This window comes from Algoriphagus sp. 4150 (assembly GCF_031457395.1).
Classification (GTDB): domain Bacteria; phylum Bacteroidota; class Bacteroidia; order Cytophagales; family Cyclobacteriaceae; genus Algoriphagus.
In genome coordinates this window covers 1-57,671 of record NZ_JAVDWS010000009.1, presented here as the reverse complement: position 1 = coordinate 57,671, position 57,671 = coordinate 1, and the positions used below count along the sequence as shown (strand labels likewise).

The 57,671-nt window shown below is 42.0% G+C and carries 51 protein-coding genes and 1 tRNA gene (1 of these 52 running past the window's edge); 22 read left to right on the top strand and 30 right to left on the bottom strand.

Translation table 11 applies throughout. The features are described 5' to 3' along the window. The 6 genes from J2X69_RS12930 to J2X69_RS12905 all read right to left on the bottom strand — a co-directional run. Positions 1–79 carry the start of a biopolymer transporter ExbD gene (locus J2X69_RS12930; protein ID WP_310103859.1) on the bottom strand. Its footprint begins 554 nt before the window's first position, so only the first 79 of its 633 coding nucleotides appear in the window; its start codon is at positions 77–79; the stop codon falls past the left edge of the window. 1 nt (position 80) lies between these two features. After that, positions 81–410 carry a hypothetical protein gene (locus tag J2X69_RS12925; RefSeq protein WP_310103857.1) on the bottom strand — a complete coding sequence of 110 codons (330 nt, stop codon included), beginning with the start codon at positions 408–410 and terminating at the stop codon, positions 81–83. A 54-nt stretch (positions 411–464) separates the two neighbouring features. Beyond that, the gene (locus tag J2X69_RS12920) at positions 465–1,271 is read right to left on the bottom strand and encodes a MotA/TolQ/ExbB proton channel family protein (protein ID WP_310103855.1); all 807 of its coding nucleotides are present in this window, start codon (positions 1,269–1,271) and stop codon (positions 465–467) included. A 637-nt stretch (positions 1,272–1,908) separates the two neighbouring features. Next, positions 1,909–3,492: a glycoside hydrolase gene (locus J2X69_RS12915; protein ID WP_310103853.1), complete on the bottom strand. Its 1,584-nt coding sequence runs from the start codon at positions 3,490–3,492 to the stop codon at positions 1,909–1,911. A gap of 191 nt (positions 3,493–3,683) precedes the next feature. Beyond that, complete coding sequence (locus J2X69_RS12910; protein ID WP_310103851.1) at positions 3,684–5,381, bottom strand: RagB/SusD family nutrient uptake outer membrane protein; 1,698 nt, start codon at positions 5,379–5,381, stop codon at positions 3,684–3,686. 11 nt (positions 5,382–5,392) lie between these two features. Next, complete coding sequence (locus J2X69_RS12905; RefSeq protein ID WP_310103849.1) at positions 5,393–8,506, bottom strand: TonB-dependent receptor; 3,114 nt, start codon at positions 8,504–8,506, stop codon at positions 5,393–5,395. A gap of 201 nt (positions 8,507–8,707) precedes the next feature. Here J2X69_RS12905 and J2X69_RS12900 point away from each other — a divergent pair, with 201 nt between their 5' ends. Then, complete coding sequence (locus J2X69_RS12900) at positions 8,708–12,778, top strand: two-component regulator propeller domain-containing protein (RefSeq protein ID WP_310103847.1); 4,071 nt, start codon at positions 8,708–8,710, stop codon at positions 12,776–12,778. A gap of 13 nt (positions 12,779–12,791) precedes the next feature. On the opposite strand, the gene J2X69_RS12895 is transcribed toward J2X69_RS12900, so the two are convergent. Then, entirely contained in the window at positions 12,792–13,358 is a 567-nt protein-coding gene (locus tag J2X69_RS12895) for a GNAT family N-acetyltransferase (RefSeq protein WP_310103846.1), read from the bottom strand. 397 nt (positions 13,359–13,755) lie between these two features. On the opposite strand from J2X69_RS12895, the gene J2X69_RS12890 reads away from it, so the two are divergent. The 15 genes from J2X69_RS12890 to J2X69_RS12820 all read left to right on the top strand — a co-directional run bounded on the left by J2X69_RS12890 (position 13,756) and on the right by J2X69_RS12820 (position 23,922). Beyond that, positions 13,756–14,097, top strand: a complete 342-nt coding sequence (locus J2X69_RS12890; RefSeq protein WP_310103844.1) for a hypothetical protein — start codon at positions 13,756–13,758, stop codon at positions 14,095–14,097. Between the two features lie 18 nt (positions 14,098–14,115). After that, the gene (locus J2X69_RS12885) at positions 14,116–14,466 is read left to right on the top strand and encodes a GIY-YIG nuclease family protein (RefSeq protein WP_310104098.1); all 351 of its coding nucleotides are present in this window, start codon (positions 14,116–14,118) and stop codon (positions 14,464–14,466) included. A 19-nt stretch (positions 14,467–14,485) separates the two neighbouring features. Further along, positions 14,486–15,001 (top strand): hypothetical protein, encoded by a 516-nt coding sequence (locus J2X69_RS12880; protein WP_310103841.1) that lies wholly within the window; start codon positions 14,486–14,488, stop codon positions 14,999–15,001. A gap of 37 nt (positions 15,002–15,038) precedes the next feature. Continuing rightward, positions 15,039–15,461 carry a hypothetical protein gene (locus J2X69_RS12875; RefSeq protein ID WP_310103840.1) on the top strand — a complete coding sequence of 141 codons (423 nt, stop codon included), beginning with the start codon at positions 15,039–15,041 and terminating at the stop codon, positions 15,459–15,461. Between the two features lie 126 nt (positions 15,462–15,587). Next, positions 15,588–16,397 (top strand): hypothetical protein, encoded by an 810-nt coding sequence (locus J2X69_RS12870; RefSeq protein WP_310103839.1) that lies wholly within the window; start codon positions 15,588–15,590, stop codon positions 16,395–16,397. Positions 16,398–16,980: 583 nt separating this feature from the next. Beyond that, positions 16,981–18,312, top strand: coding sequence for a site-specific integrase (locus J2X69_RS12865; protein ID WP_310103838.1), 1,332 nt, complete (start codon positions 16,981–16,983; stop codon positions 18,310–18,312). A gap of 159 nt (positions 18,313–18,471) precedes the next feature. After that, positions 18,472–18,696, top strand: a complete 225-nt coding sequence (locus J2X69_RS12860; protein ID WP_310103837.1) for a hypothetical protein — start codon at positions 18,472–18,474, stop codon at positions 18,694–18,696. Between the two features lie 178 nt (positions 18,697–18,874). Further along, on the top strand, positions 18,875–19,516 hold the full coding sequence (locus tag J2X69_RS12855; protein ID WP_310103835.1) for a hypothetical protein: 642 nt from the start codon (positions 18,875–18,877) through the stop codon (positions 19,514–19,516). Positions 19,517–19,592: 76 nt separating this feature from the next. Beyond that, entirely contained in the window at positions 19,593–19,874 is a 282-nt protein-coding gene (locus J2X69_RS12850) for a helix-turn-helix domain-containing protein (RefSeq protein WP_310103833.1), read from the top strand. Next, complete coding sequence (locus J2X69_RS12845) at positions 19,871–20,434, top strand: hypothetical protein (RefSeq protein WP_310103831.1); 564 nt, start codon at positions 19,871–19,873, stop codon at positions 20,432–20,434. The genes J2X69_RS12850 and J2X69_RS12845 overlap by 4 nt, the downstream gene beginning before the upstream one ends. Positions 20,435–20,438: 4 nt before the next feature. Further along, positions 20,439–20,924 (top strand): hypothetical protein, encoded by a 486-nt coding sequence (locus J2X69_RS12840; RefSeq protein WP_310103829.1) that lies wholly within the window; start codon positions 20,439–20,441, stop codon positions 20,922–20,924. After that, entirely contained in the window at positions 20,914–21,648 is a 735-nt protein-coding gene (locus J2X69_RS12835; RefSeq protein WP_310103828.1) for a hypothetical protein, read from the top strand. Before J2X69_RS12840 ends, J2X69_RS12835 begins: the two co-directional genes overlap by 11 nt. A 396-nt stretch (positions 21,649–22,044) precedes the next feature. Beyond that, positions 22,045–22,311 carry a hypothetical protein gene (locus tag J2X69_RS12830; RefSeq protein ID WP_310103827.1) on the top strand — a complete coding sequence of 89 codons (267 nt, stop codon included), beginning with the start codon at positions 22,045–22,047 and terminating at the stop codon, positions 22,309–22,311. Between the two features lie 205 nt (positions 22,312–22,516). Next, on the top strand, positions 22,517–22,987 hold the full coding sequence (locus tag J2X69_RS12825) for a hypothetical protein (protein WP_310103825.1): 471 nt from the start codon (positions 22,517–22,519) through the stop codon (positions 22,985–22,987). A 302-nt stretch (positions 22,988–23,289) separates the two neighbouring features. Further along, complete coding sequence (locus J2X69_RS12820; protein ID WP_310103824.1) at positions 23,290–23,922, top strand: hypothetical protein; 633 nt, start codon at positions 23,290–23,292, stop codon at positions 23,920–23,922. A 132-nt stretch (positions 23,923–24,054) separates the two neighbouring features. On the opposite strand, the gene J2X69_RS12815 is transcribed toward J2X69_RS12820, so the two are convergent. The 8 genes from J2X69_RS12815 to J2X69_RS12780 form a co-directional block, all read right to left on the bottom strand. Next, positions 24,055–24,139, bottom strand: a tRNA-Ser gene (locus tag J2X69_RS12815). A 123-nt stretch (positions 24,140–24,262) separates the two neighbouring features. After that, on the bottom strand, positions 24,263–25,330 hold the full coding sequence (locus J2X69_RS12810) for an asparaginase (protein WP_310103822.1): 1,068 nt from the start codon (positions 25,328–25,330) through the stop codon (positions 24,263–24,265). Further along, complete coding sequence (locus tag J2X69_RS12805) at positions 25,327–26,103, bottom strand: TatD family hydrolase (protein ID WP_310103820.1); 777 nt, start codon at positions 26,101–26,103, stop codon at positions 25,327–25,329. Before J2X69_RS12805 ends, J2X69_RS12810 begins: the two co-directional genes overlap by 4 nt. 88 nt (positions 26,104–26,191) lie before the next feature. Then, positions 26,192–27,301: a glycosyltransferase gene (locus J2X69_RS12800; protein WP_310103818.1), complete on the bottom strand. Its 1,110-nt coding sequence runs from the start codon at positions 27,299–27,301 to the stop codon at positions 26,192–26,194. Further along, a complete protein-coding gene (locus tag J2X69_RS12795) occupies positions 27,298–27,924 on the bottom strand; it encodes a polysaccharide deacetylase family protein (protein ID WP_310103816.1) in 627 nt (208 codons plus the stop codon). Before J2X69_RS12795 ends, J2X69_RS12800 begins: the two co-directional genes overlap by 4 nt. A gap of 1 nt (position 27,925) precedes the next feature. Beyond that, on the bottom strand, positions 27,926–29,137 hold the full coding sequence (locus J2X69_RS12790; protein ID WP_310103814.1) for a PP2C family protein-serine/threonine phosphatase: 1,212 nt from the start codon (positions 29,135–29,137) through the stop codon (positions 27,926–27,928). Positions 29,138–29,139: 2 nt separating this feature from the next. After that, positions 29,140–29,391, bottom strand: a complete 252-nt coding sequence (locus J2X69_RS12785; protein ID WP_310103810.1) for a hypothetical protein — start codon at positions 29,389–29,391, stop codon at positions 29,140–29,142. A 3-nt stretch (positions 29,392–29,394) separates the two neighbouring features. Further along, positions 29,395–30,516: a glycosyltransferase gene (locus J2X69_RS12780; protein WP_310103808.1), complete on the bottom strand. Its 1,122-nt coding sequence runs from the start codon at positions 30,514–30,516 to the stop codon at positions 29,395–29,397. 21 nt (positions 30,517–30,537) lie between these two features. Between J2X69_RS12780 and ruvC the strand changes: the two genes are divergently transcribed. Then, entirely contained in the window at positions 30,538–31,113 is a 576-nt protein-coding gene (ruvC, locus tag J2X69_RS12775) for a crossover junction endodeoxyribonuclease RuvC (protein WP_310103806.1), read from the top strand. 221 nt (positions 31,114–31,334) lie between these two features. Then, positions 31,335–31,898 (top strand): Crp/Fnr family transcriptional regulator, encoded by a 564-nt coding sequence (locus J2X69_RS12770; RefSeq protein ID WP_310103804.1) that lies wholly within the window; start codon positions 31,335–31,337, stop codon positions 31,896–31,898. A 290-nt stretch (positions 31,899–32,188) separates the two neighbouring features. Here the strand turns inward: J2X69_RS12770 and J2X69_RS12765 are convergent, their stop codons facing one another. The 3 genes from J2X69_RS12765 to J2X69_RS12755 form a co-directional block, all read right to left on the bottom strand. Beyond that, positions 32,189–32,728: a hypothetical protein gene (locus J2X69_RS12765; protein ID WP_310103802.1), complete on the bottom strand. Its 540-nt coding sequence runs from the start codon at positions 32,726–32,728 to the stop codon at positions 32,189–32,191. Between the two features lie 127 nt (positions 32,729–32,855). Further along, positions 32,856–33,344, bottom strand: coding sequence for a hypothetical protein (locus tag J2X69_RS12760; RefSeq protein WP_310103800.1), 489 nt, complete (start codon positions 33,342–33,344; stop codon positions 32,856–32,858). A gap of 90 nt (positions 33,345–33,434) precedes the next feature. After that, positions 33,435–33,812: a hypothetical protein gene (locus tag J2X69_RS12755; protein WP_310103798.1), complete on the bottom strand. Its 378-nt coding sequence runs from the start codon at positions 33,810–33,812 to the stop codon at positions 33,435–33,437. 93 nt (positions 33,813–33,905) lie between these two features. On the opposite strand from J2X69_RS12755, the gene J2X69_RS12750 reads away from it, so the two are divergent. Beyond that, positions 33,906–35,366: a potassium/proton antiporter gene (locus tag J2X69_RS12750; protein ID WP_310103796.1), complete on the top strand. Its 1,461-nt coding sequence runs from the start codon at positions 33,906–33,908 to the stop codon at positions 35,364–35,366. Positions 35,367–35,417: 51 nt separating this feature from the next. Here J2X69_RS12750 and J2X69_RS12745 read toward each other — a convergent pair whose 3' ends face one another. The 11 genes from J2X69_RS12745 to J2X69_RS12695 form a co-directional block, all read right to left on the bottom strand. Beyond that, positions 35,418–37,061, bottom strand: coding sequence for a PepSY-associated TM helix domain-containing protein (locus J2X69_RS12745; protein ID WP_310103794.1), 1,644 nt, complete (start codon positions 37,059–37,061; stop codon positions 35,418–35,420). 9 nt (positions 37,062–37,070) lie between these two features. Then, complete coding sequence (locus J2X69_RS12740) at positions 37,071–37,367, bottom strand: hypothetical protein (protein WP_310103792.1); 297 nt, start codon at positions 37,365–37,367, stop codon at positions 37,071–37,073. A gap of 2 nt (positions 37,368–37,369) precedes the next feature. Further along, positions 37,370–37,696 (bottom strand): hypothetical protein, encoded by a 327-nt coding sequence (locus J2X69_RS12735; RefSeq protein WP_310103790.1) that lies wholly within the window; start codon positions 37,694–37,696, stop codon positions 37,370–37,372. Between the two features lie 90 nt (positions 37,697–37,786). After that, positions 37,787–38,806 (bottom strand): alpha/beta hydrolase, encoded by a 1,020-nt coding sequence (locus tag J2X69_RS12730; protein WP_310103788.1) that lies wholly within the window; start codon positions 38,804–38,806, stop codon positions 37,787–37,789. 16 nt (positions 38,807–38,822) lie between these two features. Beyond that, on the bottom strand, positions 38,823–38,960 hold the full coding sequence (locus tag J2X69_RS12725) for a hypothetical protein (protein WP_310103786.1): 138 nt from the start codon (positions 38,958–38,960) through the stop codon (positions 38,823–38,825). Between the two features lie 45 nt (positions 38,961–39,005). Then, positions 39,006–39,698, bottom strand: a complete 693-nt coding sequence (locus J2X69_RS12720; RefSeq protein WP_310103784.1) for a DUF4198 domain-containing protein — start codon at positions 39,696–39,698, stop codon at positions 39,006–39,008. Between the two features lie 152 nt (positions 39,699–39,850). After that, positions 39,851–40,180 (bottom strand): DUF6686 family protein, encoded by a 330-nt coding sequence (locus J2X69_RS12715; RefSeq protein WP_310103782.1) that lies wholly within the window; start codon positions 40,178–40,180, stop codon positions 39,851–39,853. A 108-nt stretch (positions 40,181–40,288) separates the two neighbouring features. Next, positions 40,289–41,524, bottom strand: coding sequence for a DUF4374 domain-containing protein (locus J2X69_RS12710; protein WP_310103780.1), 1,236 nt, complete (start codon positions 41,522–41,524; stop codon positions 40,289–40,291). A gap of 16 nt (positions 41,525–41,540) precedes the next feature. Next, positions 41,541–43,913, bottom strand: coding sequence for a TonB-dependent receptor plug domain-containing protein (locus J2X69_RS12705; RefSeq protein WP_310103778.1), 2,373 nt, complete (start codon positions 43,911–43,913; stop codon positions 41,541–41,543). 617 nt (positions 43,914–44,530) lie between these two features. After that, positions 44,531–45,697 carry a PepSY-associated TM helix domain-containing protein gene (locus J2X69_RS12700; protein ID WP_310103776.1) on the bottom strand — a complete coding sequence of 389 codons (1,167 nt, stop codon included), beginning with the start codon at positions 45,695–45,697 and terminating at the stop codon, positions 44,531–44,533. Further along, on the bottom strand, positions 45,697–48,075 hold the full coding sequence (locus J2X69_RS12695; protein ID WP_310103774.1) for a TonB-dependent receptor: 2,379 nt from the start codon (positions 48,073–48,075) through the stop codon (positions 45,697–45,699). The genes J2X69_RS12700 and J2X69_RS12695 overlap by 1 nt, the downstream gene beginning before the upstream one ends. A 343-nt stretch (positions 48,076–48,418) precedes the next feature. Here J2X69_RS12695 and J2X69_RS12690 point away from each other — a divergent pair, with 343 nt between their 5' ends. The 3 genes from J2X69_RS12690 (at position 48,419) to J2X69_RS12680 (ending at position 57,276) form a co-directional block, all read left to right on the top strand. Further along, positions 48,419–49,786 carry a metallophosphoesterase family protein gene (locus J2X69_RS12690; RefSeq protein WP_310103772.1) on the top strand — a complete coding sequence of 456 codons (1,368 nt, stop codon included), beginning with the start codon at positions 48,419–48,421 and terminating at the stop codon, positions 49,784–49,786. Positions 49,787–50,051: 265 nt separating this feature from the next. Further along, positions 50,052–54,992 carry a translocation/assembly module TamB domain-containing protein gene (locus J2X69_RS12685; protein WP_310103770.1) on the top strand — a complete coding sequence of 1,647 codons (4,941 nt, stop codon included), beginning with the start codon at positions 50,052–50,054 and terminating at the stop codon, positions 54,990–54,992. Next, positions 54,982–57,276, top strand: a complete 2,295-nt coding sequence (locus tag J2X69_RS12680) for a BamA/TamA family outer membrane protein (protein WP_310103768.1) — start codon at positions 54,982–54,984, stop codon at positions 57,274–57,276. Before J2X69_RS12685 ends, J2X69_RS12680 begins: the two co-directional genes overlap by 11 nt. 200 nt (positions 57,277–57,476) lie before the next feature. Here the strand turns inward: J2X69_RS12680 and J2X69_RS12675 are convergent. After that, the coding region (locus tag J2X69_RS12675; RefSeq protein WP_310103766.1) for a hypothetical protein at positions 57,477–57,671 on the bottom strand (195 nt) is incomplete at its 5' end.

Sequence of the window (57,671 nt, the reverse complement as noted above, 5' to 3'; positions counted from 1 at the left end):
AGATCAGTAGCAGGAAAGCAATATCTGCCATAGATCCTGCATTGACCTCCGTACTCACTCTATTTTTCTTTCTAGCCATATTACTTTATCGCTTTAGTAACTTCTGTCAATACGATACTTGCTAGAGCAACGATTGCCAGAATGTATGTGGTGATGAGCATTCCGCCTACCAACTGGGATCCTGCCGGAGTCAAGTTGAAAGGAGAAGCTTCAAATTTAGGAAGAACTTCATTGCCGGAAATAGAGTAGGCAATAAAGAACAATACAACTATACCAACAATTCCCACGGCAGTTTTGAGCAAGCTTTTTGGATTATCCAAAGACTTGATCAATGGCATTAATATAGCCACTACAGCACCAACTGCGATTAGGATGTAACTTCCGTATAATAAGATGTCATAAGTATCCATAATGTAGTTTTCTTTGAGGTTAACGTTTATAAAAGGTCTAACAAACTTGACGGCTTACTTGCCTGTCAATTTGTGCTTAACCAAGATGTCAACCAATGTGATGGAAGCATCTTCCATGTCATTAACCAAAGAATCAATTTTAGCTACACAATAGTTATAGAACAATTGAAGGATAATCGCAACGATCAAACCTGCAACTGTGGTCAAAAGGGCGATTTTGATACCACCTGCTACTAGAGAAGGAGAGATATCACCTGCTGCTTCGATAGAATCAAATGCACCGATCATACCGATTACAGTACCCATGAAACCCAACATCGGAGCCAATGAGATGAATAGAGAGATCCATACAAGACCTTTTTCCAATCTACCCATTTCTACTGAACCATAAGAAATAATAGACTTCTCCACCATTTCGATTCCTTCTGAGTACCTCATCAATCCTTGAGTAAAGATAGAAGCTACCGGGCCTTTGGTGTTTTTAGTAACATCCTTAGCCGCTTCCACTCCACCTGATTCAAGAGCATCCTCAACTTTGATCAACAATTTCTTTGTGTTGGTCGTAGAAAGATTCAGGGTGATAATTCTTTCTAAAGCTACCGCAAGACCCAAGATCAAACAGATCAATACTGGAGTCATGTAAAGAGGATCACCTTCGATGAATTTCTCCTTCACAACTTGATGGAAGCTTTGCTCCTCTGCGACGATTTCATCATCTACAACTGTGGGAGATGCGGCAGGCTGAACTACTGCCGGTGTTGTTTCTTCTTGTGCTGCAGTGTCTTCTGCCTCTTGTGCGTTAGCAAAAACAGGTGCAAATAGAATGCCTGCAAGCATGAACAAAGTGATTAACTTTCTCATAATGTGGATTTTAAATAGACTTTTGATAAAGGTTAAATGGTTTCTACTCTAGAATCGAGTTTTAAAGTTATCATTTTTTAAATTCAAAAAACAATCGACTCTTTTAGAATTTTGCGAAAAATCAGGCTTATATCTCAGGATTAAGCAAGCTTTTACACGAGCGGACGTATTTCCTTTTACATTAAAAAAGACACGTAACTCCAAAATTCGATGGTAAGGTTCTCATTTTTTCGCAGAAAGAAAAATAATAATATCTCTATCAGCATAGCTTTTTTGTTATTGATCAGAATGAGCTGATTTATTGGTTTTTACGTTTTGAAAGAATATAAGCTTATTCCACATTCTGTCTATAATTAAAGTGCTGAAATTGTAAATTTTAAAGAAAAAATTGAATTCAGGAATTTACATGAATTAACAAAGTTTAATTTTTTACGAGTTTTAATTTTATGTTTTGAGGTCTATTTCAATAAAGAAATTTGTAAAAACAATACGGATGTAGTCTCTTCCCTTAAAAAAATGACATCCAATGATACTGGCTATGACACCGAAATTGGTAAAATTCAATCATAAACTATTACCCATAAAAAAAAGCCAAGGAAGCTTTATCCTTGGCTTTAGAATTCAATTACAGTTCAGGTTATTTCTCAGTCACTACCGTTACAATTGACCTAGCCGGGATAGTGACATCACTCGCTGTCATGTCCACTTCTACCGACTTAAGGTTGTGCTCTTTTGATGTAAAATACAAGCCGGCAATAGAAGAAGGAGTCTCATCTACTGAAAGATCGACTATGAGCTCCTTGATTCCGGAATTTACGAGCACCAGCACCACTTCTTTCTTGTCTTCAGATTGATAAGCGGAAACCAGTAATTCGGGAGACTGTTGCTTTTGATTATTAATTTCCACTGCGATACGCTGATAGCCCGGGCGCACAAACCTGCTGTAATTACCCAAAGCCCAAAGCATTTTGCTTTCGTAGAAATCCCCATCTTCTTTTTCCTTATCGATGTAGACCAGGCCATCTTTGTAGTTATAAGGCGAAATAGCTAGCCACCAGTGCCAAGCACTGGCATTGGACACGGTAAGGTCATTGTGAATCACTCTAGCCATATATAAGGCAGGATCAATCCCGAGGTCTCTCCCACTGCCGTTGATCTCTCCTCCATTATCACCCAGAATACAATATTCGCTCATCCAATAACGCAAGCCATCTACTGTTTTAAGCACCGAATTAAGACTTTCACGCTGCTGTACAGCAGACTCATATGGAGAAGTAGTGAAATAACTATGTGCGGAAATCGTACGACTCAAATGCTTTAAATCCCCAATGAAATCCGGGGATTCCGGGCTGAAAAAATCCGAAATCTGCTTACCTCTCCCCTCCTTATCCGCTTGCTCATAGAGATAATTTATCTTCCCTGCCTCAGCGACATCTATCTTCGTCGCCAAGTTGTTTTTGGCCAACGCCTGATCTACCGCTTTGGCAATCCCCGCTATTTCATTGTTCCGGAAGGGAGTTCCTTCCTGACCTCCGTCCGACCAATCCCACTGAGGTTCGTTGACTGGACTTACATAGTCCACCGGAAGCCCTTTTTCGCCAAGTCCCTTGATCACCTGAGCAAGATACTCGCCAAAGGCCCCATACTCGGATTCCGCTAGATTTGACTTTCCATCATTTGCATATGCCTTTCCGGTCTTGGTCATAGACACAGGAGGGCTATTTGGGAAAACCAGTAATTTCCCCACTCCAAATTCCTGCGCAGCTTTGGCAAACCAGACCTGCCCTGCCTGCTTACTCCAATCATAAGACCCGTCCGGAGTCAAGAAAGACTCAGCTCTCCTCCACTCATCGCGAATACCGCTAGCTTCACCTTGCTCAGCACTGCCCGCACCAACGTTGAACCTCCACAGTGACAACCCTATTCCCTTTGGATTACCATTTGCATCAGACTCATTGCTAAAGAGCAGCTCGGCAATAGCATTTTTCTTTTGATCTGGCCAAAGTCCTACAAACTGGCCTGACCAAGCATCTGAAGCACCGAAATGCTCAATCACTTGATAAGTCCGGTTGCGTATTACATTTATCTTTACTGTATCCCCGGAAGCTGTAGACGTTTGTTTTTCTTGACCTGAGCTCTGACAGGCATAGAGAAGTGTACTAGTTAAAAAAAGAAAAGCCTTAAAAAAGAATCTTCCTTCTATCATTTTTCTACTTATCATAGTTATAAGGATTAAAAAAAAGAGACTGTCTCATAATTAGGTTCTCTTGTCAGGTTGAGCAGCCAGTCTGCCGAAGGCATGGAAGTCGAAGCCTTTTATGTGCTAATTAAGCCCATTTCGACTTCGCGCCAAGGCGAGGCAAGCTGCTCAATGTGACAATCATGAGTTATGAGACAGTCTCTTTAGAAATTCTAATACCCTGGATTTTGCTCCAGCTGGTTATTTGAGGCTAATATTTCGGATCTTGGGATCGGCAGCCAGTAATTCTGTGGCTGGAACATTTTACCGTTCAAAGAAACCTTTCTACTGTAAGTTAGGCTACCGTCACTTCCTTTCACAATTTCAATCCCATATGCAGGAGTATTCTCTACCTCATCGGCAGTCATCCATCTGCGTACATCATAGTAGCGATGCTCCTCAAAAGCCAGTTCGATTCTACGCTCATGATGAATTCTTTCTCTCATCTCATCCTGACCAAGTCCGGCCGGCAAAGGTGGCATTTCTACGCCTGCTCTATTTCTAATGGAGTTTATGGCATCATATACACTTGCATCCGGGCCTACCGCTTCATTCTGAGCCTCTGCATAATTCAACAAGATCTCCGCGTAGCGGAAATATATCCAGTTTTGAGTTCCTGCCACTTCCCATGGATTTTGTATAGGCAGATCTTCATCGATGAATTTCCTTAAATAATACCCAGTCTTGCTGGTATTCCAGTTGGAATTCCCACCCTGACTATCTTCTCCATTGGGTAGAAAAGTCTCTACATTTCTACCTCTATATGGAGCACCGTTGAAAAGAATACTTTCATAAAATCTAGGATCTCTATTTGCATACGGAGCACTTGCCTGCTCTTCATTATCCCAGCTGAACGGCGTCCCGTCCATCATTTCGTAATCATCAATCAGGTTCTGAAGCGGCACATTTCCTCCCCAGCCATCATATCCATTAGGACCGTTTGCAATCTCCAGGGCTGTATGCCGTGCATTGATATTATAATATCTGGCAAAAATAATTTCCGAGTTACTCTGTGGTGTCAAAAACAATTCCCCATAACCACTTTGATAAAGGCTGTATTGTCCCAAATCCATCACTGCCTGTGCAGCTTGAGCGGCTTCCTGCCATTTCTGCATGTCACTGCCTCCATCATTATAAAGGGGACTTGCTGCGTATAGCAATAAGCGCGACTTCAATGCCATTGCAGCGCCTTTTGTAGCCCTGCCTTCTAGCCAGCTACCACTGTTTGTCTGAGGCAAAACTGCCGCAGATTCATTCAATTGCTGAATGACATAAGCAATGGCTTCCTCTTTTGGGATCCTTACGTAATAAGACGGATCATTGAAGTCATCTCCCAATTGGGCTACATTATCTCCCATAAAGACTACATCTCCGTAATTTTTGATTAGGTCAAAGTAGCGGAAGGCTCTGATAAACTTCAGCTCAGCAATCAGCAGATCCTTACCGGACTGGCTCATTTCAAGCTCGCCTATGTTTGCCAAAGCATAATTACACTCTCTGATACTTCTATAAGATCTCCCCCAGAACGTACCCGCTATTCCTGTATTCTGTGGAGAAAGCTGGCCTTGCTGGATAAACCAGGTATTGTCATCATTGTTATAAATAGACTCATCTGTGAGCGAGCTCCACATGGCGTACTCAAAACCACGCCCAAAGCCGGGCAGGTTTCCGTCCCCCTCTTTATCTGTCAATCTTACCCCTAAGTATCTATTGATCACATAAGCCTCAAACAGTATAGAATCTGAAAGAATGGACGCATCAGACACCCGGTCTGTGGGCACCACATCCAGAAAATCTTCTCGACAGCCAACCAGCAAAAATCCGATCAGCGCAAGCCCCATCAAGGGTTTGAAAATAGTTTTATTAGTCATTTTGGTCGGGTTTAGAATTGAATGTTTACACCAAGGTTGATGATTTTCTGCTGCGGGTAGAACTGTCCGCTTTCGCTGGATCCTTCAGGATCAAAATCTTTCACACCTGTAAGCGTGAATAGATTGAAGGCATTTGCATAAATCTTCAAGCTACTGATTGACAGCTTTTCCAATATTGGCTGCGGCACATTGTAACCAATCTGTATATTCTTCAATCGGACAAAAGTGGCGTCGTTTAACCAGAAATTATTACGATACAATCCACCACTCACCGCAGAAGAAGCACGTTCGCTCACTCTTGGGTGAGTTCCTTCCGGGGTATCAGGAGAATACCTGTTGTCTGCCCAGCTACTGTAAAAGTTGCCTACAGTACCGGACTCAGGCAATACATACTGATTAACCTGCGACTGCCCTGAAATAACTGCTGCAAAATCCCAGTTTTTCCATGCCGCATTCAGGGTCATACCAAAGGTGATCTGCGGAATATTACCATATTTTGTTCTGATCATATCATCCGCGTTTATTACGCCGTCACCGTTGAAATCCTCGTAAATCAAGTCACCGACCATTGCTCCGGGTACATGCGGGGTGCTGTCCAACTGCTCTTGACTTCTGAAAATCCCGATCGCATTGTATAGCAAATAAGTATTCATCGGATTGCCCGTCTGACGCTGATAATCCAATACACCCGGGGCTTCGTCTATGTAAACTATCTCATTCTTGGCATAGGTAAAGTTACCCGAGACTCCGAAGCTGAAGTTTCCGTGATGCTGATAACCTACGGTAGATTCAAAACCATGGCTTTTCACTTCCCCGATATTTTCCGCAGGAACCAATGATTGATAATCATCACTTCCATCATCATGTGGATTTACGATACCGGATGAACCCGGAATAGAGGCATTTCTTGTGGTCAGGATCTTGCTTCGGTCCTGTCTGAAATAGATAAATTCAGTAGTGAATTTCTTCAGCCAGATTGCATTAAAGCCTATATCGGTCTTTGTTGCCACTTCCCAAGTAATATTTGGGTTAGCAAGGCGGGTAAGATCTATACCTGTATGCACCACATCCCCCAATACATAGCGATTGTTGAAGGAATAATTATCAAAATACTGGAACTGACCTACATTGTCATTCCCCAGCTTTCCATAGGAAGCTCTGAACTTGAGATCATCAAAGAAGCCCACCTTATCTCTAAACCAGCTTTCTTCCGAGATTCTATAGCCTACAGAAAGGGAAGGAAAATATCCGTACCTGCTATCTGCCGGGAAGTTGGACGAGCCGTCCACTCTCATCTGAAACTCCGCCAGGTACTTCTCATTATAGTTGTACGCCAGTTTACTTAAGTAACTTTTTCTGGTGTAGTTATAGCTACTGCCCCAGTTATCGTAATCCGATGCGGCTGCTCCACCCTGTGAAAGCTCGGGAGTTTCGGCAGTAGGAAAATGAAGTCTTGAAGCCCCCATTCTATGAGTTCTGTTTTCACTCTGCTCGTATCCTACAAAAGCATCAAAGAAGTGATCCCCAACATATCGTCTAAAGTTCAGTCTGATATTGGACACCATCATGGATTGAGAATAATGATGCTCAGAAAGTGTAGGCTGCTGATCCGGTCCTCCACCTACTACGATAGGATTATAAGAATCGGCGGTACGGTTATAATTATACAGCGTATATGGCTTACTGAAGTTTCTGGATCGTTCTGAGCTTTCATCTACTGAGAAAAAACCTTCAGCTGAAAGTCCATCCAAGAATCCAAACTCATATTTACCCCTAAGAATCCCATTGAATACATAGGTAGGAATTTGATTCAAGCCACCTTGATCCGTAGCCATGATGACAGGGTTGGAATTCTCAATCCCTGAAGATGGAAGTCCGTTTGGATAGACAGCCGCCACAGTTGGGTAAGCTCTATATATCGACCGGAAAATATCTCCTGCCCCGGATGTTGGGAATTGTCTATCCTCTTTTCTGCCTGATAGAGACAAGCCGACGGTGAATCTCTCGGTGATGTCTGCATCCACATTGGACCTAAAACTGTACTGGTCATAGCGTGTCGCACCGTCTTTATACAATCCGTCCTGACCTGTTTTACCCAAAGACAAGAAGTAAGTCACATTGTCCGAACCACCTCTGATGCTCAGGTCGTGCTGACTTTGCAGCGCGGTATTGTTCAGCGCAGCCGCCGCCCAGTCTGTATTTGGGTAATTAATCGGATCGGATCCATTTTGAAACAGGTTCAGCTCATCATTACTATATATCTGATTCATTCCTCCCTGAGGATTGTTATAATAGGCTATTTCATTTCTGATCTGTCCATAAGTGGATGAATTAGCCATATCCGGCAATCTTGTCGGGGAAGAGAATCCTTGATTGAAGCTGTAAGAAATCACCGGCTTGCCTGATTTGCCGCGCTTTGTAGTCACCAAGATCACACCGTTTGCAGCCCTGGAACCATAGATTGCAGCTGATGCATCCTTCAAGACTGAAATACTTTCAATATCATTGGGATTCAAGCGCTCCAGACCGCCTATTTGCCCGGGCACCCCATCTACTACTACCAGCACATCATTATTCCCTGTGGTAGCAAGGCCTCTGATACTGATCGTAGATCCATCGTATCCGGGCTCACCGCCTCTGTTATTGGCGATAAGTCCTGAAAACCTACCGGAAAGTGAGTTTGAAATGTTTGGCTGGGGACTGTTCTGAATATCTCTTCCCTCCACTTGAGATACAGAACCCGTAAGAGTAGCTTTCTTCTGCTCTCCATACCCTACGACGACTACCTCATTGAGGGATTGCTCGTCCGGTACCAGTTGTACCGTAATAGTACTCTCTCCGCTTTGGATCACACGCTCAAGTGTAGCGTAGCCTATGAAGGAGATACTTAACGTAGCATTTTCAGTAGGGGCAAATGACAACGTGAAATTGCCATCCAAATCTGTCACGGCACCTGTAGTAGTGCCTTTCAATAAAACGGATGCTCCCGGGAGCCCCGTTCCGGTTTCGTCAAGTACTTGACCGGAGATTTTTTGTTGACCAAATACATCGGGCACACTGCACATCATTAGTAGTATAAATGACATACAATACAGCCATGCCTTGGCTGGTAATTGTGTTAGCATGTTTTTTTAGGTTTGTTGTTAACTATAGATAAGGCCAGTGACCCGGTGAAAAAAACCACTTAGTCACTGCTACAATATTCAAAAAAACACAGGTGGGGCTAGGGACATAAATCAGCAATTTATGGGGCATAAAACGGGCAAAAGGTGGCCATTTAGAATATTATTGGTTTTATTCGATACATTTTTCGTGATTGTGAGCTGATGAGACCCCTAGTAATAACCTTCCTGCTTCTCAGCATTTCCCTAATGGGAAATGCACAAAAACCTGATTCGAGATCTGTATTTGCAGATCAAAATCACCTTACCTTTTACCTACTTGATGTAGAAAATGGATTATCCAACAACTACATCAATCACATTGAGCAGGATTCCCTTGGGTTCATATGGATAGCCACCATAGATGGACTTAACCGCTACGACGGACATGATTTTCATATCTATAGAAAAAGCAACCTCAATCCCCACACAGGACCGGCGGCCAATTATATTGAGCATTTGGAAATCGGCGAAGATCAAAAGCTTTTACTTGCTACTTATAAAGGAGTAAGCGAATATGATCCTAAGGTGGATTCTTTCAGCCATTTCAAAGGTTCTGCCCAAAATTCAATCAGCTATATAATCAATCACCAAAATGACAGGCAAATCATTGCCAATTATGAAGGTGGAGTCGCCATCACAAAGGGAGACAGTGTTGTTGCATTCTTTCTCCATTCTCCCAAGGACCCCAACTCCCTTTCGTCCTCGCGCATTTCTTCTTTGTCCTTACAAGGCGACTCAGTACTGTGGGTGGGGCATTTTGACAAAGGACTGGATAAAATAGAGTTGAAGACAAAAACAGTCAAAACGATAGCGCATACAAATCCGACTTTCCCTGAAACAATTAATTCCCTCTACACAGATGAAACAGGAAATCTATGGGTAGGTTCAAATGATGGAATCCGCATCATTACCACAAATGCCGATACCTTACAAATCAAAGCTGCCGAACTTCCTCAAGAGGGATTGAGCGACGGGAATGTACTTTGCTTCGAAAAAGATCCTGCGGGCAATCTCTGGATTGGAACCCGAAACGGTGGATTGAACATTCTGAATTCTTCGCAGTTTCTTAAAAACCAAACGTTACAACTCAAGTGGTTTTTGCCTGAGCAGGATGGATCAAGTGTATTTAATAGGACCGTATCTTCTCTGAAACTCGCAGATGACGGCCGTATGTGGATAGGGACCAGCACCGGGCTGAATTTTGTGAATCCTTCAGGAGATCCTGTAAAGCTTGTCACCCGAAATCTATCCAAAGAACAAACAATTTCCCACGACAGAATCGGCTCAATTGCCGAAAGCAAAGATGGAAGTATCTGGATAGGAACCGACGGAGGCGGATTGGATCATTATTTCCCCCAAACTGAAAGAATCCAACATTTCGAACATGATCCCGGCGATCCCCAAAGCCTCTCGAACAACTACATCATTTCCCTTCTAGAGGACAGCAAACGCAATCTATGGGTAGGGACTTATCAGGGAGGACTGAATTTATTAAATACTTCCACAGGCAGCAGCAAACATTACCTTCAGGAAAGCCAGGAAAAAGGCAATGATGTCCGGGTCATATTCGAAGGTAAAAATGGACAAATCTGGGTGGGTACTAATCGGGGAGGACTGTATCGCTACCATCCTCCCATAGACAATTTTGACTATGTCAAGTTACTTGGCAAAATAGACATCCGCGATATTGCGGAGGATGAGTTGGGTAATCTCTGGCTGGCAACTTACGGTGATGGGATTATCAGATACAATTACCTCACTGGAGAGCAGGAGCTTTTCAACGAAAAAACCATTCCCGGATTCCCTGTGGAAGTAGTCTTTGCCATAGAAATCCTCGACAATGGAGACGTACTGGCAGGAAGCAGGTATGAGGGGCTGATCAGGTTAAATCCCCAAAGCAAAACGTTCACACTCTTTACTGATGAAAATGGGTTGAGCAACAATTCAATCAACAGCCTCGCAAAGGGCAAAGACGGGAAAATATGGCTGGGCACCTATCGTGGCATCAGCTATTTCAACCCCAAAACAAATACTGTCGGCAATCTCAATTCGATCAATAATATACAGCTCAGCGAATTCAATATCGGTGCGTCGTTAGTCACAGCTTCAGGAGATGTCTATCTGGGAGGAAATAAAGGAATCAATGTATTCAATCCCGAAACCTTAGAAAATGAATCGGTAAGCTACCCGCTTATTTTTACTGATTTAAGGCTAATGAACAAAAAGGTCACAGTAAACTCCAATGCCGGGGACTTTCACTTGGAGTACAGTCTCCCCTACCTCAATCAACTCAATCTTACCCATAAGCAGAGTTTGATTTCTCTGGACTTTGTAGCACTGAAATTCCCTCTGGGAAAGGACATAGACTATGCCTACAAACTTGAGCCATTTCATAGCCAATGGATAGAAACCAACCAAACCGGCACCGTCAATCTCAGTAATATTCCCCCAGGAAATTACACACTGAAAGTCAAAGCCATCTCCGGGACTACAGCCATCTCCGAAAATCAACTAGACATCATCATCTCGCCTCCTTTCTGGAAAACCTGGCCCGCTTACCTACTTTATTTTATCCTGATCGTCACAATAACCGGTGCGGGGATGAGGTATTACGCAGAAAGGTTAAAGCTCAAAAACTCTCTCCTTTTCGAGAAAAAACAACGAATCTTGGAGCATGAGCTCAATGAAGAGCGTGTTCAGTTTTTCACAGGATTTTCCCATGAGCTGAAAACTCCCTTGACCCTAATCCTAGCACCATTGGATGACCTCCTTCTGGAAATCAAAAACTCAAAGCAACTTAAAGGGCTGAAATTAATCCAAAAGAATGCAAAGTATCTGCACGAGATGATCTCCAAACTGCTGGAGTTTAGAAATGCCGAGCTTAATGTCAACGAGTTGAATCTAAAGTCCCAGCCAATCGTCAAACCTATTAAACAGTGGGTGGAGCAATATCAGCCTCTGGCAAAACACAAGGGGATCAAACTCAAAAGTCAATTACCAAAAGCCGACTTTATCGCTGAGGTGGATCTACAAAAGCTTCATATTATTTTCAATAACCTTGTATCGAATGCACTTAAGTATTGTAGGGAAAAAGATCAAATCATAGTTTCGCTGGAAGAAAAGGAAAGTGATTTTGAGCTAGTAGTAAGCGACAATGGCCCCGGGATTGCTTATGAGGATCAAAGCAGGATTTTCAACTGGTACTATCAGAGTGGGGAAAATGCCAAAGAGCAAGGTGATGGGATAGGACTGGCATTGACCAAAAGACTGGTAGAAGATCACCGAGGCAAGATTGACGTAATCAGCGATCCGGGAAATGGCTGTACTTTCTCCATTTTAATTCCAAAAAAAGCCAATGCTCTCAAGGCATTTTTGCCCGAAAGCCTCCGCAGTGAAGAATGGATGCCCGAGCTGGATCACGCACAACCGGAATCTACTGTCAACTTCGATCTCAAAGAGACCAAGGAAGTTCTTCTCATTATAGATGATAATCCTCAGATTCTTGAATACCTGAACAACTCACTCAGTGGGGATTACGATCTGATTTTCGCCAAAAATGGCCAGGAAGGATTTGAGAAAGCGATTCAGTTTATTCCTGATCTGATTATCTCAGATGTCATGATGCCAGAGAAAAACGGCATTGATTTATGTGGGATTTTAAAAGAAAATCACGGCACCACCCATATTCCGGTGATTTTACTTTCTGCCAAAGACAGCACAGATAGCATCACTTCAGGCTTTGGAAAAGGCGCCGACGATTACATTACCAAGCCTTTTAAGGGAGAAATTCTAAAATCAAGAATAAGAAACCTGCTGGATGCAAAAATTCGGATGCGCTCCTATTATCTGGGCAAAAGCACTCAAACCGCCGAACTGACCTCTTCCGAAAAAAGTGCCATCAGCAAGGAAAAATCATTTTTGAAGGAGCTGGAAGGGCACATCTTGGCAGGAATCTCCCTGCAGACAACCGATGTGGACACCATCTCCCAAGCGATGGGAATGAGCAGAACTTCACTTTTCAGAAAACTGAAAGCACTTACCGGCCAAAACATCAACCAATACATACGTACCATCAAAGTAGTAAAGGCAGCGTCACTGATAAAAGAAGAGAATCTGGGTGTGGCCCAAGCAGCCTATGAAGTAGGTTTCACCAGCACTAAACATTTCCGAAAGCTGTTTAAAGAACAATTCGGCTACCTTCCTTCAGAGGTGAATGAGGCAGAAAAAGAGTAGAAAGAACGTCATTTCAGAACTCCCTTTTATAAAAATAAAAAGGGAAGCCAAATTCTGCAGATGATTCGTATACCTTAAAACCAAAGCTTTCATACCATTTAAAATTTACGTCAGTGGAAGTTTCCAAGCGCACAGGCAGGTTTTGTTCTTTTGCCAAATTAAGAACAAAAGTCAAAGCATCCGATCCTTCCCCTCTACCCTGAAATTCCGGTGTGACACCAATAAACCAGAGGTATAAAAACACATGCTCAGGTTGCTTTTTTTCAATGACCCGCTCTCTTTTTAAAACCTTGGGTATTCTGGACAGACCCATTCCCAAGAGTGCCAGCTTCAAATCCAAAAACCAAAGCTTTAGTGGTTTATTCTTACGTTCTGAATACTTAAGCAGTACACAGGAATTGCCAGAGTCGGAAATGAAAACCTCCCCATTTTCCAAACAATTTTCTAAGCTGTATTCCATTAATATCCGTCTAGATTTTGCGGATTTGCCAACTACAAAGTCAATGGATTTATTTCTTTCAAATGAATCAACCAAAATATTAATTATTTTTTCCTTGTCTTCTTTTCTATATTTTTTCATTCTGGTTTCTGGTTTAATTAAACCGAGTTGAGAGGTTTATGCCTCCTTTGATTGCTACGGAAACGGAGCTCTCATAGGCAAGTATCGTTTCTAGGGGGCTAAATTCCAACAGGAATTTGTATTACAAAAACACAACTTGCAAAGACAACGCGGAAGACACCATCCCCGCACAAAATCAACACCTGTCTGAACAATTATCCAAAAGCAACCACTAAGTCAGTAGAACTATTTCGGCAAGCAAATACAACAATTCGGAAGAAATTCTCTCTTTATCCTTTACAAATCCAAGCAAAATCGCTACTGATCAAAAAAATCCCGCTGCCAACTAACTCCCTTCAACTCTTTTTTGACCAGAATTCGGGAATTCTTAGGTGAAATTTTAAATTTAGCTTTAATAATGGAAAACCAAATCGAAATATACCAAGCTACTAATGGCCAAACCCGAATAGAGGTAAAGTTTGAGCAGGAAACAGTTTGGCTTTCGCAAGAACAACTTGTTGAACTCTTTCAAAGAGATCAATCCGTTATCTCAAGACACATTAGAAAAATTTTTAAGGAAGGTGAATTGGACGAAAGAAGCAATATGCAAAAAATGCATATTGCTTCTTCAGATAAACCCGTTGCATTTTATAATCTTGCGGTAATTATATCAGTTGGCTATCGGGTCAAATCTTCACTAAATCACAGAACAATATCCAAGATCCAGCAAAACTGCTTTGTGTGGTTCGTACTTCTCTAACCCTACGAATGTGCGAGAATCCAAAAGGATGAAAACCTCCATAAGATCGGATATTCTAAAATTTCGATAGAAGAACGGATTAAAAATGCGGTCAAAGAGCCAACCTACTTAATGGCTGAGGTGGAATATATCGCAGGATGGAAATGCTATAATATGAACACCCAGAAATTCGAACAACTGATCCATAATTTCTTCGGTTCTTCCTGCCTTAACATTGACGTGTTTGACGAAAAGGGGAAAAGATTTACTCCGAGAGAATGGTTTATTGCTCCATATGAAGTGATAGAGCAGGTGATCGGGTTAATTATTAGTGGAGAGGTGGTGAAGTACCGCTATGATGGAGACGAGGAGAGGATTGTGGGGAGGTAAAATTTAATTGAAACGCATTATGAGTCTAACAATTGAAGAATTTGATGATTACTTAGAGAATTGGAGAATCGAAATATCTCGTGCTTGTGGCAAAAATGTTTCAAGAGAAAAAATATTTGATGCGTTATTCATGATTTTGGGTGACAAATATAGTCTTGAGCATCCTTTAGATTTGTGGGATATTGATATCAAATTTGAGAGCGGGTTGAAGTATTTAAAGGAATTTGATTTCACATCTTTTGATCATCAATTTGAAATAGATCTGAGTTTTGATCGTGATATGCTTTTTTCAACTAAAGCTAAGTTTAAAGCAGCTGGATTTGTTCTCCATATCCATAGATATGATCAGGATCCTTTTCCATCAAATCCACATGCTCATATTGTAGATCAGAATATCAAAATTGATTTATCAAATGGAAATTGCTATCGATCTAGAACTTTCATCAAAACAATCAAAAAGAAAGAGTTACTAGAGATTCGAAAGAAGGCAGAAGCCTTAAACATTGAAGTTCCTCATTTGAATATTTCCTCATAGATAAATAAAAGTACCTTTCTAAAGCCAAGATCAGAATATGGAATCAATGCTCGAAACTTTAACAAAACCTGAAAATCCTAATTTCTGGACAGCCGTAGGAGTTGTAGTTACTGCTCTAGTAGCAATTGGGGGGGGGCTTTTTGGTTGGATTTTTATGAACCTACTCAATAATAGGGTTTCTAAAACATCAAAGATCCTCATTCAAGCAATGACAGAGATTTTTCTCGAATGGGTAAAAGTTTATAATAAAAGTGAAGCTGTTGAAGATGAGAACATCAGAATATGGATTTCGGAAAAGGGCGGTGCTATTCTGACCAGTCGATCTTACATGGTTTTTAAGAGGTTCTTGAAAGAACTGAAAAAGTTAGGATATAGGGAATTAACGACTCCTGATGAAAATACTTATAAAGTATGGATCACTAAAAGTGACTCTAGAACAACATATGAGCGAATAGAATAGTAAAATGTCAAATAAACAACTTTGCTGGTCTCGATATATTCGTTGAGAAGTCAGCTTTAAATAGGAAATACTAGTTTCATTTTAAAAATTGCCATGACGAAAAATGCCACCCCAACTGATACTAAGATGTTTGATAAATATTGCTTCGTAATTACTCCAATTGGGGTCTCAAATTCTGAAATATGGAATAAAACAAATGGCTTAATTCATTCTGTTATAATGCCTGTTTTTAAAGAGTTCGGATTTACCGTTGAAGCATCTCACAACATTAATTCAAGTGGCTCAATTACTGATCAAATTATTGAGAGGTTACTAGAGTCAAAAATTGTAGTAGCTAACCTGACGGGACTTAACCCGAATGTAATGTATGAGCTTGCAGTCCGTCATGCTAAAAAACTTCCTGTTATTACATTAGCTGAGAGCGGCACTATTTTACCATTTGACATAATGACTGAAAGAACAATTTTTTATGATGATACTATGAAAGGCGCAGAAGAATTGAAACCCAAGTTGAAGGCCGCTTATGAAAATATTGATCCTAACCAAGACAATCCTATTTACAGAGGAGTAAGGGCTTTAATTATGAAGGAGGTCGAAAAATCACCATATGAATCATACTTAATGGATAAAATGGACCAAATTTCAAATCAACTAATAAGCTTAAATAATATCTCTAAAAGAGAAGAGAATTTTAAAAACTCAAATGGATGGCAATATGATATAATTCTCACAGGCAGAAGATTGGAGCAAGATGATAAAGCGTCAATTTTGGAATTAGCAAACACCTACAAAATTGGAAGTAAATACGGAAATACTTATCCAAATGCCTCATTAGTCTTCACTACACCCAATATTGAGGATGCAGGGATTTTAAAAAATGAAATTGCAGGGCTGCGATTAGCTGGGCTTGAAATACAAGTGAGACGAATTGGCTGATTTGATCCATTTGAACTCTCTTTAAGTAGAATACCGATTATCCTTCATTTTCCAGATTTTTGAAACTATTCTGGTGATGGTCGTCTTAAAATCTATCCAATAAAAAAGCAAAAGAGAATTTTAAAAATGATAGGCTAAAATTACAAAGAAGCACTGCAAATGGAAGCTGGGGAAATCAAATTCAAAGCTTTACCGCTCATTTTGTGAGATGGGGAAAGAGATAGATTTAGAGGAAAGCTCTGATTGGGGAGATAAAAAAGGTGATCCACCCATAGCTTGTTGAGCAGTATCAATAATAGACTGATCCTCAAAATCGCTACTGATTTCGCTACTGATTCAAAATAAAAAACCCTAACTATCAATAAATCAGATAGTTAGGGTTTTATCCTGTAGAGAGGAAGGGATTCGAACCTTTTTTATTGATTTAAATAATTGTTGATTCAATAAGTATCTTTAGGTAACTATGAATAGGATTTATAAAATGTAGAGCAAGATAAATCAATCGGAATAAAATAAATATGCACCCCAAATAACACCCCATTTATTTTTTACTTACCTTAGTTTCATCTTAAAAGGGGAAAAGATGGCAAAACTTACTATTAGGTTCGAGATCCGCACGGATAAACTGAACCAAGGAGGCAAAGCACCGATTTCATGTATGGTGTCAATTTCACAACAGAGAAAACGGATTGCTACTGAATTAAGCACTCATCCAGCCAACTGGGACAAATCCAATCAGAAAGCCATTTACAGAAGCAAAAAGGAGTTTTTTAAAATTTCCGGATCAAACATGCCATCTGCCTTTTTAATGGAATCCGACATTGACCGGATAAATGGACTTTTGGAAAAAATCAGGTCAAGGCTGAATTTTATCGAAGACGGATTTAGGATAAGCGATAAGCCCTACACAGCGGAGGATATTCTTTCAAAGTATCAAGAAAGCCAGCCATCAACCGGCACAAAGGCGATTGAAAAACCGAAGTATGTAATCCAAACAGTTACAAACTTCATCGACACATACATAGAGAGAAACAAAGCAAGTAGGGCAAAACGAAGCTTAGGGGTCTATTCACAATTGAAAAAGCATTTAGAGGACTTCGAAGCATGGTCTAACATTAAGGTGACGTTTGACAGGATTGGACTTTCCCTTTTCGAAGAATTTCAAAACTACCTTATCGAGCATAAGACATCATTGAACAATATCACGATTGCAAAGCAACTCAGTACACTCAAAACACTTTTAGGCTATGCTAGAAAGCATGGATTTGAAATAAACCAATCATACAGAGACTTCACAATTAAGAGACAGAAACTAGAAGTAATCACCCTGTCTGAAGGAGAATACAGAACATTAAAAGCAGCTGACTTGAAAGGTGTAAGCAGACATGAAAAGGCTAGGGATATTTTCATTTTTCTTTGTGCTACCAGTATGCGTTTTTCGGATTATGATCAATTCAAACGAGAACATATCAAAGGAAGCACAATTCAGCTGACAATGAAGAAGGGCAGTAAGCCATGGGAAATTCCATTGAACCCAGATTCTCTTTCGATTCTGGACAAGTACCGTGAACTGGCTGAACCATTACCGAAAATATCTAATCCAAAACTATCTAAATACATCAAGGAGGTTTGCCAGGTTGCAGGGATCGATGAATCGATTGAAATAGTCCGGTACAAAGGTGCTGAACCTATTCGTAACGTATATCCCAAACATCAGCTTGTATCAGCCCATACTGGCAGAAAAACGTTCTGCACATTGTCTTTGGAACGTGGGGCATCCGTGGAAACAGTCATGAAGTGGTCAGGCCATGAGTCATACGCCAGCTTCAAACGATATGTGAATCTGAGCAGAGTACACAGCATAAGCGAAATGGAGCGAGTATGGGGCAAAACAGAGATTATGAAAACAGGTTAAAACCTAACAAAACCTAACTTTCAATATTGACAATTGTTAATCTAGGAAGAGCGAAAACTGGTCAAAACACCACATTTACAGCTGACAAAAGCTGACATCAGAACTTTACAAAACGCAACATTTGAACTACACAAAACTTCACATCTAAACACTAAAATCATGATCGAAATCAAACTCAAATTCTCGGACACAGCTGGAGCATTGTTTGCAATCAAAAATCTTTCTGATGCGCAATCGGAAGTTGCTGAATCAATGCAGACAAACGGATACAGTTCGGATAAGGCATTTTCTATCACAACCTTGTCCGAAATAATCAGTCAAGCTGCAGATCAATTGGCCTGTGACGAAATGGATCGTCAAGTCAAATCAATTGTGGAGGAATAGACTTTTGCATTGATTACTTAAACCATCCCAAATGTTGTCAAAAATCGACATTTTGCAGATGGTTTTCAGTTGATCAATGTTTACAAACGTTGACATTGATCAACTGTCAATCAATTCTTTGAGCTTGACAAAACTTGACTTTTAAACTGAAATCGAATCAACTCTTTGGGGAAAGACAATGGAAAACAGTAACGGATACCCTTACAACTTTAACCTTCTGAAAATTGAAGAAATGGTCAAATTCTTTTTGGAGAAAAACCAGCCTAAAAAAGCATTGACTGAACTCGACCTGATCGAGGATTCGTACTTTAAGAACCGGGACGAAATCGACCGCAATAGGCCAGAAAATGAGCATTTGATGGGGTATTCCATTGCAGGATTAGGGATTGAGTGTGACGATCCTACCAAAGTCGTGGACTTTTTCCATTTCAAGTTACGTGAGATAATACGAAAGGTGACAAGTGGGATTGATTATGGTGAGTCGGAAGCCTCAAATTCAAATAGTTACAGGGAAGGAGCGACAATTGACAAACTAGCACTTCTACTATTTTTCGAGCGCAGAAAGAGTTACAATCATGATTTTGATAAAATTGCTCGTGAATACGGCTATAAAAACGGCAATAAGCTGAAAAAAACCTTTTCACTTTTCACTGACCTGATAAGGCGAAACGGAAACTGCAAGGAATTAGAGTCCCAAGTTCAGAAACTAAACCGAATTGATGAATACAAATGGGCAATTAAGCACCTATCGGAAGACAAGAAACAGAGTGCAATAGATGAAATGAAAATTCTAGAATCACGGCTGACGGTAGAAGAATGATTTTTTGGAACTGGTTCGAACCGGTTCCATACTTACAACCTGAATAACCTTTCTGCAACATTAAACAATTGCAGAAATGAACATTCAAAATCCATTCGCAATCCTCGATGCACGGCTAGCAAACATTGAAGGATTATTGATCGACCTCAAACATCCTGATGCGATCAACTTAGAAAATCAACCAAAATCAATTCTTGACACTGACCAGCTAATGGCGAAGCTGGGTATCACACGTCCAACGCTTTCAAAGTGGAGGAAAGAAGGTCGTATTCCATTTATTCAAGTGGGATCCGTTGTCCGGTATGACCTGGACAAAGTATTGGAGGCTCTGGAAAGCAAAAAGCGAAGATCCAGATGAAACTATTCAATCAGACCTCCGCTAAAGTCTCTTTGGGGAAAAGACAAACCGAAGATACGGATATTTTCAATCCAGTCAACTATCGAGCAATTGGAATAGGTAATTGGTACAAACAGGATTTAGAGCACTATGAACAGCCTTCATTTCCTGTAGGATCAATCCCGGTTCAGTTACAATTGGATCATTGTTTAAAAGCGAAAATCCATGCTGATTTCCTACTCACATTTCAGAATAATGCCGGGTACATGAAGGCATTGACAGGGATCAGAAAAACAATCATGCAGGGTTGGTATTATGGAGATTTGAAATCATTTGCAGACGGCCAGACAATCACAAGTCTTGTATTGATTCAGTTCAGCCCTGACAGGTCTATGTTCAGGCTGTACATGTTTAAATCATACTATCCGGAAGGAAGCAAGCGGATCAACACTATCACAAAGGTGATTCAGGAACTCAACATCACCGGCAATCCTCCTAAACAGGTATTGCAAACAATCAATCAAAGAAGGGAAATCAGGAAACAGGAAACAGTCAGTCAATCTTTCAAAAAAACCAACTGATTCAATGAAACTACCATCAATACAATGGGATCGAAATTCCGCTGAAGCACCACTTAAGCAACTTGTGCGCCTAGTCGAACAGAAACAATATCAAGACAGGCCGTCAATTCCTCCACACGCAAAGAAGAAACCCGTATTCAGGGAGAACAACGCAAACGAATTAACCAAGTCTATCATTGCCTTTTTTGAGGTGATTGGAGGACATGCAGAGCGCATCAACAGTATGGGCAGGCAATTGATTCGGGACGGAAAGCCAGTATGGGTCAAAGGAGCCGGAACGGATGGCACGGCAGACATTTCTGCTACATGGGCAGGTCGAAGCATCAAAATAGAAGTGAAGGCGACAAAGGGCGAAAAACAAAGCGATAAGCAAAAGCAGTATCAGGAACGGATTGAACAGGCTGGAGGGATTTATCTCATTGCACGAAATATGGATGGGTTTATATACATGTTTTTCAAAGCAGTGGAGGTGCGAAGTAATGAAGGATAAGGACAGATTCCTTGATTTTCCAATAGCTTTATTGAAAGGATTCTTGGAAAACCACAACAAATGTCTTGAAAACATCTATTGTTATGCCGTATTCAAGATGGTGTATTCTGAAGAGGCAGTATTCGAGGATATAGAAGAATTTGTCGAATCATACCAGCATAATCACTATGTGGATTGGACAGAACACGTAGAAGTGAGAGGTGAACAATTGTACAATTCGTTTGTATCTGTAAAGCATGTGTGGACAGGCATCCACATAAACACTTTCATGATGTTCTTCCTTAAAGACAGGTCAGAGGCTGATTTGGTTTGTCTGCTGGCATATTTGGGTTTGAAGAGCATTGTACAAAAAGACAAAATCAAGTTCAACATTTCAAATGAATATTTGGTGTCCCGAATGGCGGGTAGCGACAGTATTCTGGCAGATGAAAGCATCCCACCAATAATTCGAAAACACCTAAAGAACAAATCCAAAATAAAAACAAAGCTTTTTGATACATTGGAGAGCAGCTATGGAGTTGTTCGACCATCAGGAAATACAAGAGGCATTGTTTGTTCCCTCACTCTATCCAAAAAGGATCTGGAACTGGAGATCATGAAAAAAAAATATAAGAAATCGAAAGAATATAGAAAGCAGGAAGACCAGTCTGCAAAAGACCAAGCCAAACAGGAGTTTGAAAAATGGAAGAAAACCCAACAAGATACCGATTCAGAAACTCAATGATTTCCAACATAGTATTATCGAATCGAGCGGCTTTTTTTTTCGGAATTAGTCGCTTTTTTTAAACAAATTTTAGGAGAACCTATAAGGCTTTCTTTTTTATCGAACCAAGTGTAGAACCATGCGCTCTTTTTTGGTCGAAGCAATGTCGAACCAAGTGTAGAACCATGCGTCTTTTTTTGGTAGAACCTATAATACGAGTATATAATACAGGTACTTAAATCGGGTATTTAAAACGAATCTATAAATCAAGTATATAAGGCTGGGGGAAAATCGAATTTTCAGGAGGTTTTAGAGGTCAAAAAAATGTCGAACCAAGGTCGAACCTATAAGGAAAAAATCTTTACCTTAAATGCAGACTGTACAGAATAGGATTTCACGCCACCTAAACAATTAGACATGAACGAATCAAACATTCATTCAAATCGTCCTAGATTCTTTGATCCTGATATGGCTGAAGTAGCATCATTTCATCATAGGAGCAAAATTTATGAAAGTCACCTGAAACAAGTCCGGACATTCCTATGGATTGCTTTGGCTGTTTTTTCGGTGCTATTTTATTGGTATGGAGAAGCCAACAGATACACTCATGCCAAGGATCTAATGATTTTGGATACAAAAACTGGGTGGATTTATAATCATAAAGGAGATAGAATAGGTAAATGATTAAGCCAAATGGAAGAGAAAAAAGAACCCAAGAACGAGGTTTCAGATTTGGTGAAAGCAAATATCCGGTTAGACTGGGATATGTTTGACTATATGGAGTCCCTACGAGAGGAATTAAGCAAACCAATTGAACCACCTACCATTCTCATTGATTATTTTGATATTGATGGCATTTGTTAAGGTTAAACGTTGATAAACGACCAGTATGAGAAACCACTTTTTGAGATTTAAGATAGGCCAGACTGTTTGGATCGCTTTAGTTTCCTTTTCTGCGTACTTCATAGTGTTTGAGGTGGAGGCGTTTAAGGCCCCTATGATAGCTGGACTTGTCATCACAGCTTTTATGATTCCAAGATACCTCTACATCTCATCAATAGACTGGATGAAGTGGGAAGATAAAGAAATTGAAAGGCTGATAGATTTATTAAGGGAGCTACTTCTTTGTGGTGCGATATACTTATTAGTTTATCGACTGGAGTGGTGGTTTACAAGAGAACATTACATTCTGTTTGGCGAACCTGAGTTTTTTAAAATGAAGAATTATGATGAAACTAACTACTTTACAGCCAAAGAATTGCACAAAAACTATGGAATTATTGTGGTTGTACTGATTGCAGTAATTGATAATTGGATAGTATTTACTCATAGTCGAAAACTACCTAACAACCTGATTTAAAGTTGTTTTTTGAATTATTAAAACGATTATCTATGAAAGATCAATTTAAATCATTGTGGATCCAAAGGCTGTGAATTTACACTAATTGAACCAGATGAAATGATGGACAGAACTTGCCTATAATTTACATTTAGAAATAAATATAATACAAGACATTCCGCCATCTGCAGGACTATGAGACAAAAAAAGCACTATGTATTTCAATGAGTATTGATTAAATTACATGCATATAATTAGGCAAAAGCCCTGCTAGGATTCGTCCCGGCCGGGCTTTTTTTTGTTTAACTTAAATCCAAGAATTTATGGCTCTTCCATTAATAGCAGCAGCGCTTCCGTCCGTAATTGGTGGCATTTCGAATTTGATAGGAAGTGGGAAAAGAAAAAGAGAGGAAGAAAAAGCCTCTGCAAGCCAGTCCCAACTGGTAGAAATGTTCAAATCACAGTTAGGACAGAGCTACTTTGATTCTGCAGAAGGAATGGGGGCTTCCACTCAGATTCAGCAGAATCAGCAGGACATGAACAATCAAATCAATACTACTGCCAACATCAACGGACTCACGGACGAAGCTAGAATTGCCATGATGGGCAAAAACAACATGGCTACAGCCGGCGCTTATGCCGATCTGAGCAAAGCAGGTGATTTCTGGCGACAGCGTAACATGCAGCAGTATCAAGGAGCACTGGGCGGGCTATTTAACATGGGGCAGCAAAACCGTGCTAATCGAAATCAGTCAATCCAGAATATACTTGGCCCCTTACAACAGGGGATTGACACAGCTAATAGCCTTGGGGCTTTTGAGAATCTGGGCAAAAGAAACCAAGTAGCCGCAGAAACAGGATGGAAGCCAAACAGGAAAATGTCTTCCGAAACCAGTGGCACCCCGGGAGCGGCAGGCGCTATAGCAGATTTATTCAAAAACTACAAACCAGCATAACTGAAACGATATAATATCTCAGCATCCTTTTGATGTTATCATAATCCGCATACAATCGCACCCCAATTTACACCCCTATTAAAAACAAAAACCCTAACCATCAATATTTCAGACAGTTAGGGTTTTATCATGTAGAGAGGAAGGGATTCGAACCCTCGATACCTTGCAGTATACACGCTTTCCAAGCGTGCGCCTTCAGCCACTCGGCCACCTCTCTAGACTGTTTTCCGACTCAATACCCCGAATCGGAGTGCAAAGAAAATTATTATTAATGCCGTTTCCAAATAATACCGGAAAATAGCCGATGAAATTGTGTTTAATCCGGACTATGCATCAGGATTTAAGCACTCATTTCCCCTGCCAAAGGCACTTTCAGCTTCTCTATAATATCTGAATGGTTATTTTCCTGCCCAAGCAAAAACATCAGTTTAGTCACAGCTGCTTCGGTAGTCATATCCGTTCCGCTGATTACACCCACATTCAGCAATTCCTTGCTGGTCTCATAGCGGCCCTGAATCACACGTCCGCCATTGCACTGGGACACATTTAATATAATGATGCCTTTCTTGATCGCTTTCTGCAGGGAACTCATAAACCACTCCTCACTGGGGCTATTTCCGGAACCATAGGTTTCCAAGACAATTGCCTTAAGTCCATTTATATTCAGTGTGGCATCTATCACATTCTGAGTGATTCCTGGAAACAACTTAAGTATCAACACATTATTGTCCAATGAATTTCTATTCACCAATTTCTTATGGGTTTCTAAGGGACGAATAGCCTGAGTATTGTAATCAATCACGATTCCAGACTCAGCCAGTGGGGGATAATTTTCTGATTCAAAGGCATCAAAATGTACACTTTGCACTTTTTTGGATCGATTTCCCCGAAGCAAAAGGTGGTTGAAGAATATACAGACCTCGGGCACTATAGGCTCTCCATTGATTTTTGCTGTGGCTATTTCTAATGAGGTCATCAGGTTTTCACGTGCATCGGATCTCATCGCGGATATTGGCAACTGAGCTCCTGTGAATATCACAGGTTTGTTAAGTCCCTGAAGCATATAGCTGAGCATAGAAGCCGAATACGCCATGGTATCTGTACCATGCAGTACAACGAACCCATCATAACTGTCGTAATTCTCATAGATAATATAGGCCATGTCTTTCCAATGACTCATAGTGACATTGGATGAATCAATCGGCTCAGGAAATGAAATCACCGTAATGGCAATATCCATGGTATAAAGAATCGGGATTTTCTCGAGAATCTGGCCAAAATTGAACGGCACAAGTGCACCGCTGTCATCGTAGGCCATCCCTAAGGTTCCTCCTGTATATATGATAAGCACCGAAGAAGTTTTACTGGTGCGAAGTGCCGTATTTAATCGTACTATTTTATAATTCATGATCCAATCTCACGGAATAGGTTAAGGGCGTTTTGTTTTGTTTTGAGAGCAACTTCCTCCTTCGTAATCTGAAGGTAATCTCCGATTTTCTCTGCAATAATCGGCAAATAGGCCGGAGAGTTCCTTTTTCCCCTAAATGGTACCGGAGAAAGATATGGTGCATCTGTCTCTAACACCAAATGATCAAGGCCAATCTCAGGAATAACCTGATCCAATCCGCCGTTTTTATAAGTGGCTACTCCACCGATCCCAAGCAGAAAACCCATGTCAATAATCTTCCTGGCCTGATCGGCTGTTCCGGTAAAGCAATGAAAGATTCCTTTCAATTTACCGTCATGCTCTTCCTTCACTATCGCTATGGTCTCATCCATAGAATCTCTACAATGTAGTACTATAGGCAAATCTCTCTGTTTCGCCCAATTGATCTGGACCTTTAAGGCTTCTTTCTGCTGCTCAAAAAACGTCTTATCCCAATACAAATCCAGTCCGATTTCTCCCACAGCGGCAAACTGACGCTTATTCAGCCAGTCTTCCATAATAGCCAGCTGCTCATGAAAATCCTCCTTCACATCACAGGGATGCAACCCCATCATTGGAATGCATAAGTCAGGGTATTTCTCCTCGCAAGCCAGCATTGCTTCTATGGTCTCCACATCCACATTGGGCATATAAACCCGCTCTACACCCGCATCTCTGATAGCCTGAATCACCTGATCCCGATCGGAATCAAACTTGGAAGAATAAATATGTGCGTGGGTCTCTATGTAATTCATATGATTATAATTTATCTTTTAAAGGCCATATGGAATCTCGCATATATTATATCATCCCAGTGTGTGACCCTTTGAGTCATGCTCGATTTCATGGGTATATTCTGGATTTCCATTTCGTATTGGAAGGCCAAAAATAGTAAAGAATAGTAAGGACGGTAGTATGAAGATTATAAAAATCGAAAAGCAGAAGAGATAAGCCGTTGATTTTCATGCCTGCTTTACGGGAAAATAATCTTAAAAACATACCCTGCAGTAGCATTTTGATTAATCCCAATAGCAAGCCAATAGCCGGAGACAGTACTATTAAGCCAATAAGACCAACAAAATACACAGCCTGAAGCCCCAAAATCAACTTCCAATAAAAAGGTAAGGTCATCACTCCGCTCATCCAGCGTTTTCGCTGATCCAGTAGATCTGAGAAATTTGCCTCGGGCTTTGTACTTGCGAGCATCCCCATACTCACCTTATGGGCAATGGTGAATCCTTCACGCTGAATGGATCTGGAAATTTCAAGGTCTTCGGTGAGGCAAAAAGGTATGTTTTTAAAACCGCCCGATTGTTCATAGGCCTCTCTGCTGATCACCATATTATTCCCCAGCCCGGTAGTATGGACACCCAAGTCAGTTGCCACTTTGACAAATCCCAAGGTCAACCACCAGTCAATCTCTTGAAATCTTTCCATCAATTGATTCGCTTTCACCTGCGTAATCCCGATCACCAAGCCCACATTTCCTATAAAGGCATCAACGCCCTCACTGACCCAACCCGGATTTACTTCGCAGTCTGCATCTGTAAAAAAGTAATAGTTGCCTGTAGCCTTTTCTCCCAAAATCGCCAAAGCATTTGCCTTGCCGTTTTTATTGAAAATCCCACTTTCAGAAGATGTAATAGAGATTAGTATCCGATTTACACCCTCCCCACACCAATCCTTCAAGATCTCCGCGGTGCGATCAGTACTCTGATCATCCGCAAATAGAAATTGCATCCTCTCAGACGGATAATCCAGCAGCTCAAAGGATTTTAATAAATTACAAATATCTTTTTCCTCATTTCTGGCTGCTACGAGGATGGATACAGCAGGAAGATCCGAAGAAAGGTCATGCTTATGGTTTTTCCAGAAAAATTTAATTCGAAGTATCGCAACAACAAACTGAATCAGAATCAGCCCCACTATCCCGATGCAAAACCAGAATATCATAACACTGCTGTTTTCCAGCCCATTTCCTGAATATAGTCAAGGTATGGTGGTAAAATCTTCGGCAGCACTTCCTTGGTCTTCAACTGATCATGAAACACCGCGATAGAACCTGATTTTGTATGTTTTTTAGCTTTTCCCAAAACCACTTCTGACCTCAAGCGGAGGTCATAATCACCCGAAAGCATACTCCACATTACCACCTGATGGAATCTGGAAACCTCCACAGCCTGACTGGATCTGATCAATCCGTAGGGAGGTCTAAATAATTTTGTTTTGACCCCCAACACATCCCAAAGCACTTGATCACACAACTCAATATTATTTAAGTAGGCAGAATCTTCAGTCTTCCAGCCATTCAGATGGTTGAACGTATGATTGCCGACCCCATGGCCTTCACTGAGTATTTCCCGAGCTAGCCCGGGGTTCTTCCGTACATTATCCCCTACCACAAAAAAAGTGGCTTTCTGATTTCTTTTGGCCAGTTCTTCCAATGCATAATCTGTAACTCCGGGTACGGGACCGTCGTCAAAAGTCAGGTAAACGGTGTTTTCTCCCGCAGCTTTAGCCCAAAGTCTTTTGGGGAAAAACCACTGAAAAAGAACGGGCACAGTATGCAAAACCATGTTATTGAAACCTTAAACTCAACAGAGTCAGATCATCACGCAGAGGCACATTCTTCGAAAACTCATTGATTTTTTTCAAGAATTTCCGATGAAATTCATCTGGATCTAAGCGGAAATGCTTGTCTATAAATTTCTCCAGACGTTCCTCTCCGTACTCTTCTTCGAAGGGGTTCATGGCTTCCGTAAGTCCATCGGTATAGAGATGCAGTGCAAAATCCCCGAGGTGTTCACGCTTACCAATCTCCAAAAACGGTAGTTCATCGAAAGCCCCCAGAATAGTGGTTCCGGCATGCAGTCTTTCGCATTTCTTGGCTTCTTCACGACATAGCAATGGAGGATTGTGCCCAGCGTTCACATACTTGAGTTCTCTGGTTCTGAAATTGAAATGCCCCAGAAAAAAGGTAATGAATCGCTCCCCGTGTGTGTTTTCATACAAGGTGTAATTCAGCTGTTTCACGATCATTTCAAGATCTGCATCACTACGCAAAAGTGTCCTCAATGCCGCTTGGAAATTTGACATCAGCAAAGCCGCAGAAATCCCCTTGCCCGATACATCGGCGATACAGAAGTAAACTTCATCTTTGGACTTGCGGATGAGATCGTAATAATCCCCCCCCACCATACTATGAGGCAGGTAGGTCACCTTTGCCTTCAGTTCTTTGTCCATAGGAAGTTCCGCCGGAAAAAGCATTTGCTGTACCTGTGACGCAATAGCGACTTCCCTGTTTAAGATTTCCTGCTCCAGTTGCTTTCTGGCAAAGCGCTTATTCTCCAGTGCCACCACAAGAATATTTGTCAATGCCTGGGTGAAGTTCAGGTCTAATTCCAAACTTTGATCCTTTCTCCTCAAAAAGAGAATCGCAAGCATCTTATCCTTATGATAAACAGGCAGGTACGTCTCAAGTTCTTCAAAAGAATATTCTTCCTCCAATTCCAACCGTAGTTCTCCTGTGGATTTCTCATCTACCACCTGACCGGCCGAAATCAACATCGGGACATTCCCCTTCACCCCATGTGAGATTTTATTCTCAAACGCCCCTTCCTTCGCCACATAAAGTATCAACGATTTGATATTTAGGTGTACCAAGCAGGTAAACTTGAAAATATTGAGCAACACCGCTTCAGACTGATTTTCATTAATCGCCTGGGTGATCTCCAGCAGAGATTTTAGCTGCAGTTCCTTACGCTGGAATTTATGTGTTTCTGTGGTCAATTTTAAAGTGTATTATGCGCCATAAGGCCATTTTTCGTTGCCAGAAAATATAAGCCCTTACCTTCTTTCATGATGTCTACAGCTCCAAACCTCTCTGTATCCGGATCATCCAGACATTTGATATACCCCTGAGAAAAAAGAGATTGCAACGTCTTCAGCAACAATTCCTCCTCCCAGTCCAGGGTTTCTGCCAGGTATCCGTAGGGCTGTACGAAATAAAGTTCGTCCATCAAGTCAAATTCCTCTTCGTTCATGATTCAATTTTCAGATTCTAAATTAACACTTCTCAAGTTCCCCCTGCCTTTCCAAGTGAATTTTCCGCCCAATGCTCCTATCCCAACCCATAAGACATAGAACGGATGTACAAATGAAGTCAGTAGTAGAGAAAAATTATCCTGTTGATCGCCTAAAATTTTACCCAGACTGATCTTTTCTGCTATTACTTTCAAAAGCCAAACGAATCCAAAGGCCAAAATCCCCTTTCCTCCCAAAAAGACCAAGAAAAAACTTCCTATCCATGTCAATTGCACAATGAACACTCCTATGGCGGACATGGCGTGCAAAAGAGAAGAATGGGCCTTCCACTTACTTGCCCAGCGCATGCGCTGATTGATCAAAGCCTGCCAAGTAGGCTCCGGGTTTGTCTTGACCAAGGATTCTGATGAGGATAGATAGCTACAGGCTCCCCTGCCATAAAGCTTGTGGATTTTTTTCAGAAGAAACTCATCGTCTCCTGACGCAAATTCCCGATTCCCTTCGTATCCCCTTACTTTCTCGAAAGCCTCTTTTCTGTACGCCAGATTTGCCCCACTACACATCAACGGCTCATTTGTGGCAAAAGAGTAATTAGTCAGCAGCAGAATACTTGCCCAGTCTAAAGACTGAAATATATCCAAAAATTTATCCTTTCTCTCTACCATCACAGCTCCTGCCACTAGTTGAGTTTTGTAATCCCGAAATGGAGAAACCATCCTTTCAATCCATAATTCCGGAAATCCGCAATCTGCGTCAGTGCACAGGATTATTTCACCGGAGGCCATCTTCACACCATATTCCAAAGCGCCTTTCTTCCCTAGATCCGGACTTTGAAGGATTTTCACATTCGATAGTTTCTCGACTCCCTCTTTCAAAAGTTGAAACGAACCGTCCTCAGAGTGATCGTCTACCGGCAGTATCTCAAGATCCGGATATCGAAGCTTCTTTAGATTTCGAATCAAATTGGGAATATTCCCTCTCTCATTCCGAAAAGGGATAAGGAGTGTAACTTTAGGACAAAATGGCTGAGGTATAGGAAAATCCTCGCCTTTTACCCAAAATCTGCTCATCCACCACAGTAATGTGAAGTAACTCATAGACCAGATCAGATAAAAACTTAGCATGTTTTGGGCTAACTTGCGGAGGTGAGCAAAGAACAAGAAAAAGCCCCAAAGGAAAAAATCATCCTAGGTATAGATCCCGGCACCAACGTGATGGGGTATGGGGTGATTATGACAGAGGGCAAAAAGTACAAACTACTTCAATATGGCGTAATTCATCTAAGAAAGTATGAATCGCATGAATTGAAACTCAAGAAGATTTTTGAGCGAATCACCGGGATTCTAGAGGAATTTATGCCTGACAGTGTGGCCTTGGAAGCTCCCTTTTTTGGGGTGAATGTGCAGTCCATGCTCAAGCTCGGTCGTGCGCAAGGGGTAGCGATGGCGGCGGCTTTGGCAAGAGACATACCTATCACCGAATACTCTCCAAAAAAAGTAAAGCAGTCTGTAACCGGAAATGGGAATGCATCCAAAGAGCAGGTTGCCGCTATGCTCCTGACACTTTTCAATCTGACAGAGCTCCCAAAAATGCTGGATGCATCGGATGCATTGGCGGTAGCGCTTTGCCATCATTTCCACGAAGGCAGAATCCAGACAAAGGGCAGAAATGCAGGATGGAAATCATTTATAGAAGAGAATCCTGATCGACTGAAAAAGTAAAAGAGACTGACTAGTAAAAACCGGTGCGGCTACCATCACCACAAATTTTCTCAAAAAAATCTTTAGTAGAATGGTGTTGAATTGATCGATTTAAAGGTGTAAAGCTGAGATATTTCAAATGTAACGCTACGTCTTAAAATGCTTCTTTTTAAATTAACTGTACTAAATTATAGGCGATCATTAGTTAAGGCCAACCACTACAACTTTTTAGTAACGGACAAATGGAAAATTTCTCAAGCCTACTCAACAAATTCCCCGCTACAAGTGATGAAGCGAAGCGGGCTTTTGCAAGTCATCTTGAGGAATTTGAAGTAGACAAGGGCTTTCTCCTCGAAAAAGAAGGGCAAGTAAGCGACTATTTGTATTTCGTAGCTGTAGGATCGGCGAGGAGTTATTACATCAGAGACAACAGGGACATCACGGTATCCTTTACGCTAGATGAAGAATTTGTAACGGCCATGCACTCATTTATCACCAGAAAACCTTCGTACGAGAACATCGAAACGATGGAAAAAAGTACCGTATTCAAAATATCTTACGAAAGCCTTCAAGCCTGCTTTATAGACTATCCGGAGCTGGAGCGGGCCTATAGAATGATACTGGAGCGATACTATATCGTGCTTGAAGAGCATCAGATTTTCAACAAATTCAAGACAGCGAAGGAAAGATACCTCGAACTGATGCAATACCGACCGAAGGTGATACACAAAGCATCTGTAGGCCAGATCGCATCTTTTCTGGATATGACTATAGAAACACTCAGTCGAATCCGGGCAAGAATCTGAAACAGAGCTACGTCATGAAAACTCCTGCGGCAAAGCATCGGAACAATTACTTCCCAAAATAATCAGAACCTAAATCGCTATAAAATCCCCTTGCCCCCTTGCATGGTTGATTTTTCCAGACCAAATCATTAATCCAAGGGGGAATTCGCAGATTTTGTCACTAGACTCTTGTTTCTAGATTCTTGATTCTTTGATCTTAATGTAAAGAGATTGCTTCTTCGCTTTCCAATTGATCGGGACAGGCAATACCTCGCTTATCCCAATGACGGCCCTTTCACAATTCTAGGATCTTAAGACCCACTTCCCTTAAACTGATCTTCCTTGTAAGCAAAAAGCACATTGAAAGTAGTCAGTGAACCATAGCATCGGGTAATATACTGCTGAAGCCCAATTCGATCCTCATCGTCCAATTTCGGATGGTTATTGATATTTTGCTCCAATACCCGGAGCTTCTCACGAACCATTACAATCTTGTGAAAGAAAGTAGCCATCGGGATTTCCTTGGATTGCAGTGTGGCATCATTGGGCTCGAAGACCACCGTTCCGCCCATCCATTTCCCACCAAGAGGCACGATGGGCGCCCTCTCAGAGGTTTGAATCAAAGCCTCCCTAATTGCCTTTTCCACGTCCTTCATAGTGAGCATGGGAAAGTCCGGAACTTTTGCCTCGTTCACAGTAAACCCCTCATAATCCCTTGCCAGGGTTTTGACTTCTTTGGTGGTGTAAAAATAGATTTTGTAATACGTCTCATCTACAGATAGGATCATTCCGGTCCCGAACTTTGGATGAATCAATTTGCTCCCGGGAGCCAGTTCGCTTGCTTGTGCCATTTTAGAAAAAAGATTTATACAGCCAAAATAAAGATTTTTATCAAAAGAGAATTAACAGAATAGGAATAGAAAACTACGTTAAAAAGAAAAAGAGGCTGTCCCTACTTAAAGACAACCTCTTTTTACACTATTTTTTCAGTTCATTTATTTTCTTGGACCATTCCTGGGCCAGTTCCCACTCGTTGATCATATAATCACTTTTGTCCTCGTCATAGAGTTCGATCTCAAAAGGTTTATTCAGTTCATTAAACTGATCCAGCACCAGGCTTACCTTTTTGATAATCTGCCGCTTCTCCTTACCTTCTTTCGCTTCTCGGAAATCTCTGTTAGGTTTACATAGTCGGATTTGGGATAGGTCTATTTTCTGAACCTCATTATCAGTTTCCAGCAAATTCAGAAACAGCAGCCGATTATTTTCCTGATCCAATCCCAAGCAATATGCTTCCCGCCAGGTTTCAAAATCACTTGATTTTAGATGGTCTGCCTGCGTCTCTTTTCTGAGCCGCTCCTTCAGCAGATTGCCTTTGTTTTTCTGTTTGAAATGATTAAGAATTAATGGTAGGCAAACCATTCCGGTCAATGTGACCGTTAAGATTATTAATGTTAGTTCACTCATTAGTATATATTGATAAAATGGAATATCAGTCCTGCCCGACTTAATGAAGCCGGTAGGATCTAGCAATGTCACGTTGAATTGCGCTCCGTTTTACCAGAAATAATGAAAAGGGAAGACGATTTTAGTAGCTGTCAAAGCTCCCCAAATCGGAGTATTTGAAAAAAATGGATTTAGAACTTCTTCTCTGGAAAATCTAAATGAAGGCTTATACACAGATGAAAAAAGAACTGCCCAATGCCCTGTTCCCGAAAGCAGATTTTGCCGGGATTCCGGGGAATTAACGCTATACCATTCAGGATTGACAAAATGCCGGAATTCAGAATAACCGGTATCACCCTTCGATATGCTGTAATGGCTACCGTCGATTACTTCACTCGTCAATACCCCGTCACCGGATCCTGCAGCAGGTAAAACAACCCACAGCAAGAGATAGTAGAAAAGGTAAATAAGCGAATTAAGTTTTTTCATTCTATTTTACGGAAAGCCGGCGCTCCACTATACGAATCCGGCACAAAAGTAAATGAATCTTTTCTTAATTTTGATCTATTCCATATCAAACCTATGTCTGTCACTGCCGAAAATATACTTTTAATCAGCTCACTTTTATTATTGGCAGGAGTACTAGCCAGTAAGACCGCCGGCAAAACAGGCATTCCCATGCTCTTGATATTCTTGGGAGTAGGAATGCTGGCAGGATCAGATGGACTCGGCGGAATCCGGTTTGACAATCCCGCCATCGCCCAATTCCTGGGTATCATCGCGTTGACCTACATCCTCTATTCCGGGGGTCTTGACACCAAGTGGCCAAGCATTAAGCCTGTTCTTAAGCCTGGTATATCACTTTCCACACTTGGGGTTTTGATAACAAGTTTTTCCCTCGGTGGCTTTGTTTATTGGATCACAGAACTCACTTTTCTCGAGAGCTTACTTCTCGGTTCTATTGTGTCCTCCACAGATGCAGCAGCCGTTTTCTCTGTCTTGAGGGCAAAAAGTATAGGGTTGAAAGGCAATCTCCGTCCTCTCTTAGAGCTGGAAAGCGGAAGCAATGACCCAATGGCATATTTCCTTACTGTCTCAGTCTTAGGACTGATCACCTTGGAGACAGGATCCATCTGGGAAATCATTCCATTGTTCCTTATCCAAATGGTGGTAGGCGGTTTGTTGGGCTGGTTATTTGGAAGACTGACTGTCTTGCTCACCAATAAAGCCCGACTGGACTTTGAGGGGCTCTATCCGGTGATGCTTCTGGCACTCGTTCTCATCACGTACACCGTGGTGGATCTGCTGAAAGGCAACGGATTTCTAGCTGTTTACATCAGTGCAATCACTGTGGGGAATGGAAAAATGGCGCATAAAAAGAGTCTGATGAAGTTTTTTGACGGGATAGCCTGGCTTATGCAAGTGGTTATGTTCATCGCATTGGGATTGCTGGTATTTCCAAAACAGCTCATACCTGTATCAGGAGTTGCCATCTTGGCGGCTTTGTTTTTGATCTTTATTGCCCGCCCTTTAGGGGTGTTTATTTCACTCTCCTTTTTCAAATTCAAGCTTCGCGAAAAAACATTTATCTCCTGGGTTGGATTGAGGGGAGCGGTTCCTATTGTGTTCGCGACGTTGCCATTGATTAAAAACATAGAAATGTCTTCTGTGATATTCCACATTGTCTTTTTCATTGTGCTTGCCTCAGTTGCTATCCAAGCCACCACGCTTCCCTTAGCAGCAAAGCTCCTGCATCTTTCCCTGCCCGCCTCACTGAAAAAACGCTCTATGCTCGATATTGAGCTTTCTGAAGACTTCAAAAATGCAATTCTGGAAATCCAACTCCCTAAAAACAGCCCGATTAACGGGAAGAAAATTCTGGAACTAGGTTTCCCTCACACTTCACTTATCGTGCTTGTCAAAAGAAACGGCAAATTCATCACACCGAGTGGTCAAACCACATTGGAAGACGGAGATGAACTGATGATTATGACTGAAAATGACAGAGAAGAGGATCAGATTAAAAGGTTGCTTCAGCTCTAGACCATAAAATAGTTGGCGGAGCCTGAATCATCACTCCGCCAACTCAAAAAATCAACCCACTGCTACTGCCGATTTTCTTCTTGAAACCGGCTGTTTTACCGGCTCAGGATCGATATTCTTTGTTTTCATTTTAGCTCCTATCATAATCGCCGAGACAGAGATCACCAGCCACAGCGCATCGATCAAGAAGATATCCGACTGACCGTTTTTCAGTGTAACCCAAAGCCAATTTCCCGAAATCAACCCACTCACGACCGGTATTGCAAGTCCGATGATTCCCCCAAGAATCAGGGTAAACTTATTGGTAATGGCATTGCTTCGGATAAAGGTAAAAATGAGAGTCAATGCCAACCACGACCAGAAGAATGTCTGAAAAATAAAACCCATACGATCCGCCCCAGGATCTTGCAAGCCTACTTTGATCATCACAAATGTAAACGCTGTCACAGGAAACATGCTTAGACATCCTGCTAGGTAAAACCATACCAGCCATGCATTGAATTTTCTCTTTGCAGGCGAGACATGCTTCTTGTCCCTAGCTACAAGCCAGATCATCACTCCCGAGATAATCACAAAACAGGTCAATAGGCCAAGTGCGAAATAAACCAGCTTCAATCCTTTACCTCCAAAATCGCCAAAGTGCAATCTCAAAATCACCGCGCGTGCTCCATCTAGATAAGAAACATCCTGAAAAGGGCTTTTTTCAGTTATAATTTCTCTATCCAACATACGGTAAGTAATGGTCCCTGCACTGGCAAATTTCTTATTGTAGTCAGATTTCCCGGTAAACTGCACATGCATACCTTCATCCCCATAGTTAAAAATACTCGCATTGTGCACATGAAATTCCGGCCATTTCCCCTTCGTCTCAGCAAGCAGTTCATTTACTGAAAAATCTCCTTCCAAAGGCTTCCCCACAAACTCAAATTTCGGTGGACTAAAGCCAAAATCACTGAAGGCCTTCTCTTGATCCCCATCATAAATATAATTGATGATCGCAGGAGACATGACTGTGAGCCCCACTATGACATAAACACCCGTAAGCGCAAACATAAACTGGTAAGGCAGACCGATGATCCCTAGTGCGGTATGTGCATCCGTCCAGAGATTCTTGACACTGTTATTGGGACGGAAAATGTAGAAGTTGCTGATAATTTTTTTCCAATGAACTATCACCCCTGTGATCACTGCGAAAAGAAAGAAAAAAGCGACAATTCCCGCCAGCATATAGCCGGATCTTCCGAAAAAATTAAGCTGCGCAAAGAAATGAAGACGATAAAGAAATTCTCCAAACGAATACGATTCCTGATAATCGTACGTATTTAAGTTTTGCGTATTCATATAGAAGAAATTGCCTCGTCCACCACGTCCTCTTCCCCGCTCTCCCTCCTTGACCTCAGCATCTTTAGGGGCAGAAATAGTCACCCCAAGTCGCTGCTCGTCATAATGCTGGTTAAAAGCTACGTCTGTCTTGGCGATTCCTTTTCGTGCCTCCAGCGTATCCAGTACAAGGTCAAAGTCCATTTCCTGTAGCATCCAGCCCTCAGAAATAGACTCATTCCGCTCCCAACTGACAATTTCATCCCTGAAAAAAGAGAAAGAGCCTGCAAAGAAAATCACGTACAACGCCACGCTGATAATAATCCCTGAAATGGTATGCGTGTGAAATAAAATATTATAGATCCTGTTGCTCATAAGTTTCGATTAAATAGCTGCTGAAGATTGGTTGAGGTACACAATTGCAGAAAAGCATAATGTAAGGAGTATATATATCCCCCAGATTTTCCAGCCACTGTTGGCAATAAATGCAATGATCATCAGTGCTACCCAGAGGAGAAAACCGCCGAAAACTAATGTAAACAGTACTGATACTTTGTCCAGCCAGAAAGAAAGGGCAAGAAAGAAGGACACTGTCACCGCATAGCCTCCAATGAAGCCCGCTGTGATCCGTGAAAACCGATGTAGAAATGCGGGAGTTAAGTATTTTTTGTTTGCAGGCATGATTAGATTATTTCAATTAACAACAGCAACACAAACCCGGCGAAAAGCCAGGAAATATTCAGTTTCCAAATGGGAGAAATCAATACCACCAAACTACCCACCATCATCAGCATACATAGAAACGCAAAGATCCCGGAACCCCATCCGAGATAGTTAATAGATAAAACCAATGCCATGAGGAGCAAACCAAAGCCTATGAATTTAGCGAGGCTCTCGTTGGCTCCAAACCAATATGCCACTTGGGGCGGTCTGGAGAGAATTGCCTTTTTGGAAGTCTGATAGAAAAACTCAAAGCCTATCAATGTGAGGAAAATACTTATGCTGATCATATTTTATGAATGAGTGATGTGTGTTTTTGAAAGGAAGCGCCGTCCGTATATGGATCAAAGTATGACATGGACTCAAGCTCCCTGGTGGCTTTACTTTATAAAATTCTTGATTGCGTTATTTACCTCGGCAATATTTTCCATATTACATATATGCCCAGCATTTGAAATCACCACTTCTTTAGTAAGTGGGTTTTTCTCCATCATTATAGAGTATATCCCCGATAACATCTCAGGGTAGTCATTATCACCCCGGATAAGCAAGGTTTCATGAGGAGCATCATATACATCTACTTGATGTTTGTGCTCATAAGCGGATATCCCTAAATTTTTCCATGTGTCTCTACCGGCGACATTCAGACATTCAATGGTATAATCCCGAACAGCTGGATATACACTGGTCATTTCCCCAAATTTATTGGAAATCACTTCCCATGGCACAGCTTTCAGAACGGTCGTCATGAGCACATTTCTGATCTTCCAGACAGCTCCCGTTTCCTCTAGGTGATTATAGCATCCTATCAGTACCAGCTTACTCACTCTATCCGGATATTGGAAAGCGATTTCTTGAGCAAGTGAGGCTCCCAGTGATTGGGCCACAAGCGTTACCTTATCCAGACCATTGTTATCCATTATCTGAATCACGTCATCGATCATGTCCGCAAATGCTACTTTTATATTCGTTTTTATCATGTTGGATCTGCCCTGCCCCCTTCCATCAATGAGTAGCAAATTGTAATTATCTATGGCTTTGGCTTGGTCCAAAAACATCCGATGGTCAGCCCCTGCTCCATGCAAGAATACTATCCAATTTTCCTTTTCGTTGTTTTTTACCCAATAGGTAAGTCGACAATCGTTGTTGATCAACTCATGCTGAACGAGTCCCAATTTCTGATGCGTGTCCATCGAATAGTTGGGCTCTGTGTATTCTGATGAATCATATGGGCCGAGCGCTAGTATTACGAGAGCTGCTGTGAGGAAAGTAGCGGTGATTTTCCACCATTTTGCCATGCTATCTGACTTCCATAGCATATAAAGACCGACAGGAAAGAAAATGATCAATAGCAGATGAACCACTAGTTTGTTATCATACCAACTTTTCATTTTGTCCATTTTTTCAATCAATTTATCAAGTTGCGCCAACTACAGACTCAGCTTTGGTCTCTACTGACATCCAAGTGGGAATATTAAAAGTGGCATCAGGAGAACCTAGCAAGGAAGATCCCCCTGATGCAAAAACAGTAATAGCTAAAAAAGAAAAGCTCATAGTTCAAACAGCAGATTTAAAAATGACCCAATCAATCGTCTTCAATTAGTTAATTTCAATGGCTTGCGTAGCACATCTCCAGATAGCTTTCAGCCCGGAAGGATCATCTTCAGGAAGCTTTTCGGTATGGGTAGCTTCCGCGAAATAGATTCCTTTTTTAGATAGATCAAGACTGGTTTTGCCTTTTTTTCCAGTCTTCAGTTCCTGGGTCTCAGCATTTGGTCCCAACACCGTCACATCTCCTTCAGCCAAAGGTTTCCCTTTATAAAGCAGCTCATATTCTGAGGAATTAGCACTTTTGATCAGTGCAAGATCAGTATCCACTTTGGCTTTGGATTTTCCTTTTCCCACCCACACTTGCGCATAGGCATTGAACTGATAGGCGGTTTTGCTTTCCCCCGGATTTGCCGTATGGCTGATTTCCATTCTGTATTCTCCATCTTCCTCCGGAACAAATGTTCCCTCGAAATATTCAGCTGTAGCAGTAGGCTCCAACTTCGTTTTCTCGCCGGATGGACTGATCAGCCAAAGCTCAAACTCTTTTACATCAGAGTACCATTCTGCCACCGGCTCAATGGCATTTTCTTGATAATCCGCATAATAAATCCGATAAGGATGCTCCTTACCTTTTTCGCCACTGGAAGCGGTATGGATCCATAGCGCGTGGGCCTGCACTCCTATGATGAGCATGGTCAGCATCAGCGTCAGGCAAAGTGATTTTAAAGTTGTTGTATTCATATTTTGTTTTTTTTAGCCACAAAGGGCATTAAGGTTCACAAAGTTTTTAGTTCAATTTTCTATTTCAATTTTGACGGTTGTCCAGCTTCTCCGGAAGCTGAATTTCATCCATCCTAAGGTCTTCCGTTCCAAAGCATCAGACACCAGACTCCTCACATTTTTCTAATCAATTCAATCAACTGCAGCTGCGCATGGGCTTCTATTACATTTGCTTTGAGCCGATAAAACTCTTCCTCCAGAAGCGTGAACTGTACATCCGGATGATAAGTCTCTATCACCACCCGGTCCAAACCGTCAAAAAAGGGGTATTTCTCAAATTCAAAATCCATCCGCTCCAGATACCTTCGAAAAGCATCGAAATTGAGCTCATCGAAGCTGATCATTGCCTGTTTATACATAAGGCCCATTCTACAGCAGTCGACGCATCTTGTGAAAACAAAATCGTCGTTTTGATAGATTATTTCTGTTTGGCAGGCAGACATAAGCGGTTAGTTTTGGATAAGAGTATAATTGGTGCCTGGGATAAGAGCGTTTGTCGGTTTAGTTTCCAAATGCAGCTAAATTCCCAGGGCTTAGTTTTTTCAAGACATCTATTCTGTTGCTTCCAGCTTGCTGATCGCAGTGATTCTACCTCCCTCGACTTTCAGACCTTGCGAGGCAGTGGCAGTATTGGCATTGAAATCATAGACCCAGCTCCCCAAGTCTGTAGTAATGCCTATGTAAGCATGTCCGTCCAATTGTGAGAAATTGTTTGTAGTCACATTGACAATAGAGGATTCGGCTGGAGCACCTGCCACCCAAGTGAAGGTTTTGTTATACACATCAGCTACTCCAAAGCGGCTTCCCACCGTATAAAGCCCCTTTTCTTTGTTCATCATTACGATGAATTTCCCATTGCCGGCGTAGGTCTTTGCAGTGATGTAGTGCCCGTCAGCCAAGGCCTCCACATTGAAATGGTAAGACAGGTCAAACTCCAATTCTCCTTTTTTGATTCTCGTAAATGCCGAAGGAAGTGTAGAAGTCATAGCACCATTGGAAGTCGCTACTGAAGCCGAAAATGCATAGGCATCTCCCTGCTCATCGACCTCAAGACCGGAAAGGAAATATCTGCCTATAAAGCTGGTCCTGTCGTCTTTGATCACCTTATTCAATTCCATACTTGGATAATCGAATACTGCGATCCAAGCACTGTCAGGATAATTTGTACCAAAGGAATCATTGCAACATGCTTTCATGCTGAAGTAAGGAGCGAAAAGCTTGTCCCCTACCTGAGTAATCCAGGTGAAAAATGCACGCTCACCATTATTGGCAATTTCTTGTTGGTTCCACTTGCCGTCGGCTACGATCTGAAGTTGATCAGCATTCATTCTATACCAAGAACCTATAGGATCTGTAGCACTTCTTGAGATTTTCGCCATCACAATATCGTCGTTCATCGGCCCAAAAGCCTGTACAGTCTCCGCTTGAAAATCCGACAATTTCTCCAAAGCACCGTTGGAATTCAGTTCATAAGTAGTCACGGCTCCCGGGTTTCCCTGACCATAGAGCAGGCTGAAAAACTTATTCTTGTGCGTCACATAATAGCGGTAAGACCCGTCCTGCTCTACGCCATTTCCCAGCGTACTCACAGTTCCTTCAGTCAGGCTTTCTGATGTCAGCAAGTAGTCCGCCACTCCGTCAGAAGCAAGTGGAGTAGATGCGATTATGTATCTGCTCTCAGCAGCAGGCCCGGCAGGACCCGGCTTAGGGTCATCAGAATCGCAAGAGGAGAAGCCGATAGTTGCGGCTGAGGCCAAAGCAAGCAAATAGTTAAAGTTGGTTTTCATGTGAATTGGTAAAGAATTAATAAATAAAGTATCTGATTTTGCCTGAGAAGTTCCTTCCCGGCTTCTGCAGGCTGAAATTGTCGTAGAGTTTACTGTCAGCAATATTTCTGCACTCGGCGATCAATTGTAGTTTGCCTTTTTTTCCGGTGGTATAGGTCACATTTACGTCATGGGAGAGCTGCTCAGGCACGTCAAATTTGTCGCTCCCCATACTCGGCCAGTAGAGATAAAATGCATGAACATAAAGCAGATTGTACCCGAAATTGAGGTCATTCCCCTTGCCAAAGGCATCCTGAAGCATCACACTCACGTCTCCATTTCCGAAGAGATAGGGCATATTTGGCACCCGATCCCTGTAGACCAAACTTGGTATAGACTGACCTTCTTCGAATTCAGTATTATTGAGGAGATTTTGGTAGGTGATATTTGCACCCGCGGACAAAAGATTCTTATACGTCCAGCGAACTTCTCCCTCCACACCGATATTGGTCACGCTGTAGAGATTATCCATGACTTGCATGGCTTGGTTATTATTCAGACGGGGACGAATGAAATCTTTGGCATCACGGTAAAACCCATTGGAGGATAGGTCTAAGCGATGGTTTGCACTGAGTTGCTTCCAAATACTCAGCCCGACATTATAGTTGTAGCTAGTTTCGGGTTTTAGAGTCAGGTTTCCCTGCAGATTCACCATATCTCCGAAAAGCTCCTCGGGCTCAGGCAAGCGGTAGCTTTTCTCAAAAGAAGCTTTTGCCTGAATATTTCCTGTAACAAAATAAGAACCTGTCACCCCGAAACCCGGATAGGTGAAATTCTCCTGTTCATTGCGGTAAGCCACATCTCCATAATTCCCGGTGGGATTGTAAGACATGGAGAAATAGTTGGTTTGATTGTAAATTTTGGTGAAGGCAGAGAAACTTGCTTTTTCCTCCCAATTCAGCTGGTAGCTGAGCCCGGTGATATTTTTTTGACTTTTACGCGGCTGCTCGTACCTGTCATTGTCAGGACTAAGGGCATCGCTGCCTATCCGGTTAAAGCTATTGAAAACATTGCTTAATGCCAGAGTGTGAACCTTGCCAAAGTTGTAATGTGCATTTGCCGTAACAACAGCATTGTTATTGTTAAACTTGTAGAGGGTATAAGAGCGCTCTCCGCCCGGCACATCGTATTGTCTATACTGTCGAAACCAATTATAGCGGCGATTTACCGTATCGATATTTTGCTCTGAGCCAAAGTTGTAATTGGCATTCACATTTACGTCCAGTCCCTTGACAAAAAGATCTCTTTTCCGGTACTTAAAGGTGGGCATAAGGATGGTTCCCCTGCGATGCCAATCCCCAAAAACAGTCACCAATCGCGCTCCGGTCTGGACTTCCGAATAGTTCTTACCTGCAGTTAGACCGACTAACAGTTTATCTGCATACGGTTTACCCTGTACGCCAAGCTGCGCGATGACAGTCTCATTATGATAGGTATCATGAAATCTCCGTACACGCTGATTCGGGTAGTATTTCCCCGTCTCTATATCAGCCACGTCCACATCTACCCAATAATTATTGTCCGAATAATTCTGGAAGGCATTTAGCTGAACCGTAAAGCCGGATTTAGAAACAAAAGCAGTGTTGATGACCGTGCGGTGTGTATTGAAAGAGCCATAGGAATACGATACATCCACATAGTTTTTCTGAACATTCTTAGTGACAATATTGACTGCTCCTCCAAGAGCATCCGCTCCAAGTCCAATCGGAACCACACCTTTATAGACTTCTATTCGCTCAGCAAGATTGATCGGAATATTATTTAGTTGGAAAGAGGAACCAAAATCGTCCATCGGAATACCATCTATGAAAAACTTCACCTGCTTTCCTGAAAAGCCATTCAGGGAAAAATTCATCCGCGAGCCAACCCCACCGCTTTCTCTCACCCGCACACCGGAAACTCTGTCCAGTGCATGCCCCAAATCCAAATTAGTATGGTGAAGCTTACGCGCATCGAGCACCGTTACATTAAAGGCCCGCTCCTCAACTTCCCGCAATTCTGACTTACCCAAAACTGTAAATTCTTCAAGATCATTGATCTCGTCAGCAAGTGTGATTTTCAGAGCTTGAGATTCAGCTCCGATTGCAATCTCCTCAGTATGATTCCGGAAACCCATGAAAGAAAATTCAAGTCTATAGGTTCTTGCTGACGGAAGATCAACTGAGAATTCACCATGGGCATCGGATAGAAGCCCTTTGGAGACCGGAGAGATCTTGATCAAAACTCCGGGAATGGAATTGCCGTTTTTATCGACGACAAGGCCGCGTACAGTGGTATTTTGCTGAGCATTTGCCATTGTGGCAAGCAAACTGCACAAAAATACAATGGACAATATTTTAGTATATTGCATCGCTTTTTAATTGGAGAATTAGAAAGTTTAGTACCCGAAGCCATACGGTTGCCGCCGTGTGGCTTCATCTATTAGTAGCGGTTAAGCTTCTCTCTATTGTTATTTAGATTAATTTTAAATTAAGACAAATCTAATCCAAGAAAGCTAGTCTGACAAAGAATTGGTCAGTTTTTTTGAGGTTTTTTAAAAATAATTTAAGTCGGGAGGTGAGAGGCTGGAATTAAGATATTAGAGGTTAGAATCAAGAGTCAAGAAATGTCCATGTCAGTCCGAGTAAGAAAAAATTAAGATTTGCAAGAGACTAATAACGGTAAGACAATAGGAACAAAGCCAGGTCAGCAGGAGCGTACATATACCTATCGAAATCGAAGGGTTTTCGACTCCCTGCCAGTAGGCGAGCGCTCGGACTGGATTTAACTTTTGCTCACTTATTAAAATTCCATCATTGGTAGCAACTTGTCTGCCGTAAGTAAGAAGTCGAGGACATATCCTAACTCCAAAACCACATAAAAAAGGCTTTGCTTTCGCTCAGCCTTATTTAGGGCTTACTGAAAAAATCTCAGTTATGCCAGTTTCAAGGCGGCCGAGTGAAGATGTATGGGTATACCTCGAATAGCTTAAGCTTCCGTCAATTCCAACTTTTCTTTGACATGATCTACAGGCTGTTTTTTCGCTTTATTCCTTCTCCCCCACCAGATCAAAAAACCTGTGATCGGCAATGAAGCGATAATCGCACTTAGGAAGAAAGCCAGAATTTTTCCCGGTAAACCCGCAATGGCACCGACGTGCACATCATAGTTCATCCGCATGATTTTCTCTGCTACCGTAGCTTCCTCGAATCGTCCATAAAAATGTTCGACTGGAAGTTCTTCGAGGGTATTCTGGTCAAAGTATCGATAATCTGATTTCCAAAAAGTGGATGCATCAGGATTGGCATTGGCCGCGATCGCAGCTCCCTCGAATCCCGGAGGATGAACCTCTATCCAATCTGCGTTGGGATACTCTGCATTCATTTTCATCCAAACTGCATCCAGAGCAGGGATTTCACCTTGATACAGTTGTGTAGAATCCGAAACAGGATCGTAATATTCCACAAACTTCTCACCGCCGGATGCTACAAAGAACACACCATCCCTAAACCACAAAAAGCCCCAAACGAGACCCGTAACTGCAAAAACCAATGCAAAAGTCATCACATAAAACCCTAGAACCTGATGCAGGTCATAGTTCTTTCTTCTCCATCTTGCGGACCATTTGATCTTCAAACTTTGCTTCAGGTTCTTCTTCTTCTTCGGCCACCACAGGATCAAGCCGGAAATCACCATAAAGAGAAATACCAAGGTAAAGCTGGCCACAACCGGCTGTCCAATCTCAGGTGGAAGCCAGAGGTAAAAATGCCCATCAAGAATAAATCGAAAAAAGTCTGCATACTCATCGTTAAGCTTGAGCAATTCGCCTGAATACGGATTGATGTACGCGATTTGATAGTGATCGTGCCCTTCTCCATAACTGAAGAAGATAGCTTGGGCGGATTTCTCCCGGGTAGGGTAAAGTACTGCATGAAGATGCCCTTCCGGGAAAGCTTCTTGGGCAATTTCACTGATTTGACTTGGAGGGAGAACGGCTCCATCCTGCTGTTCGACAAATAGGAATGGGTAGGTCAACTCTTTGATTTCGGACTGGAATGCATAGATGCATCCGGTGACTGCCACTATAAACACAACAAGCCCGGACGAAAGTCCGAGCCAGAGGTGCAAGTTATTTAGTGTTTTTTTTATATCCATTAAAACCTATAATTGAGACTAAGGGAGATATTTCTCAGATTTTGGGGGGTCACTGTGGACCAACCCGAATAGTACTTTTGATCCGTCAGATTATTAACTTTCAAAGCTAAGAAATATTGGGAACCTGTGTATGAAAGTGATGCATTATAAACCTGATAAGCAGGCAGGGCAAAGGATCCAATGTTGTCTCTGTTCAAGGTCAGGTACTCACTGGCTGTATTGCCTCCGAACCCAAGGCCGAAACCTCTCAATGCACCGGCAGAGAAATTATAGCTCGCCCAGAAATTAAACAAACTCTCCGGGCCGGCTTCTTCCGGACGCATGCCCAAATAACCGCTTTCCGGATAATCTTTGGTCACTTCCGAATTGTTGTTGCTGTAGCCTGCCACCAGATTCAATCCTTCAACCGGACTTGCGATCACACTTAGTTCAAATCCCTTGCTTACCACTTCCCCGCCCTGAATAGAATTGTTCACGTTATTGGGGTCTGTCATTACACGATTACTTACAGTGATGTTATAGTAACTTGCAGTAGCAGAGATCTTATCACCCAACAAATTGGTTTTCACTCCAAACTCGTATTGGTTAGCTCTCTCGGCATCAAAAGTCTTGAATCTGGCATTTGTACCGTCAGCATCACTTACCGTAGTAGGAGCTACATTGGAGAATCCGTTCATGTAGTTACCAAAAACGGAAACCTTATCCTTTACAGGCTGGTAAACCACACCGAATTTAGGAGAAACTGCCGTCTGGGTATTTTGCTCGCTATCGGCTCCCCATGCTTCATTTTTGAAATTGTCCACTCGTACGCTGGCCATTACAGACAGCTGTGAAGTCAATTCAATCACATCAGAAACATACGCACTTAGGACTCTGGTATTCCCTGTGGTATTCCCTTCAAATGTGCCTTTCAGCAATTCATCCACACCAGCTTGGGTCAGCACACCCGTATCATTCCCATCAGAGAGGGTCACTACGCCATTTGCAACCCATCCGGTACTGCTATTGATCAAGTCCTGATCGTAATAATCAACACCCACGATCATTTTATTTCTCATGGATCCCAACATGAAATCTCCAATGAAATTTTGCTGGATATCGGTAGAAAGTGTCTGAGCATTCCTGTCAGAGATGAATCTTGCAAAAGAATTCCCGTCACTTGCATCAAATAAATAGTGGTAGTAGCCATCACTTTTCGTAGAACTTCTCGAAACTACAGTCTGGGAAGTCCAAGTATTGGAAAGCTTGTAGAAAGCCTGAGCCTGCAGTGCATAGGAATTGTTGTCAATGCCCAATTCATTGCCTGTGAAAGATCGCTCATAATTCCGCTCAAAAAGATCTATAGAATTAAAAGTCAATGGATTTGATCTATTAAGGAAGATCATCGGTGCATTCACAGAATTGGAATTCAAAAACTCTGTATTGATCAAAAAAGACAGTCGCTCACTTGCCTGAAATTTAAAAGAAGGAGCAATGAAAAATGAAGTCCTTCCCCCTGCATCCTGGAATGTATTGTTTTGCTGATAGGCAGTATTCACTCTCATGGAAGCATTCTCATTCAACGGCACATTCACATCACCGGTGACTCTGTTCAACCCATAGCTGCCTGTTATAAATCCTACTTCACCTTTGAACACATCACTTGGGCGTTTGGTCGTAATATTGATCAATCCACCATAAGAAATCACTGAGCTTCCGAAGAGTGTACCGGATGGGCCTTTGATCACGTCCAGCGTCTCAATATTCGCGGGATCCAGTCCGCCATTATTCAAGCTTGGCATACCATTCACCATAGTAGGCTGTACAGCAAACCCTCTCATAGAGTAGTACTCCGCTCCATCTCCTCCACGTCCGGTGGATTCCCATAATCTGCTTACACCAGTCGCATTCTTTAGCGCATCGTTCATGTTGGTCACTACCTGTTCTTTCAGAAGCTTGGAAGAAACAGAGTTATATACCTGTGGATTTTCCAAATCCTTAAGCGGAAGCTTAGCTACGGTAAAGTTACTGTCAGAGTAAAAACGATTGGAGCTTATGTCCGTCACGATTACCTCATTCAGACCGGTTGAGCTTTCTGCCAATGCAAAGTTCAGCGTCAGCACTTCCCCTGCGCCCAGTGTAATCTGCTTTTCCTGCCTTTCCACACCCACAAAAGAAGCAAAAACAGTGTAAGTGCCGGCAGCAAGATTCTTGATTTCAAAGTTCCCTCTTCTGTCAGTCGTATTTCCTTTGGCAATACCTTTTATACCTACATTGACAAATTCCATAGGCTGATTGTCAGAAGTGGTGACCTGTCCCTTGATGCTTCCGGACTGGGCAAAAGCTCCTAGAATACTCAAGAAATACAGGTTTAAGAGTAGTATAAATCTGCGATTCATAGTTTGTTTGGTTTCAAATATTTTGCAAACCTATTACCTAGAATCATTCTAAACAAGAGTTATTTAGAATTAATCTAAGAAAAGCAAACAAAACGCGCTTACCTCCTCTTTCTTAGACAGTTGAAATATCATTAATCCAGTCTATTAGTCTATAGCAGATCAAAATTGAATAAATTGGGGATGAATTATATAGGATTCTCTGCAAGGATATCCTATTCGGCATTTCTTGGGAATCTTAGGTTGCCTGCAAATGCCGATTTAAAAATTCCTTAACACGGCTTTTAAAGATAACTGCCCCTAAAGAGGCTTCTTTACCAATTAATTGTCACAAAACCTTAATTTGATGAATTCCGCCTTTAAACTCACTTTTGCCTCGATATTATTTCTGGTTTTCTCCACCAATCTCTTTGCACAGCAATTTCTTCCTTCTGAATTTCCCGACCGTATAGTCCTCACTTGGTCGGAGAATCCAATGAACACGCAGTCCATCACATGGAGAACTTCCTCTGCAGTGACTGAATCAAAAGCCCAATTGATTTTGGCACCAAACACCCCAATCTACCTTGAGCATGTGGAGACTTTTGATGCAATTACAGCGTTTTTGGACGTGGATAGTGTAGAGGCCAATTATCACTCGGTGACATTTCGGGATCTTCAGCCGGCCACCACTTATGCATATCGTGTGGGAGAAGAAGGCACATGGACAGAATGGTATCAGTTTACCACAGCGCCTGAAAAAGGCACGCCCTTTTCCTTTATTTATTTCGGTGATGCCCAAAACAATCTTAAATCCCAATGGTCAAGAATTATCCGTCAGGCCTATTCCAATCTCCCTAAGGCGGCCTTTATGCTTCACGCCGGTGACCTGATTAATAGAACCCATTCAGATTCGGAATGGGGCGAATGGAATTATGCAGGCTCTTTTATCAATGCTATGATTCCGAGTATTGCCACTCCCGGCAATCATGAGTATAACCGGGATGAAGACGGCACATTGATTCTTGATCATCACTGGAAAAAGCAATTTACATTTCCAGAAAACGGACCAAAGGGATTTGAAGAGACAGTTTACTTCACAGATTATTCAGATTTGAAAATGATTTCGTTGAATTCCCAAGAGATTGTTTTGGATGAGAAATCCTTGGAAATCCAAAAAATCTGGCTGGAAAAAGTATTGTCAGAAAACACACAAAAATGGACAATTATCACTTTTCACCACCCAATCTATTCCTCCGGAACCGGACGTGACAACAAGGAATTTCGAGAAGCCTTCAAGCCTATTTTTGATAAATACAAGGTTGACTTAGTACTGCAAGGTCATGACCACTCCTATGGACGTGGAAGAAACCTGCCTTCCGGGGTAGCAAATCAAGATCCTGCCGCTCAAGGCCCAGTATATGTGGTGTCTGTCAGCGGACCCAAAATGTATAACCTCACCTTTGAGAAGTGGATGGACCGTGCCGCTTCCAATACCCAACTTTATCAGCTTATCAGCATTGAAGACGATCATCTGAGCTATGGAGCGTATACTGCCACGGGGCAATTATATGATGCTTTTGATATCATTAAAAGTGACGGAAAGCCAAAACAATTTATTGATAAAGCCGACAAAGCCATACAAGAGGCCGTTGAGCTGACTCCCGGATCTGACAAAAAAATGAGTGCTGAGGAAATGGCGGAGTATATGCGGACTTATAAAAGGGGCAATTGATCCCGGAAATAGAAGCCAATAAATCAAACAAAGGGCGTTTTTGAGGTTTAAAAGTAATCCTTACAAAGATTCAAGCTGGCTTATTTATTGTCGCTTGATTAGCTTGCAGTCAAGTATATTTACCCTCATTATTTAAACGCTCGAATCTATTAAACGCTTTTTTGCCAAATTCTTAAAGATTCTGGGTATCACGGTTGCCGTAATTCTGGTGATTGTCGGTGCCCTGATTCTTTTTATCCGCAGCCCTTGGGGTCAGGGGATAATTGTGAATAAAGCCACCTCGTACGTTTCGGAAAAAACAGGCACTGATGTGTCAATAAAGCGCCTTTTCATTACTTTCTCCGGAAATATTTTCCTGGAAGATTTATACTTGGAAGACACACAAGGGGACACCTTGGTTTATTCCAAAAATATAGAAGCAGGAATTGCCTTCGGCCCTCTTCTTACATCAGGAAATATTAGTGTGACGAAGTTAGATTGGGAGGGGTTAGTGGCTCGGGTAAGCCGAAATGCCGATAATGAGAAATTTAACTTCGATTTTTTGATTGAGGCATTTGCTTCCCAACCTGCGGACTCTACCCAACCTGTAGAGGCGGACACCACATCTTCACCTCCACCAAAAATCAAACTCTCCCCAATATCTCTTCGGAATTTTGACCTCACTTATGTGGATGAAATTCTGGGAATCGATGCTTCCATTATTCTCGGTGAATTGGAGGTGACTATTCCCGGCTTGGACTTGGGAAAATATGAGTTTGACATTAAGAAAATAGCGCTTCAAAACACGCATATCAAGTATCACCAGACAACCTCTTTTCCTCCTTCGGAAGATGCCACTGAGGAGACTCCCATGCCTATCCTCAATGTGGATGAGCTCACGCTTTCCAATGTCACTGCTGACTATAGCAGTGCGCCGGATCTTCAGAAAGCGCAGGTTCAGATTGGGCATTTCCTTGTAGAATTGCCTAAAGCGGATCTCCAAACCCAGACCATACATCTCGCTGCTCTGACCATGGATAAGTCTACAATTCTATTTCATGACTTTTCCGATGTACCGCAGATCGATGCTGATACAACAAGCAATCCTACTCCATTCGCATGGCCGGAATGGGTGGTAAATGCTGATAAAATAACGATCGATTCTACGGACATTGAATACAAGTCCGCAGATGTTCCTATCAAAAAAGGAGCCTTCAATCCTGAGGCAATTGCTATTTCAAGCCTGACTTTTCAGGCAGAAAACATATTCCTGAAGGATGAAAAAGCAGGAGCAAAACTGCATCAATTTCATTTTAGCGAAGGAAGCGGGTTTGAATTGAAAGAATTTCAGTTTGACTTGGAGGCTGGAAACAGTTCAGCTCAACTGAAAAACCTTGTGCTCGCTACGAATCGCAGCACACTCGATGCAGGAGTATCGATTGAATATCCTTCAGTCCAGGCACTCATAGAAGATTATGAAAGTCTGAAATTTGATTTGACAGTGAAAGAATCCAAGCTGGACATACGCGATAGTTATTTCTTTGACCCGACACTTGCTCAGGACACACTTATTCGTGAGTTGGCCCAATACCCTATTCTAATTGACCTAACCACCCGGGGAGATCTCAACTCAATGGATATTCCCGGTTTAAATCTTCACTGGGGGAAAAGCGACTTTAGCGCTAAGGGTAAGGTAAAAAACCCTATGGATGTGGACCGGCTTGAATTTGATTTCCCTGAAATAAACCTACAAACCACCCGGGAGACATTGCTAAAATTTGTCAAAGAGGAAGATTATGGAGTTCAATTTCCAGAGCAACTAAGCCTAAAAGCAAGTGCCAGAGGCATGCTGGACGACCTTCTAGCCAGTCTGGATTTGGAAACCGACATGGGAAATATTCTCCTTGACGCTGCTTATCAAAACACGGATCAGCTTGCTTTTGATGCAGATTTGAAGATAAATCAATTGCAGGTGGGAAATCTGCTAAAACAACCGGAACTGGATACATTGACTTTTCAGATCTTAGCCAAGGGCTCCGGATCCAGCCTCGATGACCTTAATGCAGAATTGTCCTCCACATTTGAGCGTCTTCGCCTCTACGGTTCCGATTATTCAGGATTAAAGCTGGAGGGCAAATTAGTAGATGGAGCCGGTGATTTACAGGCTGGTTTGAACTCAGAATTCTTGGACTTTGACCTCATTTCCAAAATGGATTTGGATTCTGTCCATTCGAAAGTAAACCTCACCCTTGACCTGAAAGGTGCTGACTTCTATAAGCTAGGCTTGGCATCTACAAGTTCTAGGGCAAAATTGAAATTAGAAGCAGATTTTGAGGGTAACTTGGAGGAATTCGACCTTAATGCGTTTGTCAAAGATGCAGTTTTACTATACGATGAGAAAAATTATCCGGTAGGCGAATTGACCATGGATGCAAATGTACGTGAGGACTCAACAAGCTTCGACATTGCCAGTAACTTATTAAATGGTTTTGTCCGAACCAACACCAACCCCACGGATTTGGCTACTGCACTTTCAGCACATTTCAGGCACTATTTAGATAAAGCCGATTCCGCATATTCTGCAGGCGATGGTGATATAGTCATGAACATGGATTTGAGAATTTCCGACGATCCATTGCTAAGTGAAGTCCTTTTACAAGGCTTGGAACAATTTGATTCTGCAAGGATCCAAGCTCATTATTATCAGAAGATAGACTCTCTTACAGCCGATATCGACTTCCCCTATATAAATTATTCAGGAACAGAAGTGGATAGCCTAGGATTACGTATACGCTCCAATCAAGAGATATTGAGAATGTATGTGGGCTTTCAGAACATGACTTCCGGTCCCCTAAACATCGGCAAAACTTTCTTGACCGGGCAGCTGGCAGACTCCAGAATGTATTTTGATTTCCACTCTTACGAAGAAGCCGAGAGAACATACCACATCTCTTCAGATATTGGCTTGGTCGGTGATACGATTAGTTATCATGTGTCATCCATTGATCTGATGCTGAAAGGTGAGGAATGGACTGTTCCGGAAAAAAACATGGTGAAATACTCCGGATCAAGTCTGGAGTTTGAAGATTTCGAATTCAGTAAGGGAAACCAGCAACTCTCTTTTGTAAATAATGCTGAGGGATTTACCGATGAAAATATAGCGGTACTATTTAGAGATTTTAGACTTTCCACGATTACAAGCCTATTGAATCCGGAAGAAATCATAGCCGGAGGAAAAATGGAAGGAAAATTAGTCGTGGAAAATCCCTTTGGTGCGACAGGGCTAATGGGAGACTTAAGAATAGACAGTCTTAAAATAGTGAATGTGCCACTGGGAAATCTCAACCTCGAGGCTACGGCTAAGAGTATAGGGAACTATATTCTCCAACTCGGACTAAAAGACGGAGGTTTTGATTTGGACTTGAGCGGTGACTTTGTCGCCAATGAAGCTGGGGGAGATTTTGACATAAAACTAGAGCTGAATAAGATCGAAATGGAAAAAATAGCTGCTCTCTCCCAGGATCAGATTGTGGATGCGGCAGGATACCTCTCCGGTACCATTACGGCTAATGGCACTACTACAGATCCAAAATATGAAGGGGAAATCCGGTTTCATGAAACATCGTTTGTCCCGGCCCAACTCAGCACAAAATACATACTGTCCAATGAAACAGTTAAGATCGACAATGCAGGAGTTTATTTTGAGCAGTTTACCATAAGAGATACTGAGAGTAACACCTTTGCTATTGACGGAACTGTGGGGACAGAGAGTTACCTCAACCCCACCTTTGACTTAAAACTAACTGCCGACAATTTTATGGCAGTAAATTCCACCGACAAAGAAAATGAACTCATCTATGGCAAAGCCTCCCTCGATGCAGATGTCACAATAACAGGGGACCTGACCTTACCTGTAGTCAAGGCAAGATTGGGAGTTAAGGACAACACCAACTTGACCATTATCATACCGGAATCTGAACTTGAATTTGTAGAACGGCAGGGCATCGTAGTATATGTCAACAAAAAGAATCCTGAAGATATCCTTACAAGGCAGACTGAAGAAACAACCAGTGCTTTTGCGGGATTCGATATCCGGGCTTTACTGAAAGTTGATCCCAAGGCACTTTTCACCATTGTGATAGATCCTGCTACAGGTGACAACCTTCAGATCGCGGGGGATGCTAATCTTCAGATGGATATCAACCCAAATGGAAGAATCACACTCAGTGGGAGTTATGAGATTTCCGGCGGACATTATGAAATGTCTCTTTACAATCTTGTCAACAGGAAATTCGGAATCAACCCGGGAAGCAGAATTACTTGGAATGGTGATCCGATGGATGCCAACTTGGACATACAAGCCATTTATGAGGTCGAGACCGGAGCTTCAGAACTGATGTCTGCGCAGCTTACCGGCAGTAATAATGAAGTACAGACTCAATATAAGCAGCAGCTCCCTTTCTTGGTTTACTTAAATGTAAAAGGCGAATTGCTCAGACCTGAAATCTCATTCAACCTAGACATGCCCGAAAATCAAAGAGGTGCTATCGGAGGCAATGTGTATTCCCAAGTACTACAAATCAATGAGCAAGAAGATGAACTTAACAAACAAGTGTTCTCACTTCTCGTTCTCAACAGGTTCTTTCCTTCTGCAGGAAGTGACGGGTCAACTGGCGGAGCGGAAGCCATCGCAAGAAACTCCGTTAGCCAGATACTTTCAGACCAGATGAATGCACTTTCAAGCAAACTTTTCGGAGACAGTGGCTTTCAGGTCGGATTTGATGTGGACAGCTATCAGGACTACCAATCCGGAGGAGCGCAGAACAGAACCGACTTAAATATCAATGCCCAACAGACACTTTTTGATGATCGCCTGATAGTTCAGGTGGGTAGTCAGGTAGATCTGGAGGGAAGCTCACAGAGCTCAGAGCAGGCTAATTCTATACTGGCAAACATTAGTTTTGAATACATGCTGACGGAAGACGGACGCTGGAGAGCGCGGGCTTTCCGCAAGAATCAATTTGAAAGTATCATCGACGGTCAGCTGGTAGTCACAGGTGGTGGTTTGATTTTTAACCGGGAGTTCAATGAATTCTCGGAATTCTGGAAAGCACCTATTGCACCGGAAGATCAAAACAAAACCAACCCAATCGATGAATTGGAAAAGAAGAACCGGAGAAGCAAGAAAAACAAGCAGGCTAAAGAATCAGAGGAAAATGAAGATTAGAGTGTTCATATCGGCGGCTTATTTATCTGTACTTGCGGTGGTACTTAGCTGCAATGTGAAGAAGTATATTCCGGAAGACGAATTTTTGTACAAGGGCGCCGAGCTTGAAATAAAAAGGGAAGCCGATATAAAAGGATTCGATGCGATAGAAGAAGAGCTGGAAGATCTACTCAGACCTAAGCCAAACTCAAAGGTATTTGGAATGTATGTAGGCCTTTGGGCGCATTACAAAGGCACTCAAGAAAAACCGGGTTTTATAAATCGCTTTTTGAATAAAAAGATAGGGGAAAAACCCGTCTATTTCAGCCAAGTAGTCCCGAGCCGGACAGAAGAGCTGATCGTAAACAGACTGGAAAACAGGGGTTTTTTCTACAGTACCACCAATTCTGAAGTCACCCGAAAGGACAAATTTGCCAAAGTAGATTATACCGTTACGATTTCCGAGCCCTACAAATTGACTGAGGTAGAAGTAGTAAGAGACAGCTTGGAAATAGATAGAGAAATCATCTCATTGATGGAAGAAACTACCCTTGATTCAGGGAGCCGATTTGACCTCAACAAGTTGAAATATGAAAGAACGAGGATTGACTCAGCTCTTAAAGAAAAAGGTTACTACAATTTCAACAGCGACTACCTCATCTTTGAAGCCGATACTAATATATCCGATAGTGCGAGACTCTTCAAGCTATACCTTCGGATGAAATCCAATGTCTCGAAAAACGGAACCATTCCGTACACTGTTGATTCCATTAACGTCTTTCCCAATTACTCCATTGATGAAAATGGCGATAAAATTGACACTGTCAATCTGGACGGAAAAAACTTCATACAGGGTAATGATGTATTCAAACCAAAACTATTGAATGATTACATACTTATTCAAAAAGACCAGCGGTATAACCCTAGGTTATCCCGACTCTCCAGTAACCGACTCAGCTCTATAGGAAATTACAAGTTTGTCAACCTACGTTATGAGGAATTGGAATCATCAGATTCACTCGGGCATCTGAAGGCAAGCTTCTATTTATCTCCATTGACGAAACGATCAGTGAGAGCGGAATTACTGGCTAACTCCAAATCGAACAACTTTGCGGGACCGGCACTGAATCTAGTCTATAGAAATCGAAATCTCTTCAAAGGAGGGGAAACACTGAATCTCACCGGAAGAATAGGCTATGAATTCCAAGTGGCAGGGGGTGAAGGCAGGAAAGGGCTCCAATCCTTAGAGCTTGGCTTGAGCGCAGATTTAATTTTTCCCCGTGTAATCTTCTTTGTTCCTATCAAAGAAAAATTCAGTTATTCCGTTCCCAAAACAAAAATGAGCATCAGTGCTGATTACTTGAGTAGAGGCGGGCTTTATAATCTTAACTCTATTTCTGCCAGATACGGTTACTTCTGGAATGCCAATCAATATGCCTATCACGAGATCAACCCCATCAATCTGAGCATAGTAAATCTGTCCCGAACTTCACCGGAGTTTGACCGGATTCTGGAAAACAACCCCTTTTTAAAGCGCAGTTTTGAGCAGAACTTCATTGCCGGGATCAATTACACCTTCAACTATAACAAACTGAATGATAGATTCCGAACTCACGGATATTTCCTGGGTTTAGGGTTGGATTTTGCCGGGAACACACTCCATCTTATAGATGATATGCTGGGAAGAGATGATGGTAAATTTGTGGGCTTGGAATATGCGCAGTATGGCAAAGCGGATCTTGATCTGAGATACCATCTGAATATAGACAAAAAACAAACTATTGCTACTAGGCTTTTCGCAGGGGTCGGTTTTCCCTTTGGCAATTCCCGATCATTGCCCTATGTCAAACAATACTTTTCAGGAGGACCAAACAGTATTAGGGCATTTCGTATCCGTTCTATCGGTCCAGGCACTTACCGTCCGGAAAACTTTGACATCAATTCCTTCTTCGACCAATCAGGTGATATCCGGATAGAGGGAAACATAGAATACCGATTCCCGATAGTATCCCTATTGAAGGGTGCTTTATTCATGGATGCAGGAAACATCTGGCTAATGAATGAAAACGAGGCCCTCCCCGGCGGAAAAATTACTTCCGATTGGTGGAATCAATTAGCTGTTGGCACGGGTGTAGGTCTACGGGTGGACATTCAGTTCTTTGTGATACGTTTTGATTTGGCTACACCTGTACGTATCCCCTATTTACCTGACGGAGAGCGGTGGGGCAATACCTTTGACATTGGCAGTAAAACATGGAGGAGGGAAAATCTGATTTTCAATTTCGCTATAGGCTATCCTTTCTAAATACCTACCTGCTCCGGTTTCTTGGTATCTGGATTTCAAATCCAATAATTGTAGACTATCTTGGGATTACTTTTTCCCACCTAACTATCTCCGATGAAATCGAGCATGGCTCAAAAGTCACACACTGGGATGATTTTCCTGCATGCGAGATTCTCCCGATCCGACGCGGCGGACGGGACAGGCTATGTGGCCGCTAAAAATCAAATTATAATCACATGAAATCGAGCATGTCGAAGACGACACACAACTTGTCCCGAACTTGCTTCGGGAGAGGGATGATTATTCGCCGTGCGAGATTCCATCTGACCATTAAAAATCAAAATATAAACAGATGAAATATCCATGACGGGAGCGCGACACACAGGGGCATGATTATAAATCCCGGCATCCACCAT

Bases quoted from the DNA above. Each gene is read 5' to 3' on its own strand.
- J2X69_RS12925 (WP_310103857.1), bottom strand. From the start codon at position 410: ATGGATACTTATGACATCTTATTATACGGAAGTTACATCCTAATCGCA.
- J2X69_RS12920 (WP_310103855.1), bottom strand. From the start codon at position 1,271: ATGAGAAAGTTAATCACTTTGTTCATGCTTGCAGGCATTCTATTTGCA.
- J2X69_RS12915 (WP_310103853.1), bottom strand. From the start codon at position 3,492: ATGATAAGTAGAAAAATGATAGAAGGAAGATTCTTTTTTAAGGCTTTT.
- J2X69_RS12910 (WP_310103851.1), bottom strand. From the start codon at position 5,381: ATGACTAATAAAACTATTTTCAAACCCTTGATGGGGCTTGCGCTGATC.
- J2X69_RS12905 (WP_310103849.1), bottom strand. From the start codon at position 8,506: ATGCTAACACAATTACCAGCCAAGGCATGGCTGTATTGTATGTCATTT.
- J2X69_RS12900 (WP_310103847.1), top strand. From the start codon at position 8,708: ATGAGACCCCTAGTAATAACCTTCCTGCTTCTCAGCATTTCCCTAATG.
- J2X69_RS12895 (WP_310103846.1), bottom strand. From the start codon at position 13,358: ATGAAAAAATATAGAAAAGAAGACAAGGAAAAAATAATTAATATTTTG.
- J2X69_RS12890 (WP_310103844.1), top strand. From the start codon at position 13,756: ATGGAAAACCAAATCGAAATATACCAAGCTACTAATGGCCAAACCCGA.
- J2X69_RS12880 (WP_310103841.1), top strand. From the start codon at position 14,486: ATGAGTCTAACAATTGAAGAATTTGATGATTACTTAGAGAATTGGAGA.
- J2X69_RS12875 (WP_310103840.1), top strand. From the start codon at position 15,039: ATGGAATCAATGCTCGAAACTTTAACAAAACCTGAAAATCCTAATTTC.
- J2X69_RS12870 (WP_310103839.1), top strand. From the start codon at position 15,588: ATGTTTGATAAATATTGCTTCGTAATTACTCCAATTGGGGTCTCAAAT.
- J2X69_RS12865 (WP_310103838.1), top strand. From the start codon at position 16,981: ATGGCAAAACTTACTATTAGGTTCGAGATCCGCACGGATAAACTGAAC.
- J2X69_RS12860 (WP_310103837.1), top strand. From the start codon at position 18,472: ATGATCGAAATCAAACTCAAATTCTCGGACACAGCTGGAGCATTGTTT.
- J2X69_RS12855 (WP_310103835.1), top strand. From the start codon at position 18,875: ATGGAAAACAGTAACGGATACCCTTACAACTTTAACCTTCTGAAAATT.
- J2X69_RS12850 (WP_310103833.1), top strand. From the start codon at position 19,593: ATGAACATTCAAAATCCATTCGCAATCCTCGATGCACGGCTAGCAAAC.
- J2X69_RS12845 (WP_310103831.1), top strand. From the start codon at position 19,871: ATGAAACTATTCAATCAGACCTCCGCTAAAGTCTCTTTGGGGAAAAGA.
- J2X69_RS12840 (WP_310103829.1), top strand. From the start codon at position 20,439: ATGAAACTACCATCAATACAATGGGATCGAAATTCCGCTGAAGCACCA.
- J2X69_RS12835 (WP_310103828.1), top strand. From the start codon at position 20,914: ATGAAGGATAAGGACAGATTCCTTGATTTTCCAATAGCTTTATTGAAA.
- J2X69_RS12830 (WP_310103827.1), top strand. From the start codon at position 22,045: ATGAACGAATCAAACATTCATTCAAATCGTCCTAGATTCTTTGATCCT.
- J2X69_RS12825 (WP_310103825.1), top strand. From the start codon at position 22,517: ATGAGAAACCACTTTTTGAGATTTAAGATAGGCCAGACTGTTTGGATC.
- J2X69_RS12820 (WP_310103824.1), top strand. From the start codon at position 23,290: ATGGCTCTTCCATTAATAGCAGCAGCGCTTCCGTCCGTAATTGGTGGC.
- J2X69_RS12810 (WP_310103822.1), bottom strand. From the start codon at position 25,330: ATGAATTATAAAATAGTACGATTAAATACGGCACTTCGCACCAGTAAA.
- J2X69_RS12805 (WP_310103820.1), bottom strand. From the start codon at position 26,103: ATGAATTACATAGAGACCCACGCACATATTTATTCTTCCAAGTTTGAT.
- J2X69_RS12800 (WP_310103818.1), bottom strand. From the start codon at position 27,301: ATGATATTCTGGTTTTGCATCGGGATAGTGGGGCTGATTCTGATTCAG.
- J2X69_RS12795 (WP_310103816.1), bottom strand. From the start codon at position 27,924: ATGGTTTTGCATACTGTGCCCGTTCTTTTTCAGTGGTTTTTCCCCAAA.
- J2X69_RS12785 (WP_310103810.1), bottom strand. From the start codon at position 29,391: ATGAACGAAGAGGAATTTGACTTGATGGACGAACTTTATTTCGTACAG.
- J2X69_RS12780 (WP_310103808.1), bottom strand. From the start codon at position 30,516: ATGCTAAGTTTTTATCTGATCTGGTCTATGAGTTACTTCACATTACTG.
- J2X69_RS12770 (WP_310103804.1), top strand. From the start codon at position 31,335: ATGGAAAATTTCTCAAGCCTACTCAACAAATTCCCCGCTACAAGTGAT.
- J2X69_RS12765 (WP_310103802.1), bottom strand. From the start codon at position 32,728: ATGGCACAAGCAAGCGAACTGGCTCCCGGGAGCAAATTGATTCATCCA.
- J2X69_RS12760 (WP_310103800.1), bottom strand. From the start codon at position 33,344: ATGAGTGAACTAACATTAATAATCTTAACGGTCACATTGACCGGAATG.
- J2X69_RS12755 (WP_310103798.1), bottom strand. From the start codon at position 33,812: ATGAAAAAACTTAATTCGCTTATTTACCTTTTCTACTATCTCTTGCTG.
- J2X69_RS12750 (WP_310103796.1), top strand. From the start codon at position 33,906: ATGTCTGTCACTGCCGAAAATATACTTTTAATCAGCTCACTTTTATTA.
- J2X69_RS12745 (WP_310103794.1), bottom strand. From the start codon at position 37,061: ATGAGCAACAGGATCTATAATATTTTATTTCACACGCATACCATTTCA.
- J2X69_RS12740 (WP_310103792.1), bottom strand. From the start codon at position 37,367: ATGCCTGCAAACAAAAAATACTTAACTCCCGCATTTCTACATCGGTTT.
- J2X69_RS12735 (WP_310103790.1), bottom strand. From the start codon at position 37,696: ATGATCAGCATAAGTATTTTCCTCACATTGATAGGCTTTGAGTTTTTC.
- J2X69_RS12730 (WP_310103788.1), bottom strand. From the start codon at position 38,806: ATGGACAAAATGAAAAGTTGGTATGATAACAAACTAGTGGTTCATCTG.
- J2X69_RS12725 (WP_310103786.1), bottom strand. From the start codon at position 38,960: ATGAGCTTTTCTTTTTTAGCTATTACTGTTTTTGCATCAGGGGGATCT.
- J2X69_RS12720 (WP_310103784.1), bottom strand. From the start codon at position 39,698: ATGAATACAACAACTTTAAAATCACTTTGCCTGACGCTGATGCTGACC.
- J2X69_RS12715 (WP_310103782.1), bottom strand. From the start codon at position 40,180: ATGTCTGCCTGCCAAACAGAAATAATCTATCAAAACGACGATTTTGTT.
- J2X69_RS12710 (WP_310103780.1), bottom strand. From the start codon at position 41,524: ATGAAAACCAACTTTAACTATTTGCTTGCTTTGGCCTCAGCCGCAACT.
- J2X69_RS12705 (WP_310103778.1), bottom strand. From the start codon at position 43,913: ATGCAATATACTAAAATATTGTCCATTGTATTTTTGTGCAGTTTGCTT.
- J2X69_RS12700 (WP_310103776.1), bottom strand. From the start codon at position 45,697: ATGGATATAAAAAAAACACTAAATAACTTGCACCTCTGGCTCGGACTT.
- J2X69_RS12695 (WP_310103774.1), bottom strand. From the start codon at position 48,075: ATGAATCGCAGATTTATACTACTCTTAAACCTGTATTTCTTGAGTATT.
- J2X69_RS12690 (WP_310103772.1), top strand. From the start codon at position 48,419: ATGAATTCCGCCTTTAAACTCACTTTTGCCTCGATATTATTTCTGGTT.
- J2X69_RS12680 (WP_310103768.1), top strand. From the start codon at position 54,982: ATGAAGATTAGAGTGTTCATATCGGCGGCTTATTTATCTGTACTTGCG.